The organism is Cricetibacter osteomyelitidis (genome assembly GCF_004340985.1).
GTDB lineage: Bacteria > Pseudomonadota > Gammaproteobacteria > Enterobacterales > Pasteurellaceae > Cricetibacter > Cricetibacter osteomyelitidis.
This window is the reverse complement of sequence record NZ_SLYB01000018.1, coordinates 1-45,458: the sequence shown is the minus strand read 5'-3', so window position 1 is coordinate 45,458 and position 45,458 is coordinate 1. Positions and strand designations below refer to the sequence as shown.

Sequence of the window (45,458 nt, the reverse complement as noted above, 5' to 3'; positions counted from 1 at the left end):
AGTTTTTTATTCATTTTCAAAAATAGGGGTTAAAGCCTTATACTATAAGGCTTTAACCCACTTTATAGCAACTATTTTGTCTATTACACCAATTAAGTGCGGTTGAAAAATAAAAAATTTTGACCGCACTTTATATTTTTCGAATGATAAAAAAGAAAACCCGATATCCAAATATAGATATCGGGGGAGGTCTTAAATATTAAGAATTTGAAAAGACATCTGCAAAATGCAGTGCACTAGCATTATCTAAGACCGAGCTTTTGCTGAATAGTTCATAAAAATTAATAAATTTTTAAGATTTGTATGATTACTGATTTAACTTGTTCCAATAAGCTGTAATTTGTTCGCGAATACCGTTTTCGTCTAATTTTAAATCAGCCAAAATTTCTTGCTGTGTGCCTTGCGGAATAAAGAAATCCGGTAAACCTAATTGTAATAGCGGTACTTGAACACATTCTGCATTTAAAGTTTCAGCTACCAAACTGCCAGCCCCGCCTTGAATCGCGTTCTCTTCCAGCGTGACTAACAATTTATGCGTTTGAGCCAAGGCTAATACACGTGCTTTATCAAGTGGTTTCACAAAACGCATATCTACTACTGTGGCGTTTAAATCTCTCGCCACTTTTACCGCACTTGGCAACAAAGTACCAAAGTTCAGAATCGCGATAGTTTCACCTTGACAAACTAACTTAGATTGTCCCAATGGAATTGCTTCCAGCGGCGTTAATTCCATACCAATCGCATTACCGCGAGGATAACGTACCGCCGCGGGTTTATTTGATTGATAACCAGTATAGAGTAGTTGACGACATTCATTTCCATCACTTGGTGTCATAACGATTAAATTCGGAATGCAGCGTAAGAAACTAATATCAAATGCACCTTGATGAGTTTGTCCGTCCGCACCGACAACTCCGGCACGATCAATCGCGAATAATACCGGTAAATCCTGAATGGCTACATCATGGATCACTTGATCATAAGCCCGTTGCAGGAAAGTGGAATAAATCGCTACCACCGGTTTATAACCACCGATTGCCAAGCCGGAGGCAAGTGTTACCGCATGCTGTTCAGCAATGGCTACATCAAAATATTGTTGAGGAAAACGTGTAGAAAATTCTACCATACCGGAACCTTCCCGCATGGCCGGTGTGATTCCTACTAATTTTTCATCTCTTTCAGCCATTTCACACAGCCAGTCTCCAAAAATCTTGGAATAAGAGGGTAATTCTGCACAAGATTTTGGCAATTCACCGCTGAGCGGATCAAATTTAGGTACGCCATGGAACCCGATAGGGTCGTTTTCCGCCGGTGCATACCCTTTACCTTTTTTGGTTTTTATATGTAAAAATTGCGGTCCTTTGAGTTCTCGCATATTACTCAACGTATTGATTAATTCATCAATATTATGACCGTCAATAGGTCCGATATAATTAAACCCTAATTCTTCGAACAGCGTACTGTTCGGTGAAACTAAACCTTTAATATGTTCTTCGGTTTTTTTCATAAAATTTTTAATCGGTTTCACATTAGACAGAATTTTTTTACTGCCGTCACGCACAGTGGAATAAAATGAACCGGAAAAAATTCTGGCAAGATGATTGTTTAATGCCCCTACATTTTCGGAAATAGACATTTCATTATCATTTAAAATCACAAGCATATCAGTATGTACCGCACCGGCATGATTCATCGCTTCAAATGCCATACCTGCGGTGATTGCACCGTCGCCAATTACACAGACCGTTTTACGTCCGGCATTTTCTTTTTCTGCCGCAATAGCAATTCCTAATCCTGCACTAATAGAAGTGGAAGAGTGTCCGACACTTAATACATCAAATTCACTTTCCTCACGCCATGGGAACGGGTGTAAACCGTCTTTTTGACGAATCGTCGGCATTTGCTCACGGCGACCGGTTAAAATTTTATGCGGATAGGCTTGATGCCCGACATCCCAAATTAGCTGATCGAACGGTGTTTTGAATACATAATGCAATGCAACGGTTAATTCCACTGCACCTAATCCAGAGGCTAAATGGCCGCTACTTTGACTTACTGAGTCTAACAGGTAACCGCGTAATTCTTCGCATACTTGCGTTAATTGATCTTTATTTAACAACCGTAAATCATCCGGTGAATTGATCAGGGAGAGTAAAGGGTATTTGTTTTGCATAGTCTTATGATCTAATGTAAGTGATCTAATTTTTTCTTTCGATAATAAATTTAGCCAACGCTTTTAATGCCGTTGTATCAAAAGGAATATTATTTAATGCATCCAATGCTTCGTCATATAATTGTTTTGCTTTATCTTTTGCACCATCTAAGCCAAGTAATTTGGGGTAAGTGCTTTTATCTGCATTTAAATCGGCACCGACTGTTTTACCGATAATCGCACTGTCACCTTCAATATCTAAAATATCATCCTTTACTTGGAATGCTAACCCGATGGCTTTAGCGTAACGTTCCAATTGTAATTCTAATAACTGTTCCGCAAAATATGGCGAGCAGATAAAGCCTAATTTTAATGCACAAATTAATAATGCACCGGTTTTATTTCGATGAATAGTTTCCAATTCCGTCAACGAAATTTGTTTATGCTCAGAAATCAAATCCAGACTTTGTCCTAAACACATTCCTTGAATACCCGATGCCACAGCCAACTCTTTCACCAAACGCAATTTTTGTTCTGTAGAAAGTGCGGTGGATTTTGTCAACATTTCAAAGCCGAAAGCTTGTAACGCATCACCGGCTAAAATTGCCGTCGCTTCATCAAATGCAATATGACAAGTAGGTTGACCGCGGCGTAATGCATCATTGTCCATTGCCGGTAAATCATCGTGAATAAGCGAGTAGGCGTGAATAGCTTCGATACCGGCTGCGGCATAATCTAAGGCATTCAAATCGGCACCCAGCATTTTTCCGGTGGCATAAACCAAAAACGGACGTATACGTTTACCACCCAATAACAAGCCATATTTCATAGCTTCCGCAAGAAGTGACGGTGTACTGTCAATCGCATTAAATTGGAGCGTTAAAAAATTATTAATGCGTTGTTGTATTTGCTGTAAATCTTGAGAGAATTGGTACATATACATTTATTCCGGAATATAATCCGTTAATTCGGCTGTTTCACTTTTTTGCAATAAAATTTGAATGCGTTGCTCTGCCTGAGTTAAACGTTCTTGTCCCATCTTAGCGAGAGTAATGCCGCTTTCAAATTCTTTTAACGCTTCTTCCAACGGTAAATCACCGCTTTCCAAACGAGTGACAATATTATCAAGCCGCATTAATGTTGTTTCAAAATCCGCTTCCGATTCTTTAGGTTTACGAGCCATATTAATTCCGTAGTGTATTCATTAAAATGATTTATTGTACTTGATCTTAGCCGCATTGTGGGGGATTTTTTATGAAATTTTGTAAAAATCAACTGCACTTTTATTCTTCAGGTTGACAAACGGCGGCAATAAAAAAGTGCAGTTAAAACTACACTTCCTATAATTTACAAAATCATTTATGCCAAGCTGGCTACCATCACGGCTTTAATGGTATGCATACGATTTTCCGCTTGTTCAAAAGCAATGTTATATGGTGACTCAAACACATCTTCCGTTACTTCAATACCATTGGCCAATTGCGGATATTTCGCTGCGATTTCTTGACCGACTTTCGTTTCACTGTTATGAAATGCCGGTAAGCAATGCATGAATTTTACTTGTGAGTTGCCGGTACGAGCCATTAATTCCGTCGTTACTTGGTATGGCATGAGAAGTTCAATGCGTTCTGCCCAGCTTTCAATCGGTTCTCCCATAGAAACCCATACATCGGTATGCACAAAGTCCACTCCTTTTACGGCGGTATCAATATCTTCCGTCACTGTAATTCTGGCGCCGCTCTGCACGGCAAATTGCTGACACATTGCCACTAATTCATCTTCCGGTAATAAGGATTTCGGAGCGCAAATTCGTACATCCATGCCTAATTTAGCACCGATTAATAATAACGAATTTGCCATATTATTGCGAGAATCGCCAATATAAACATAGCTGATCTGGTTCAACGGTTTATCGCTGTTTTCGATCATCGTTAATACATCCGCCAGCATTTGTGTCGGATGAAATTCATCCGTTAAGCCGTTAAATACCGGCACACCGGCATATTCTGCCAATTCATTGACAATTTTTTGGCTGAAACCGCGATATTCAATGGCATCATACATTCGCCCCAAAACGCGAGCCGTATCTTTCATGCTCTCTTTATGACCAATTTGTGATGAATTCGGATCGATATAAGTGACATTAGCACCTTGATCATAAGCGGCGACTTCAAAAGCACAACGGGTGCGTGTAGACGTTTTTTCAAAGATTAAGGCGATATTTTTTCCTTTCAATTTTTGTTGTTCTGTTCCGGAATATTTTGCCCGTTTTAAATCACGGGAAAGGTCGAGTAAATATTTAATTTCACGCTCGGTATGATTCACCAGACTTAAAAGATGTCTGTTTTTAAGATTAAATGCCATGTTGCAACTCCTGTCGCTTTAATTGTAAAAAAGAGATTCAATATTAAATTTCAAGAGGAAATGTTACAATTAATCCCCTATGAAATCCAGTTAAAAAATGAGAATTTATCATGCCAGATCAAGCATTATTAAATCTAACCCATGAGCAACAACAAGCTGCGGTGGAAAAAATCCAGCAATTAATGCGGCAAGGTATTGGGAGTGGTGAAGCGATTGCAATAGTGGCGAAAGAGTTAAGAGAAGAAAGAATAAACAGCTCAATAAACAAAGCCTCATCTGAAAATAACAAATGAGGCTTAACTTATATAGGAATCCGGGAAAATTATTTAATTACACCACAGGCCATACGTGCACCGCCGCCGCCAAGCGGAGCAGGGTGATCCGAATGATTTTCACCACCCGCATGAATCATTAGTGAATGTCCTTGTAATTCACTTAATGATTTTAAACGCGGTGCAAGTACAGGATAAGTCGCATTACCTTCAGCATCGGCATAAAGTGCGGATAAATCGCCTAAATGAGCATCATCTTGCCAAGGAAAACCGTGTTTTTTAGTATCTTTCGGATCCCAATGTCCCCCGGCTCCTAAGCCTGCAGTTAATTTACCATCTTTCTCTTTTGCTTCACAGCTCGGATTCATATGAACATGAAATCCGTGCAAACCGGTAGTTAAACCATGAAGATTCGGTGTAAAGACTAAACCGTACGCAGATTCGGTAATAGTAATTTGGCCGATAGCTTTATCACCTTTAACCGGGTCAAGTAAGGACACTTCAACCTGTAAACTGTCGCTTGACGGTTGATTCGCCAATGCCGTATTTGTGATTGCCGATACGCCGGCGGCGATAAGCGTTAATGCCAATAATGTTTTTTTCATAGCAATTTCCTCATAGAAAATGGTGGACTAACAATTAGTTAACAAAGTTAATCATAGAGAATTTACCGAGAATGTCAATCGCTAAAAAATACAAACAAAAAGCCGATCATTTGATCGGCTTTTAAGGAAGTTAACCTATTATAAACACAATAATTAATTGCTATTAGCTAGTTTTGCTAATTCACCATCCACGAAATACAAGGATTTACCATCTTCACCTAAAAGATTTAATTTATCCAAAATACCGCTGAATAATTTTTCTTCTTCATGTTGTTCTGCAACATACCATTGCAGGAAGTTAAAGGCAGAGTAGTCTTTTTCTTCAAAAGTTTTACCCACTAATTCATTAATTTTAGATGTAATGAATTTTTCATGCTCATATGTTTTTTCCAACACTTCTTTTAATGAAGCGAAGTCGTGTGCAGGTGCTTCAATAGCAGTAATAATGGCTAATGCACCGGTTTCATTCAAATAAGTAAACAATTTACGCATATGTTGCATTTCTTCTGCAGCATGTGCCGATAAGAAACTTGCTGCACCCGGATAACCTTTTTGTTCACACCAGGCACTCATTTGTAAGTAAAGGTTTGATGAATAAAATTCTAAATTCATCTGATCATTTAATAATTTGATTACATTAGCTGATAACATATTCTTTCTCCTTAAATTCTACAATAATTACAATGTTGCTAAATCGCGGTCGATAAAGTAGAGTGAACGACCGTCTTCACCTAATATATTGAATTTATCAATAATACTATTGAATAGCTTTTCTTCTTCGTGCTGTTCTGCAACGTACCATTGTAGGAAGTTGAAAGTCGAGTAGTCTTTATCTGCCCAAGTTGCTTCCACTAATTCGTTAATTTTCGCTGTAACATGTTTTTCATGTGACAACGTAATTTCAAACACTTCTTTTAATGAAGCATAATCATTTTTCGGTGCTTCGATTTTACCTAACATCGGCATGCCACTGGTTTCACTGACATAAGTAAATAATTTTTGCATATGTTCCATTTCTTCATCTGCGTGACGTAATAAAAATGCCGCAGCACCTTCATAACCACGTTGAGAACACCATGCACTCATTTGTAGATAAATATTGGATGAATAGAACTCAAGATTGATTTGTTCATTCAATTTTGTAGTAATTGCTTGGCTTAACATACTTTCCTCCATTTGTATTTATGTTACAAGACGCTCAAAAGCAGAGCAGAACTTCAATTCAGTTATTATTGTAGAATCATAAAGTGTATATTGCAACAAAAAATTCACATAACCCTATAATTTTTAAAGAAATTTTAACAATAATTATTCCTATTTAAGAAACGGAAAGATTATCAGAACGTTTCAATTTTATACAAAGTGGCTTATTTCAAATATATGAGAAAAGTACTGATTTTATTTCTCAGATTTCGCGTAGCGTTATCAAAAAATACCCAATAATTAAATAAAAAATCATTAAATTTTATTTTGCAAATAAAAATGAAAAAGACCGCACTTAATAAAAACCTATCATCATTAATAAATCAATAAACGAGATTACTTACCCAAAATCAGAATAAAAATAAATAAGAAAACAAATAGGATTAAAGATGAGAAAATAGAACAGTCTTTAAAAGTGACTTTTTATAACTTTAATTTAACATAATATACATTATGCGAAATTAGTTACAAAGTTGGTGATTACTACGATATAATAAAATCACAAAATTATCCACAGATCTCAAATATCTATAAAACTAGATAACACGCACTACGTTAGTACCTTATTACACGGTTTTAGATTAAGTTATGCATGGGAATTTTTATTATGTAAAGATTGTGTCAAGGAATAAAAATAAAAAATGATAGGCAAAAAAAAACCGTATCTTAGTTTTAAGATACGGTTTTTTGATAACGCTATGTGAAATCTGAGATTATTTTATGATTATTTATCGTAATAATTTTTCTCCATATTCATATACCTGTTTTAATAATGCTAAGTTTTCAGGATTATTATTATTTTCCTCCACCAGACGCTGTAAACTTTCTGCAAATTGTACCGCACTTTGGTCAAGTTTTTTCTGACGATAACGTCGCCACTGTTGTTGTTCAGTGCTGTTTAATGTGGTATAAAAATGTCTGGCACGGTAATGGAACAATAATTCCGGAATACGTTTATCATCAAAAGCTAAACCGTGATCTGTTAATTTTTCTGGCGGTAGATCCCGTAAAATCGCCATATTGTTCTTATCGGCATTACTGAAAAAGCCATTGTATAGTTCGGTTTCTACGTTGTCACTTTTCTCAAAAATTCGTTCATCCTTAAAGATTTCAATGACTTTCTCACGCACATCAATGGATTGACGTAATTTTTTTAGATTTTCCAAACATAGATTGCGATTAATCCTTAAACGGTCGGCAGTTTCTGACAACAAAGTTTTGGCAGGGGCGATAATCGGACATTTATTGATATGCACCAATTTCAGTGGAACCGGCAAGATGTTGTTAGCTTCCAATTCAGATTTTTTAGTATATAAATTTTGCTGTAATTCTACCGCACTTTTATTGAGTAAATCCGTGAGATCACCGGCTAAATCACATACAATTACCGCATTTTGATTGGTGGGATGCCACGCCAGCGGTGCGATCCAAGTGGTATTTCCACGATAATTACCCAACATTCCGGAAACGTGCACCAAAGGCGTCATTTCCGCCGTATCAATCATGGCTTCAATTTGTTTTTTACCACGGTTTTCAAAGAAAAATTGGAATAATTTTGGCTGTTTTTGTTTGATCAGCTTTGCCATTTCAATGGTTGCGTACACATCGGCCATTGCATCATGAGCGTTGCTATGTTCAATACCGTTAGCTTGCGTGAGTTTTTCCAAGCGGAACGATGGCATTCCATCATCATCGTAGGCCCAATTAATGCCTTTCGGACGTAAGGCATAACAAGCACGGGTTAAATCCAACAAATCCCAGCGGGAATTGCTGTTTTTCCAGCTATATTCATAAGGATCGATAAAATTGCGGTAAAAGGTATAACGAGTCATTTCATCGTCATAACGAATATTGTTAAAACCCATTACGCAGGTATTCGGCTGACTGAATTCCTGCAAAATCCGTTTGGCAAATTCCGGCTCGCTAATCCCCTGTTCATTACATACTTGCGGGGTAATGCCTGTGACTAACACCGCTTCCGGTGACGGCAAATAATCGTTGGTTTGTTTGCAGTAAATCATCACTGGTTCGCCGATAATGTTAAAATCCATATCGGTACGGATTCCGGCAAACTGTGCAGGTCGGTCAGAGGCAGGATTTACCCCAAAACTTTCATAGTCATAAATAAAAAAGGTCGGTTCAGCCATAAGAATCATCTAAAAGTTGAAATTATTTGCATTTTACGCTAAAAAGAAAGCCCTATCAAATAGATAGCGTTTTTTTGATTTTGTGACTATGTCACATTATATCAAGCAATTAATTTATCCAAATAGAATAAGCAAATCACCGCAGAAATGCCTAAGGCGATCCCTACTCCATTAATTTTGCTGATTTTTTCTTTAAAAATCAATGCTCCGGTGATTGTGCCTAAACAGATGACACCAACATCCATACCGGCAAAAATCAAGGTTGGATTTTCGCTGAAATGCTGGTGAGCTTTGATATAAAATAAAATATTAAAGAAATTCAATGTGCCTAAAATAATTCCACCGATTAAGCTCCGCCCCGTCCATACCGTACGCTTGATAAGTAAATACAAGAACATCAATACACCGGCCAATACGAAAGATATAAATAAAGTGGTTGGAAATGCACCGCCCGTCTTGGCAATCATTTTAAATAAAATGCCTATTGCACCGTACCCCAACCACACCAAAGTTAAAAACAGTACTGCTTTACCAGCATTTTCTACATTGCCAGTAGGTTTAGAAAGCAGACAGAATAACGCTAAAAAAGCCAACACTACGCCCACAATGCGGGTATTAGTCAAGGCTTCATGAAATAAGAATACCGCCGCGATAATTTGTAAAAATAAAGACAGCCGCTGTGCCGCATCGGAACGCACAATTCCTGCATATTCCACGGATTTCGACATAAAGATAAATACGGTCGGCAATAACACGCCCATTATCAAGAAAATCGGCTGCGATTCACTTTGCACAAAAAATTCCGTAAACCCCAAACCTTTAAAATCCGGTTTTAACAAAAAATAGCACCAGCTGATAGCCATAATATAGTTAAAAACGATAGCTTGCTCGATAATAATCCCTTTTTTGCGAGCAACTTTGAGTAATACAGCCACAGAAACGCTACACAAAATAGCTAAGATGAGATAATGCATTAATTTTCCTTTATAAAATTATTCTATGAAGTGGTCAACTATAAATACAAGTTAATTCGCTGAATATTATAATATACAATCTTTTTTGTCATCTTCTTTACAATCGCCCTATTCACTTGAATTCACCGATTTTTACTTAACCCTATGATGAATTTGTTATATCATATGCGGGTTAAAATTATTGATGAGAATACCGAATGGCACAGCAACAAAATATTCAATCGAGCAAAGAAAATAATCCGGTCGCACAACTTAATATTCCTCCGCACTCTATTGAAGCGGAACAGGCTGTATTAGGTGGTGTCATGTTGGATAATCAACAATGGGACAACGTCACAGAACATGTGATTGCCGATGATTTTTATAGCTATGCTCATCGCTTAATTTTCCAAGAAATGGAAAATCTCACCCGAAATCACAAACCGATTGATTTAATTACCATCGATCAAGCTTTAAAGAATAAAGATATCCTGCAAGAAGTCGGCGGGTTTGCTTATCTTGCCGAACTGTCCAAAAATACACCTAGTGCCGCAAATATTATTGCTTATGCTGATATTGTGCGTGAAAAAGCAGTATTAAGAGAACTTATCTCGGCAGGTAATCAAATTGCTCAAAATGCATATTCTACTAAAGGGCAAGATATTCATGCTATTTTAGATCAGGCTGAAAAAGCCGTTTTCGATATAGCGGAAAAGCGTACTAACGCTAATGAAGGTCCTAAAAATATAATCGGTATTTTAGAACAAACCTTAAATAAAATAGAAGAATTAGCTAATGCTAAAAATCATGACGGTGTAACCGGCGTGACAACCGGTTTTAAAGATTTAGATAAGAAAACTGCCGGTTTGCAACCTTCCGATTTAATTATTGTGGCCGCTCGTCCGTCTATGGGTAAAACCACATTTGCTATGAATCTTTGTGAAAATGCAGCTATGGCAAGTGATAAACCGGTATTAATTTTTAGCCTTGAGATGCCGGCAGAGCAAATTATGATGCGTATGTTGGCAAGTCTTTCTCGCGTCGATCAAACTAAAATTCGTACCGGACAAATTCATGATGATGAAGAATGGTCGCGTATTTCCAGTACTATGGCGATTTTAAGCGAAAAGCCGAATATGTATATTGACGATTCTGCCGGTTTAACGCCGACGGAATTGCGTTCCAGAGCTCGTCGCGTATATAAAGAAAATGACGGTTTAAGTATGATTATGGTCGATTATCTTCAATTAATGAAAGCACCGGGATTTGCCGATAATCGTACGTTGGAAATTGCAGAAATTTCCCGTTCCCTAAAAGCATTAGCAAAAGAATTGGAAGTCCCGGTTGTTGCGTTGTCACAATTAAATCGTAGCTTAGAACAACGAGCAGATAAGCGACCTGTGAACTCGGATTTGCGTGAATCGGGCTCTATTGAGCAAGATGCGGATTTAATTATGTTTATTTATCGTGATGAAGTATATAACGATAACTCTGATCTCAAAGGTATTGCGGAAATTATTATCGGTAAACAACGTAATGGTCCGATTGGACGAGTGCGTTTAACCTTTCAAGGACAATATTCCCGATTTGATAATTATGCCGGTGAAGCGTATAGTGATGAGTATTAAGGAATAAACACAGAAGGATGAATATGAAACCGGCAACAGCCAGAATCAGTTTGGCGGCACTGAAAAAAAATATCCAAACAATCAAACAAAAAGCCCCGAACAGCAAAGTTATCGCAATTGTAAAAGCCAATGGATACGGACACGGATTAGAATTCGTATCAAGTGCGGTAGAAAATTTAGTAGATTGTTTCGGTGTAGCCCGCTTGGCAGAAGCTCTCACGTTGCGTTCTCACGGTGTTATCAAACCGATCTTATTATTAGAAGGTTTTTTTGACACGAAAGATTTACCCGTTTTAGCAGTCAACAACATCCAAACCGTTGTACACAGTAAAGAACAACTCATCGCATTACAGCAAGCTGATTTGCCCAATAAAATTAAAGTATGGCTGAAAATTGATACCGGTATGCACCGTTTAGGCGTACATTTGGATGAAGTTGATGATTTCTATCAACAACTGAAAACTTGTCCAAATATCGATCCGAATATTGGTTTTGTCAGTCATTTTAGTAAAGCGGATGAATTAGAATCCGACTACACGAATAAACAACTGAAAAATTTTCTCTCTGTCACTCAAAATAAAAGCGGTGAACGTAGTATCGCGGCATCCGGCGGTATTTTATACTGGCCGGAATCTCATTTGGAATGGATTCGTCCCGGTATTATTATGTATGGTATTTCACCGATTAATGATGTGATCGGTGAAGAATACGGTTTAACGCCGGTAATGACACTCACCTCTTCGTTAATTGCCGTACGAACACATAAAAAAGGTGAGCCGGTCGGTTATAGCGGAATTTGGGCAAGCCCACAAGATACAAAAATCGGTGTGGTTGCTATTGGTTATGGCGATGGTTATCCCCGTAATATTCCAGCAGGTACGCCGGTTGTAGTCAACGGGCGGGAAGTCCCTATTGTCGGTCGTGTATCCATGGATATGATTACTGTTGATCTTGGTGCCAACAGTCAGGATAAAGCGGGAGATGAAGTTATTTTATGGGGCAAAGAGTTGCCTATCGAAAAAGTTTCTGCTTATACCGGGATTTTAAGCTATGAACTGATTACGAAGTTAACGCCTCGCGTGTTAACCGAATATGTGGATTAATTGATTAATACTAAACTTAAAAAGGAAAAACTATGCAAAATATTAACCCGACATCAACGTCAGCCTGGAAAGCATTAGAACAGCACAAAGCGGCACAAAGTGCGGTAACAATTCAAAATCTTTTTGCTCAAGAAGCAAATCGCTTTGCTGATTATTCATTAACCTTTAACAATGAAATTCTAGTCGATTTCTCAAAAAACAATATCACTCAAGAAACGTTGGCATTATTACGCCAACTTGCAGAAGAATGCCAATTAAAATCTGCAACGGAAGCCATGTTTAACGGTGAGAAAATCAATCGCACAGAAAATCGTGCAGTATTGCATACTGCTCTACGCAACCGTTCCAATTCTTCGGTTTTGGTTGATGGAAAAGATGTGATGCCGGAAGTAAACGCTGTATTGGCAAAAATGAAATCCTTCTGTGATCGTGTAATTTCAGGTGAATGGAAAGGTTATACGGGCAAAGCCATTACCGATGTGATCAATATCGGTATCGGTGGATCGGATTTAGGTCCTTATATGGTGACGGAAGCTCTACGTCCTTATAAAAATCAACTGACAATGCATTTTGTATCCAATGTGGACGGTACCCATATCGCTGAAACATTGAAAAAAGTGAATCCGGAAACCACGTTGGTATTAGTCGCTTCTAAAACCTTTACCACACAAGAAACGATGACCAATGCTCACTCTGCACGTGATTGGTTCTTATCAATGGCAAAAGATGAAGCACACGTGGCCAAACACTTCGCTGCACTTTCTACCAATGCCAAAGAAGTGGAAAAATTCGGTATTGATACCGCCAATATGTTTGAATTCTGGGATTGGGTCGGCGGTCGTTATTCATTATGGTCTGCAATCGGCTTATCCATTGCATTATCTATCGGATTTGATAATTTCGAACAATTATTAAGCGGTGCACATGAAATGGATAAACATTTCCGCAATGCACCGATTGAGCAAAATATCCCGACTACATTGGCGTTAATCGGTTTATGGAACACCAATTTTTTAGGGGCTCAAACAGAAGCGATTTTGCCGTACGACCAATATTTACACCGCTTCGCCGCCTATTTTCAACAAGGCAATATGGAATCGAATGGTAAATATGTGGATCGCAATGGTAATGTAGTGAACTATCAAACCGGTCCGATTATTTGGGGTGAACCGGGTACAAATGGTCAGCACGCCTTTTATCAATTAATTCACCAAGGCACAACGTTAATTCCGTGTGATTTCATTGCTCCGGCACAAACCCATAACCCGGTATCTGATCACCACAGCAAACTGCTTTCCAACTTCTTTGCACAAACCGAAGCGTTGGCGTTTGGTAAAACCAAAGAAGTAGTCGAAGCTGAATTTGCTCAAGCAGGCAAAACTGCCGCTGAAATCGCACATATTGTGCCGTTTAAAGTGTTCACGGGCAATAAACCGACAAACAGCATTTTAGTACAAAAAATTACACCGTTCACTTTAGGAGCGTTAATTGCCATGTACGAGCATAAAATATTCGTACAAGGTGTGATTTTCAATATCTTTAGCTTTGACCAATGGGGCGTGGAATTAGGTAAACAGTTAGCAAACCGAATTCTTCCTGAATTGACCGACAATCAAGCCGTCAGCAGCCATGACAGCTCTACAAACGGTTTGATTAATCAGTTTAAAGCGTGGCGTTAATCCAACTTGAAATAAATAGCCATAACGCGATCTAAGAAGATTCTCAGACTGCTGACAAAGTTCTAGGCAAATATTTGGGACTTGTCAGCAGTCTGATCCGAACAAAATATCGGTTGTTTTTATTGGTTATGATTAATTATTCTAGCGTTTTTTTATCTTCTTCTGCAATTTTTGCTTGACATGCCTGAATCTGATTTTCAAATTTATTTAACCATTCTTTACTTTCAGGTGTCGCTGAAGCCAAATAGTTTTCACGCACAGCTGCTGATGCGGCTTTAAAATCGGCTTTTTCTTGCTCTGTCGGGTTATAAATTTTTCCACCAGTTTTTTTGAAAATTTCATAGGCGTCAAATTCTTTCCATTTAGGATAAGCTCTTAAATACTGATTTTGAGCCACAACCGCATCAACTACAACTTTTTTCAAATCATTCGGTAATGAATTAAATTTGTCGTTATTCATTACCCACGCTCCTCCCATATAAGCATGCCCATCCAAAATGATATGTTTCAGACTTTCATGGAATTTCATTTGTACAATATCGACGATACCATTTTTAGTACCATCAACCATTCCCGTTGATAGTGCCGTATAGACTTCAGGCCAAGCTATTGGCGTAGGTGCCCCACCTAGCGTTCTGACAAGTTCTTGTTGAATCGGGGCTGGTACAGTTCTTAATTTTAATCCTTTAACATCTGAAGGCGTATGAACTGTTTTTTTAGTTGTGGCAATATTACGCCATCCACCAGAATTGGAAACCATCATTAGCCTTAGGTTTTGTGTGTTTTTCAGCACATTTTCACGTACACCAGCTATTAAATCTTTATCATCATAAACACATTCTGCTACACGATCATTGGGTAATTGATAAGGCAGATCAAAACCTTCCAATGGTTTCCAGTAATAGGCTAACTCTGGAACTGTAGTTTGGAAATAATCAAACATTCCAGCCTGAACCCCCGCTAGACATTCCTTGGCATTACCGCAAAGTTGTCCACTAGGATAAATATCAACTTCAATTCTTCCGTTAGAATAAGATTCGGCAATATTTTTAAATACAAGTAATGACTGATAATTATAACTATCGGTATTGGTAACAATAGGAACCGTTAATTTATATTCAGCGGCCTGAGAAATTGCACTTGCCCCCATAATTAACGAAGTAACTAAAATAATATTTTTGATTTTCATACACATCTCCTTACAGATAATTGATTTACATTAACCCTAAAGCCTTTGGTAATCCAATAACGAGTGGTGGAAAAAATGATATTAGAAATATAATTAAAAACTCAATTAATAAAAATGGAATAATAGCTCGAGATATTTTTTGTAAAGGTACTCCTGATACACCTGATGCGACAAATAATACTAATCCCATTGGCGGAGTTGCCAACCCTATAGAGAGATTGGATACCATTACAACACCGAAATGTACCGGATCAATACCTACATTTGTCATAATCGGTGCTAATATAGGAGCAAAGATCAAAATAGCCGGACCAGCATCTAAAAACATACCTACAATAAATAGAAAAATATTAACAATAAAAAACAGCATATATTTATTATCAGTAATTGAATATAAGAAGCTGGTGATTTCATTTGCAATACCGGAAAGGCTTACAGCTGAAGCAAATCCACTTGCAGCCGCAACAATAATTAAAATAGCCGCCGCATTGATACTTACTTTAACGAACATCGGCATAACATCTTTTAATTTCAAATTTTTCATTATCCATACAGATAAAATAAGAGCATAAAATACTGCAACAGCCGCAGCTTCTGTTGGCGTAAAGATCCCACCATAAATGCCTCCTAAGATAATTATAGGGGTTAATAATGGCAAAATTGCCATTTTAAATCCTGCATAACGTTCAGTTCTTGATGCTCTTTCAAATTGTTCAACTTCAGGATATTTCCGCATTTCGATTCTATTGACGAACATTAGCCCTATGCAAAGTATCAACCCAGGCACTACCCCGGCCATAAACATAGCTGCAACGGAAGTATTCATCACAAAAGCATAAATCAACATAATACCGCTTGGTGGAATAATTGTACCTAAAACTGTCGCCGCCGCCGTAAGTGCAGCCGCATAAGTGCGGTCATATTTATAACGTTCCATTTCCGGAATCAGCATGTTACCAATAGCAGAAGTTGCAGCAACGGATGAACCGGTTAGAGCACCAAATAATGTTGCAGCTAAAATAACTACATGTCCTAAGCCACCTTTTAGGTGTCGTACTAAAGTTTGAGAAAAAGTAATAATACGGTTGGTTATACCACCGTTTACCATAAATTCCCCCGCTAACATAAAAAATGGTAACGCTAATAATAGAAAGCTATCAAGACCTGAATAAAGTCGCTGATACAGCATATTGATAAACAATACTTTATCGTCTTGAAATAACGCTATCGCAGGAGATAATCCCAAAGCGAATAGCACAGGAACACCAATAAGTAAGAAAATTAGAAAATATAAGATAAAAATAGGAGAAACCATATAATCCTCTCTTATTTAAGTGCAATCGGTTGATAATGAGCGAATTTATTTAATTCACTAACAATTTTCTGAATAATAGATAAACAGGTTATTGCAAATAAAACAGGTGGAACAATATAAATGTAATACATTTTAAAAGGTAAGCTATTTGCCATCACATTACCTTTTAAGAAAAATAGCCAGCCAAAATATATCCAAATAATAAAAAGTAAGAGTGACAATAAATGAATGATTAACATTAAGAAATGATATATTCTTTTTCCTTGTATTTTTTCAGTCAAAAAAGTCATTGCAATATTTCTATCTTCTAAATAAATCAATGGCATACATAAATAGGTCATATAGATCATTAGATAACAAGATAATTCGTCACTCCAACTGAGTGGAACATGTAATAAATATCGATAAAATACTTGTAATAACACTATAATCGTCATTATTGCCAATAAAAAACCTGCAATATATTTTCCAAACTTTGCTATCGGGTTATTTATTTTTGCAAGTAATTGCTCAATTCTATTTAACATTACTCCCCTCCTTCCTTTAGTATCAAATCTGTTCGTAATTTATCATAATCAAACATCTAAAACTGTGACAAACATCACAAATAGACAATAAATGTTCATTTTTTTTCATTTAAATTCGCAAAAGGAAGGTGAAGTTTATTTAGCAATTTATAAAAATGCCTTTTTTACTTAATTTATACAACTAAAAGACTCTTTAAGATCAATATCCCTCCAACAATAAGTAGTAGAGAATAGATAATTTTATGATAATTGAAGCGGTATTTATTCAATATATGGTAACAAAACATCCCTAAACTCAATCCAATAATAAACAAAGGAATAGCTTTTAACACATAAAAGAAAACATCTTCAGTTAATAGTCCTTTAGACCAAAATCCTCCGATAGCACCTACCATTTGCAACATAAAAAAACAGACAAGCGTTGATTTGGTTTGATCATTTGTTAGTGGCAACATTGAAGTATAGGCAATAACAGGTGGGCCTGGTTCACCAACACTAGCTCCTAGGGCGCCTGAACAAAAACCGACAAACAGACTCAACGTATTTGAAGCAGATTTAAATAGTACCCGTTTTGAAAATAACGAATATAAACTTGCTATAATTAACACACAACCCATTACAACCAAAATGATTTTAGGCGGAAGCTGCTTAAGTAAATCTGCTCCTAGGTAGGAACCAGGCAATGAACCAATAAATAAAATTAAAACGATTTTCCATTGAATATGGGAACGCATTTTCCAAACAATAGGAAAAGTAACTAACCAACCGAAAACACCGGCTATAGGAACAGCAAGTTTTACGTCAATACACAAAGATAATAAAGGGACAGAAACGAGTGCTAATCCAAATCCGGTTAACCCTTGTGTAAAACTGCCTAAAGCGATAACCAGCATAACAATAATAGTAATCATAATAAGATTTTTACCTCACTTAAAATCATTAGCGAATACTGAATTGGTGAATTGTTTTCTGCGTGTATGTCTGTCCGGGATTTAGCTGAGTAGTTGGAAAATGAGCATAATTAGGACTATTAGGGAAGTGTTGTGTTTCAAAGCAAATTCCTGCGAATGACTCATATTTAGAGTTATCCCGCCCTATCCACAGTTTATTAGATAATTTAGAACCGTTATAGATTTGCACGGCAGGCTGCGTGGTAATAATTGACATAAAACGACCGCACTTTGGTTCATAGAGTTCGGCAGCCATATGATAGGCGTCATAAACATAATCTTTTCTCAATATAAAATTATGATCAATTTCACCACGAGGCAATCGTTCCATATTATGATGCAGCGATATTGGTTGAATAAAATCCAATGGCGTATCAGCTAATTTTTTAATCTCTCCGGTTGGGATAAGGTGCTCATTTATCGGAGTATAAAAATCGGCAAAAACTTTTAAAATATGATTTTCAATTGTTCCTCTATTGTGACCTAATAAATTGTAGTAGCTATGATTAACAAGATTAACAACTGTTGGTTTATCCGTAATAGCATTAAAATAAAAATGAACCTGATTGCTCTCATCCAAACCAACACTATGTGTTACCATTAAATTTCCTGGGTAGCCAGCTTCACCATCACAAGACACTCGATGAAAATGAACCATAATCCTGGTTGGAGTTTGTTCTATATCGTAACCCCAAATGTATTTATCAAACCCTTTTTTTCCGCCATGAAGGTGTTGTTGTGTGGCTATCTCATTTTTTTCCAATTGATAGACTTGATTATTAATTTTTAAAACACCGTCAGCTATTCGGTTTGCAAATCGTCCCGCAATTGCACCAAAAAAAGGATGTCCGGATAAATATTTTTCTAAGGAATCATAACCTAAAACAATATCATCAATATTTCCGTGACGATCCGGCATTTTGATTGATGTTACAATACAACCGTAATTAGTAATGCTAATACTAAAATTTTGGGAATTTTTTAGCGTAATTAGCTCAACCGGATGCTCTTCTATCTGACCAAACTCTTTTATGGCTAATTCCATATTTTTACCCCTTAATTATGATAAAAATAAGAGTTCCACCTGAGCAGAACTCCCAATAAATTGAGCATTTGATTATTTTAAATTACTATCAAGCAAGCCTAGTGATAATGCCGGAGCAAGTCCTGGTGTTAATGGTAATCTTGGGATTAATAAGCAATGCATTAAATGATAAATATCCTGTTTACCATCCCATACTTTACTTGATGCTTTATTATTAGTATCTAATTCCTGCCACCAAGAACCTGTTTCATAATCCATTAAGTATTCACGACAATAGTCCCAAAATTCTTGATAATATTTTTCATATTGAACGTCACCCGTTGCTGTGTATAACGCATAGGCTGTTCCTATTGCTTCTACTATAACCCAACGAATGCGTTCTCTTACTACAGGTTTGCCATTCCAATCAACGGTATACACAAAACCTTCCGCACCATCAACTGACCAAGCATCTCGTACGCCTGCCGCAAATAAATTTTTAGCATCTTCTAATAACCACTCTGGCACATCTGCATTGATTGAAATTAATGTGGCACGAAGATGTAACATTAATCGCCCCCACTCAACCCAGTGACCTGGAGTGCCGCCATAGGCACGGAAATGGCTTGCCGGATTATCTTGGTTATAATCTAAAATAGGTTTCCAGCTAAAATCAAAATGTTCATTTACACGATAATTATTATTTCGAGCAACATCATGAATAATGACCGAAGCAATACGCACTGCTCTATCTAACCACTTTCTATCTTTCGTCACATCATAAACAATCATAAAAGCTTCTACAGCATGCATATTGGCATTGCCACCACGATAATTTTCGGTTGTAGTAAATGTTTCATCCCAAGATTCCAAACACATTTGTTCAGATTCGCTCCAAAAGTATTTTTCAATAATTTCAATCGCATCATCTAATAATTGACGAGCTTTAGGATGTCCTGTTGTTACTGCACTGGCCGCACCTAATAATACAAAGAAATGTTGATAACCTTGTTTTGAAGCATCAACTACGCCTTTTTCATTTACATTAGCATACCAACCACCATATTTTTTATCTCGTAACGCACCATCCAAGGAATTAATACCATGCTCAACTAATTTATAAGCACCGGGTCTTCCCATTAATGCAGCTAATGAATAAACATGTAACATGCGAGCCGTAATCCAAAGCTGAATTCCCATTTCTTCTCGCACATTACCATTATTCCCTATCCAACCAAATCCTGTGGACACAACGGATTTACGACCGAATTCAAAAATACGATCTGTTTCTTGTTCGAGCCAACGATTATGAGCTTTTGTATTAATCCATTTCATAAAATCACCTCATAGTTTAAAAATATCAAATATTCATTATTAAGAAACTCTTGGAATTGCAGCAAATAAATCAGCCCATTGACTGTTTTTACGATAAAACAGTGGCGGCTGACCTATAGGAGCCGGCACAGTAATATACTGTCCCCCTTGAATTTCTTGTTGATTCCAGACATTTATCCACGTTTCTTGTGCCGGTAAATAAACAGTCCATTCGCCGACACCTTGTTTATGTACTGGTGAAACAAGTAAATCGGCACCATACATATATTGATCTTGAATATCATAGGTGTTTTCATCATGTTCGAAATGTACAAATAAAGGACGTTGTACCGGATAGCCTTTTTCACTCGCTTCATTAACCAAATGTTTTAGATAAGGCGTTAAGTGACGATAGATATTAGTCATTTTTGCCAAATGTGCGATAGTGTTTACATCTTGATCAAATTGGAAATTTTCATCAGGACGATTACCTTCATGGGTTCGCATCATTGGTGTAAATGCAGCCATATCAACCCAACGTTCAAACACTTCTTTAGTCCGCCGATTTCCAAATAAACTGGTATATCCACCTATATCACTATGGTGATAAGCATTGCCTAATAAACCTGACGAAAGAGCCCCACAAATAACGGTATTAAGTCCATCATGACGAGAAAAATCAACACATTGATCGCCGGCCCAAAGCATAGGACAGAATTTCTGAGTACCCGTAAATCCAGCTCGCATAAAGAACATAATTTCACCAGTTAAACCTCGCTCTGCAACGGCTTCTGCATTTACACTTGCCCATAGTGGTGGCCACGCATTATGCATAAGTTTGGCATCAATGCCATTATGCAAATAAAGATCATTGGTTGGCAGATACTCCCCGAAATCAGCCATCCAACCAGATACACCTAAATCAAGCATATTTTTTTGAATAATTTCTTTTTTTACCCATTCTCTTGTTTCAGGGTTAGTAAAGTCCAGTACACCACAATTAAATTCACCAAAATCAACTAATGCGACATCGCCTTGTTTATTGATAGCAAATAAATTTTTCTCTTTTGCAAGCGGATATAATTCACCGTCTTCACATAGGTAAGGGCTGACATAAGCAAGAAAACGGATGTTACGTTCTCGTAGTGACTTAATTTTTTCATCTAAATTAGGGTAGCGTTTTTTACTCCATTTCCAATCCCAAAATAAACGCTTACCAAAAGAAGTTTGTCTGATACCGGCCCAGTCTTCACACCAAATACCTGCAACAGAAACACCCTTAGCTATTGCATTTTCCATACGAGAAAATGAATTCTCTTCTCCACCTTTTAAACCTAAAATAACACCGTTATAAATCCATTCGGGTAATTTAGGTTGGCGACCAAAACGCAAGCTGAGTTTTTCAATCAAATCTAAAAAAGAAAGTGCGGTATAAATTTCAATAGATTTCGGAATTTCCCATATTTGTAATTCGTGATAATCCGTATTACGAAAATCAAAATCCGCATAAGCCGTACTGTTAACATGACACGCATAATGCTGAGAGGAAACAAAAGTCGGTTGAGGATAGTTAGTATGATAATAGTCTCCACCTGCTTTATTATATTTATCAGATAGAAATGTTATTTCTGTATTTTTATCACGTCCGACTCCCGGCTCAGATGTCCAGAGTGGAAAATGTCTTCCTCGTAGATTAAAATATGACATCTGCTCCCCACAGCCCCATACTTTTTCATCCTCTTGAGCCGGTAAACGAATCCAAAAACGGTTAAGTTGAGAGTCTAACTGTTCAATAATAAGTTTTGAATCTTGAAGGGATAACGAATCTAACCGAATAATCAATTGAGTTGCCGTCAACTCATCATAGGCAAGATGAATTTCATTATTGATAATTTTGCTATGCTTTAACGGTATTCGCTCAACAATCGTATCTTCAATAGCAAAATTACCTCGGTAAATCTCTATCTTCTCTTTTCCAATCCCGACAAAAAAAGCAGGACTACGGTTAGTATGAGATAATAAAACCTGTTCGTTCTGAGTCAGTTGAAAGCCACCATTTATTTGATTTAACTCCATTTTCCACCTCATAGATTCAATAATAAATATTAACTAAAATACGGAAAAAGATTTATGGCATTATCTTGATGCCATAATTTCATCAACAATTGAACTCAAATGCTGTAAGCGTGGTGCTGAAATGTCTTTTAGCATGAGTTCGGTATCCGGTAATCCAATTACCGAAGACCATACCGCACGACCGGCTAAAAAACCTGAAGCCCCGGCCTGCATTGCAATTCTGACTGAACGACAAAATAAATTCACATCAACGCCTGATGATAAAATTACCCAAGGCATATTGATTTGATCATTTAATTTTTGAGCCGCACTTAATAGTTCAGACGCATTTCCTTTGCCAAATAAAGGCATTTCTCCCTTATAAAGATCCGCACCGGAATCTCCCAACTCTTTAGCTGCTGCTAAAATTGCTTGTTCTCTGTCAAATTTATCACCAATTCTCGGCGGACGAACAACCGGTTCAATAATACTAACTAACCCTGCAGAATGACAAATTTGATTAAATTCTTTAACCATTTCCAAACGTTGTTGCGGATCTTCATCCTGTCGCCATAAAACAAGTAATTTTAAAGCCTTAGCTCCATTTTCTCTTGCTTTATGTGGATCAATTTCTTTGTCAATACACACGGTATCAACCGGAATGCCATTGCCTGGAATAAATTGATCTGCCGCAACAATCATCGCTGAATTGGATGAGATAACTTTTTGTTCAACAATTTGCTTATAACAAAATTGATTATCGACTAAAACACCTGATGCATAGGGAGAAAGAATTTTTGCCGCATTCACTTTAAAATCTGTCAAATCTTGATCCGAGTGGTTCATTCCAGACGCAGCAAACATCAATCTAAGTGCTTCGCGTTGATCTACCGCCAACATTGCAAATCCACCTGAAGGGCGAGCTATATCTTTAATAGTGTAATTTTCCATACTGGTTTCCTTTTTTCATACTCATACTATTTGATCAAACCTGAACAGAAACGGACATGCTCTAAAATTGCAGTCCAATCCTGTTTACCTCGTCCCATCGCTTTTGCTTGGCTATAAATTTCCCGTGAAGCAGCTCCCATTACTAATGGAACATGTAATTGATTTGCGACATCAAGGGCAATACCTAAATCTTTATGTGCCAAATCGATCATAAACGCTGGGGATAAATCCCCTTTTAACACTTTATTTACCCATGTTGTTGTAAAATGACCTTTATTTGCAGGAGTACCTTGCATAACCCGCATTGCGATATCGAAAGGTAAATTTAAGGCTTCACAAAGCGTAGCTGTTTCTGCTGATAATGCATTCAGTGAAATACTCATAAAGTTATTAATCAATTTCACTCTAATGCCACGTCCCGGTCCACCGGTATTAATAATTTCAGAGCCCATGCATAATAAAACCTCAGTAGCTCTTGATACTTGTTCGGATGTACCGCCTGCTAGAATCAAAAGTGTACCCGCAATAGCATTATCTGATGTCCGTCCTACCGGAGCATCCATAAATTCAATATTCAATTGACCTAATTTTTCTCTAATCCGATCGCTTTCAAAAGGATGAATAGTAGACATATCAATAACCAAGGCATTCGTAGCTATCGCATTAACAAATCCTTGTTCACCGAAAATAACTTGTTCTACTAATTTACCGTTAGGCAGCATCGTAATAATAAATTCACATCCTTGTACCACCTCACCAAGCGTTGATGAAGTTTGTGCTCCTATAGCTGTTAATTTTTTAACAGCTTCAGGATTGATATCATAAACAGAAACAAAATGTCCTTTTTTCAATAAATTTGTAGCCATTGGTGAACCCATTTGTCCCAAACCAATAAATGCAATTTTTGCCATACTCCTCTCCTTAATTAATATTCGAATAAGTTCATTTATTTTCGTTTTATATAATATTTATAAAATTTATTAATGTAAAGTGACATAGATCACATTTTAAAAAATAAAAATGAAGTATTATACTTACCATAATAATTCAAAGAGGAAATGACTATGAAAATTGCTTGTGTTGGTATTGCTGTACAAGATCGTATTTACTATGTAGAAAATATTCCTAAACAAAGTGGAAAATTTATAGCAAATAACTATAAAGATATTGGTGGCGGACCAGCTGCTACTGCAGCCGTTGCCATTGCTAAACTAGGGGGAAGTGTTGATTTTATCGGTCGTGTGGGAGATGATGATGTTGGAAAAACGATTCTTGCAGAGTTAGAAGATTATGGCGTAAATACAACATTAACGAAAATTTATAGAAATGCCAAATCATCGCAATCTGCAATTATAGTAGATAAACATGGGGAGCGGCTCATCATTAATTATCCAAGCCCGGATTTACCAATGGATACAGATTGGTTACACCAGATTGATTTTTCCCGATACGATGTTATTTTATGTGATGTACGTTGGCATGATGGTGCTAAATATGCATTAGAACAAGGAAAGAAATTAAATATACCTACTGTACTTGATGCAGATGTCACACCGCAGAACATCGAATCACTTGTTGCATTAGCAACGCATTCGGTGTTTTCCGAACCGGGTTTGAAAAAAATGTTGCCTTCTGCTAAGGATAGTATTGAGGCAATTAAATTAGCATCACGGCAGTGTGGTGGGTATGCTTATGTTACGCAAGGCAGTAAAGGCTGCGTATGGGGAGAAACTAATACATTACACAAATGTAATGGATTTAAAGTCGAAGCTGTAGACACAACCGGAGCCGGAGATGTATTCCATGGTGCTTTTGCTTTAGCAATTGCAAAAGGATATTCTTTAGTAAAAACAATTGAATTTTCAAGTGCCGTTGCTGCACAGAAATGTACAATGCATGGTGGACGGCAAGGTATACCAAATCTACAACAAGTAGATAAATTTATTACTCAGAATAAAACTTCATAGTACAATATCTGTTATTCCATGAATTATTATAAAGGAGATTAAGAAATGAGCTATATAGGTCTAACCGGAAACCCAAGACAGGATAAGTTACTCTCATTAGTTATGTCTAACGGTTATATCAGTAATGAAGAACTCTCAACTACTTTAGGGGTAACAACTCAGACTATCCGACGAGATATCCGAACCTTAAGTCAGCAAGGTCTGATATCTCGTCATCACGGTGGAGCCGGACGCATTTCAAGTATTGTAAATACTGAATTCTCTATTAGAGAAACATCACATATCAAAGAAAAAACATCAATAGCTAATCGAATTGCTGACTATATTCCAGATGGTTCCACGTTATTCATTACTATTGGCACGACTGTCGAATTCATAGCAAAAGCACTTGAAAATAAAAATAATCTTAGAATTATCACAAATAGTCATAGGGTTGCTAACATATTATACCAAAATAAAAATTTTGAAGTTATTACCGTTGGTGGTATCTTACGTTCTCATAACGGAGGAATAATCGGTCCTGATGTGATCGCTTTTATTAATAATTTTAGAGCTGATTATTTAATTACAAGTGTTGGAGCAATTACCACTGATGGAGTGTTATTAGATTTTGATATTAATGAAGTCGCCGTAGTAAAAGCAATGTTAGAACACTCACGAACAAAAATTATTGCTATTGATAGCACCAAATTCCATACATCTGCTGCAGTTGAATTAGGTCATTTATCACAGACTTCAGCAATATTTACAAACGAGAAACCACCTCAAACAATCCTGAAAATAATAAAAGATAATAAGATTGAGCTATACCTAACAGACAATTAATCAATAAAAATACGGATGAGAAAAGCACTCTTTTGTCTTATTTCATACTGAAAATAACAACCCCACCTGATGTTAGAAATTAGGTGGGGTTGTTAGCAGTAGAGTATATCCCAAAAAGCCTCTATTTTATTTGCTTAGTTTTACGGCGTGCAATAACTGCATTAGACAAATCTTCAAGCACTTGTTCGCTGTCTTCCCAACCGATACAAGCATCCGTGATACTTTGGCCATAAGTTAACGGTTTATTCGGAATCAAATCTTGACGACCTTCAACTAAATGACTTTCAATCATCACACCGAAAATTTGTGTCGAACCGTTACTAATTTGTTGGCATACGGCTTTGCATACATCCAATTGTTTTTTAAATTGTTTACTGCTGTTGGCATGGCTGAAATCCACCATAACGTGCGGAATACGACCGCTCTTTTCAATGCTTTCACATACTTCTGCAATATCGGATTTACTGTAATTCGGACCATGTTCACCTCCACGCAAAATAATATGGCAATCTTTATTTCCTTTTGTCGTGACAATAGCAGAATGCCCAAACTTCGTGACAGATAAGAAATGATGAGGAGACTCTGCCGCCCCCATGGCATCCAGAGCCACTTTCACACCGCCATTAGTTGCATTTTTAAAACCGACTCCGCAAGACAAACCCGAAGCCAATTCACGATGTACTTGGGATTCGGTAGTACGTGCACCGATTGCTCCCCAACTCATAAAGTCCGCAACATATTGCGGGGTGATCATATCTAAAAATTCTCCGGCTGTCGGCAATTCCATATCATTGATATCAGACAATAATTTACGAGCCAAGCGTAAACCGTCATTTAAAGCATAAGTATCATTTAAATGCGGATCATTAATCAAACCTTTCCAACCCACAGTGGTGCGTGGTTTTTCAAAATACACGCGCATAATAATTTCTAATGTATCTTTATATTTTTCACGTAATGGTTTTAATTTTGCCGCATATTCTAAAGCCGCTTTAGTATCATGAATAGAACAAGGTCCAATTATCACTAATAAACGGTCATCTTGCTGATGGATAATATCATGTGCCTTTTGACGGGTTTCTTTTACCGTTTTAACGGCAAGAGGGCTTGCTTGAAAACGTTCGATTAAGGCTATTGGAGGCAATACGGCTTCAACGCTGGCAATACGTTCATCATCATTTTTGATTTTAATTTCCAACTTACTTTTAGACATAATTCACTCGTTATAATAATTTTTTTATTTTATAAAATATTTAGACTGTACATTGTACATTTAATCGTGTTCAAATGTAACACTTATTTTTGCACTAGTAAACTAGTTCATTAAGTGGAAATATAAAAAACACATCAATATCCGCTTAAAACTTGTGCAGGTTGTAATTTTACCGCTCGATTTGCCGGATATAAACTGGCTAATAAACTTAGCACCAAAGCGGACACTAAAACCAGCAACACATCTTGCCAATGTAATTCACTCGGCAGGAAATCCACAAAATAAATACCGTCGGACAATAATTTTCGCCCTATCAGATTCTCCAGCCCCTGAATAAGTGCGGTCAGATTTAGAGATAAAAATACGCCTAACGCAATGCCGTATAAGCAGCCTTTCATTCCGGCCTGCAAGCCGTACCACATAAAAATCCGTTTGATAAAGCTGTTATTTGCTCCCAATGTCCGCATAATGGCAATATCACCCTGCTTATCTTTCACCGCCATAACCAGTGTAGAAACAATATTAAAGCACGCCACACCTACGACCAATACCATTGCGATATACATCACCACCCGAATCAAATGAATATCACGATACATATAGCCGAATTTTACTGTCCAGTTTTGTGCGGCAAGCTGCTGTGGATAGTTATACAATGCCGAATAATCAATGGCGTTCATATTAAAGGGATCTTTCACCGCCAATTCCACACCGGAAATTTGATTGGCGTTATAGCCGAGAAAGTCTTGAGCTTGTGCCAAAGGCATTAAGGCATAACTGTGATCAAGCTGACCGTCTAAACGCAAAATGCCGGTGACTTGAATACGCTCCCGTTCCGGTTGAGCAAGTTGATTCGTACCATTTTGTTGAGAAATTAACAAAGTTACCCAATTGCCCACATTAATATCCAACTCTTTGGCAATGCCATAACCCAGCACTAATCCCCCCTCTTTGGCAAAATCCGCCCAGCGGTTATCCAAGACAAAATTGCCGAGATTGCTGACACTATCCTGCTCTGCTTGATTCACGCCTTTCACCTGTACCACTTTCATTTTGGCTCCGTTTTCCACTAATGCCGTAAAAGTCACAAAGGGGGATACGCTTTTAATCTGCGGATTATTCTGCAAAAGTGCGGTAAGATTTTGATAATTTTTAATACTGCCGTCCATTGCGGTGATTTCGGCGTGCGGTACCACCGCCAGCACACGGTTATTCAGCTCCCGTTCAAAACCGTTCATTGCACTTAAACCCAAAATCAGTACCGCCACCCCAAGGGCTATACCGATACTGGAAAATGCCGAAATCAGGGAAACCAAACGATTTTTCTGTCTGCCCCGCTGATAACGCCAACTGATAAAAAATGGTGTATTCATATATTTTCCTAAATTAGATCGCACTTTCCGGCTGTAAAATTCCGTCTTGCATCACAAACCGTTTATTCAGTTTTTGGGCTAATTGCAAATCGTGCGTGACTAATAAAAAGGCGATATTTTGCTCTTGGTTAAGCTGTTGAATTAATTCGAAAATGTTCTCTGTAGTTTTGCGATCCAAATTTCCGGTGGGTTCATCAGCCAATACCAATGCAGGATTATTTACCAAGGCACGAGCAATCGCTACACGTTGGCGTTCGCCGCCGGATAGAGCGGATGGACGGTGCTCAATACGATGGCTTAATCCCACAGCGTTTAACATGTTTTCAGCACGATCTTTAGCTTCTTTCTTATTGGTTTTACCGATTAATAAAGGCATCATTACATTTTCCAATGCCGTGAAATCTGCCATTAAATGATGAAATTGATACACAAAGCCTAAATACCGGTTACGTAGCTGTGCCAATGCCGTAGGTTTTAATACAGATAAATTCTGTCCGTTAATAGCGACAGAACCACTACTCGGCTGATCTAAGCCACCTAATAAGTGCAATAAAGTGGATTTGCCGGAACCGGAACTGCCCACGATGGTCACCAATTCACTCGGTTGCATTGCAAAAGACACATTTCTCAGCACTTGGGTTTCCTTGTCCCCTTCTTTGTAGGATTTGCACAGATTTTCACAGGTTAAAAGTGCGGTTGTTTTTTCTAAAGAATTCATAATATTACTCATAACGTAAGGCTTCTGCCGGTTCCACTTTGGAAGCTCGATAAGCCGGATAAATCGTTGATAATAATGATAGCAACAATGAAAAACCGACAATGATTAAAACTTGTAATGGGCTAATTTCCGCCGGTAACACAATATTTTGCGAGTTCACTGCTTGCATTATCGTGTCTAAATTCAGGGTGATAATCATGCCCAATATTGAGCCGATCACGGTTCCAAATAAGCCCACTAAAAAACCTTGATAGATAAAAATCCGGCGTACTTGGGTTTTATTCAAACCTTGAGTTTGTAAAATAGCGATTTCCCCTTGTTTATCTACTACCATTAAACTTAACGATGTAATAATATTCGATACCGCCACCACGATAATCAGACTAATCAGCAAGCCCATCATATTTTTTTCCATTCGTACCGCTTGGAAAAACTCCCCTTTTTGGCTACGCCAGTCTTTAATTTGCCAATCCTGCGGGAAATATTGCGGTAATTCGGTGATTAGGAAGGGATCATCCAACCATAAACGATAACCTTGCACGGTACCGCCTTGCAACCGCATTAAACGACCGATATCGTCAATATTGGTAAATACTTCATAGCCGGATGCTTCGGAAAAGGCGTAATAAATACCGCTTACGGTAAATAAACGCTGAGTCGGCACACGGCCAAAAGGCGTATATTGAGCATTTTCCGTAATCATTAACCGCACTTTATCGCCGATTTGCAGTTGTAATTTATCTGCCAGTTGCGAACCCAGAACAATATTAAATTTGCCTGCCGGCAGTACATCGTCAAATGGCTGATCATTAAGTGATTCCAATAAGATATCATCAGAAAAAGACTGTACGCCGATGGCCTGTCCGGCACTCACCCCCGCCGAACTTTGCAAAATCACATTGCTCGTATTAATCGGCACGGATTTTCGCACAAAATAGGGTAATTGATTTTGCATTCCAAGAAAAGCACCGTCTTGATCCATCACAATGGCATGGGGAATGGTAGAAAGCACCTGTTGTTTTTGTTGTCGTTCCAAGCCGTTCATAATGGACAGCACAATAATCAATGCCATCACGCCCAGCCCAATGCCGATGCTGGCAAGATTAGTCACAAGCCGACCAAATCGATCCGCACTTTTTGCCCGCCAATAACGAAGGGCGATATATAGGGAAATGTTGTTCATAAATTAATAAATGCAAAAGGACGAAATTACTCGTCCTAATCCAACAAAGATCAAATTAATGACCTTCAGCCACAAACTCTTCAATATTTTGCGTCACTTTATTAACCAAAGTCGTTACCGCAGAATCACTTGACCAGGCTACATGCGGGGTGATTAATAAATTAGGCATTGTTTTGGCAGCTTCCATTAATACATTGCCTTTTTGCGGCGGTTCATTCACCATCACATCTAAAGCTGCTCCGCCTAATTGACCGGATTGCAATGCTTCAAACACGGCTTGTTCATCCACTAACGGACCGCGACCGGTGTTAATCAACAACACGCCTTTTTTGCATTGTGCCAAAGTGTCACGATTAATCAGATTCTGTGTCGTTGCCGTAAGCGGACAATGCAAGGTAATAATATCTGCCTGTTTCAATACATCCGCAAAGGGCGTATAACCGTCACGGCAAGTTGCGGCATCTTTATGCTCTGCATATAACACGTTCATACCCAGTGCAGTGGCCAATCTGCCGATTTCCGTTCCTAAACAGCCTTTACCGAATACGCCAAGCGTTGAACCTTTTACATCGGTAATCGGACTGTTAAAGTAAGTATATTGCTGATTTTCCACCCATTTATCGGTGGTTTGATCTTTAATCCAACCGACAAAGCCGCGTTTCAAGGCAAAAATCATCGCCAGCACATGTTCCGGTACAGTGGTTTCCGAATAGCCTTTGACATTTTTTACCGCAATACCCAATTCTTCAGCGGCAACCAAATCAACATTATTCGTGCCTGTTGCGGTAATAGCGATCAATTTTAATTTTGGCAGTTGAGTTAAAATCTCACGATTTAAGATCACTTTGCTGGTAACAATAATCTCCGCATCTTTTACTCGCTCAAGCGTTTGATCCGCAGTAGTATGTTCATATTCCACCCATTCGTGCTCAAATTTCGGACGAGGAATCGGAATATGTTTCGGTAACGCGGTGCTGTCCAGGAATACAATTTTCATAGGTTCTCCTTTATATTGTCTAGTGCTTTATGACAGAAAGTGCGGTGAAAATGACCGCACTTTCCATCACATTAAATTTCCGTATTTAAAACAGGGAAACTTTTTACCAAATCATCAATGGCTTTCATTTGCGATACAAAGCCTTCTAACGCCGATAACGGCAATGCGGACGGACCGTCGCATTTGGCTTTATTCGGATCCGGGTGTGCTTCCAGGAATAAGCCGGCTAATCCTACCGCCATACCCGCACGAGCCAGTTCCGTGACTTGCCCGCGACGACCGCCGGATGCCGCACCGAACGGATCACGACATTGTAATGAATGTGTCACATCAAAAATCACCGGGCAACCCTTTGATACTTTTTTCATAATATCAAAACCCAGCATATCTACAATCAAATTATCGTAGCCAAAGTTAGTACCGCGATCACATAAAATAACGTTGTCATTACCGCACTCTTCGATTTTTTCCACGATATTTCCCATTTGACCCGGGCTCAAAAACTGTGGTTTTTTCACATTGATCACAGCGCCTGTTCGTGCCATGGCTTCCACTAAATCCGTTTGGCGTGCTAAAAATGCCGGTAATTGAATAATATCTACGATATCGGCAACAGGCTGACATTGATGAATTTCGTGTACATCGGTAATAATTTTCACACCAAAAGTATCTTTCAGTTCTTGGAAAATTTTTAACCCTTCATCCATACCGGGTCCCCGATAAGAATGAATGGAAGAACGGTTCGCTTTATCAAAAGAGGCTTTAAAGACATAAGGCACACCTGATTTCTGTGTGACCTCTACGTATTTCTCACACACCTGCATTGCCATATCACGGCTTTCCAACACATTCATACCGCCGAACAACACAAAAGGTTTGTCGTTTGCAATTTCAATTTCGCCTAAGCGAACAACTTTATTTGTCATAAAAAATTCCTATTAATGTAATGGATAATCCACTTGTTTCAAACTTGGTAACTGTGCCGCCAACAACCATGCTGTCGGATCTTCCGGGCAGTGTTCAATAAAATAATCAAAATCGCTAATGGCAGCATGTAGGCATTCCATATTCGCCAATACAAAACCGCGATCACGAATTTCATAAGGATCTTGCGGATCAACAATCAGCAAATGATCGATAAATTCCAAGGCTTCCAAATTTTTTTGCTCACGCATTAAGGTATGTTTGGCCACCTGATTAAAACGATAGGCTAAATCCGTATAATCCGCTGCCGCCACATCTTTGGCTGTGAGTTTATTACCGAATCCCAAATAGCCTTCAAACCAAGTTGCCAAGGTTTGATGACTGATATAGCTACCGTCCCAAGGATCAATAAATGCGGTTTCGCCGTCAATATCCGAACGTAACACGAGCTGTGTGGGAAAATTCACCGGATACACCGGCAAATCCAAACTTGCCGCCAAATACAGCACAATCGCCCCAAGGCTCACCGGCATACCGGTTTTATTGGCAAGCACTTGATTAATATATAAGTTGTCGGACTCAAAATAATGTTCCGGATCGCAATGAAATCCCCAATCGCCGTACACCAGCTGCAATAATTTGTGCACGCGGGTTTTGGTATCCGCATCGGCCGGAATCAGTTTACGAGCTTTGCGTACCAAACTTCCTATCAATCCGCGAATTCGGGCATCGTCCGTCCTGTCAGTGGTGATGTTATAAAAATCCACCATCAAATTAAATAATGCTTTTTGATCGCTGCTTTTCATTTTTTATCCCGTAAACTGAGCCAAAGTAATGCGTTCATTATCGCTGTAATCTTTCACGGTTTCAATGCATTGCCAATGATTTTCCGCAAAAATCCACCGCACTTTTTCACCCTGCTGCCAACCGTGTTCTAATAATAACCAACCGTTTTGTGCCAGAAAGTGCGGTGCGTATTCAATAATAAATTGCAAATCCGCATAACCTTGCTCTTGAGCAACCAATGCGGATAAAGGTTCAAACCGCACATCACCTTGATTTAAATGTTCGTCCGTTTCATCAATATAAGGGGGATTGCTGACAATCAGATGAAATTTATCCATGGAATCAAGGGCGGAAAACCAGTCGCTTTGCTGAAATTGCACGAAATCCAACTGATTACGCTCTGCGTTGCGTTGTGCCAACTGCACCGCTTCGGCAATCCGATCTACCCCTAAAATATCTAATTTTGCACCGCACTTTTGTGCTATCGGCTGCAATTCACTTGCCAATGCCAAGGCGATGGCCCCCGTGCCGGTACCGAGATCTAAAATGCGTAAAGTGCTTTGCGAAGCAAATAAATTTCGTCCGATTTCCACCGCGCGTTCCACTAAAATTTCCGTATCAGGACGGGGAATTAAAGTATCTTTCGATACGAATAAAGGCAATGACCAAAATTCTTTTTCGCCGAGAATATAAGCGATTGGCTCGCCTTTTACCCGTCGAACTAACAATTGAGCAAGATGTTTTAATTCTGCTTCGGTCAATATAGTTTCAGAAAATGCCAGGATTTGTGCTCTATTCTTTTGTGTAACAAAGCTAAGTAGTACATTTGCATCAAATTTAGGATCAATAAAACTGTTATTTGTGAGCGTTTCTTGTAATACGTCCTGAGCAAAAGCAAGCCATTGTTCATAGGTTTGTTCATAGACTTTAGTGACGGAAAAATATTCACAGACAACTTCAAATTTATCAGTAACCAAACAATTTTGAATACCTAACGTTGGTTCTGTTTCTTTTAATTTAAAGTTTGACTGTTCGGGCGTTGTTAATCTGTTTTCTTTGGCGAATAAACGGTCAAAACTATCAAATTTGCTTAAATAAACATCGTATAAGGATTGATTAAATAATGATGAATAATATTTTTTCCACAATTCAACATTTTCTTGCCCATTTTGTTGAGCGAATGAATCAGAAACCTCATGCATAGGACAAATAAAAACCTTAGAAAGCGTAATATCAACCAAAGGATTATTCATACAATCATAAAAAGTTTGAACTTGGTCGGATTCCGGCAAGCTTTGCTTTTCTATATCATAAAATAATTTTCCGGAAGTATTCGCTGTTTTGATACCTGCAATGATAAGCGCTATCGAATAATTTAAATGACTATTAACGTTTTCTGAAATTTTATCTTGATTTAAGGTTTCAGTATCCGGCGTTGGTTTTTTATAAAAGAATTTATAGTGAATCACTGCAAAAATAATCGCACCGAACAATAAAGAAAAATAATGCCATTTCGTATAAGGTAAAAAGTTTTTTAAAATTGCTTGGCCGACTAAAACAACAAAAACGAATAGAAAAATACTAATAAACGAGCTATTAGCCTTTTTCGTATCTTTGCCTTTTAACGCAGCCGATATTAATTTTTCTTTCTTGTTTTTATCTTTTGGATTTTCAACTAACATTCGAATTAATTTTTATTTTTTAGCATCCACAACCATTGTGCCGAAAACCGAATCCGTTAAAGTTCGTTTTTCTTTTTGCACAAAGAGCATCACCAGGTTTACGAGCAATAAAATAATACCTAAAATACTGTAACCAATGCCTTCTACCAATTCACGAGCAAAATAAACACCAAAGCTAATATCTTCGCCAGTCCATTTGATCACGCGAATTCCCATTATGCGTTTACCGATGGTTTGGCGATATTTCTCCATATAATAAAGCTGGATACCCCAATAAGCGAACATAATCAAAATCATAAGAAGTTGTGGTACCGATACTGATATTGAAATACTTACCATAGAACCAACTACTGCTGCTACATACATAATAATATAAACAACAAAGTTAATCCCTATATTAATCAGATTAGCCACAATACGTCTCCACGGTTGCGCTGCAATCGGATAATAGGGTGCCGTACCAGTTTGAAATACCGTATCGGATTCTTTAGTGTTTTGAGTTTGTTGTCGCTTTTCTTTTGGGTTTTCGACTAACATACAACGTCCTTTAATCAAACAATCTTCATGATAGGCATATGCAATACGCCTCCAGATTTATAAATTAATTCAGCTCGGACAATGCTGCCAGCTGATCCGCTTGATATTCCGTAATAATCGGTTGGATCAAATCATCAATTTTACCGTTCATTACTTCATCCAAACGATAAATAGTTAAATTGATACGGTGATCCGTGACACGACCTTGCGGATAGTTATAGGTACGGATTTTATCGGAACGATCACCGGAACCTAATAAGTTACGGCGTGTGCTGGCTTGCTCTGCGGCTTGGCGTTCCTGCTCTACTTGTACAATTCGTGACGCTAATACCGACATTGCTTTGGCTTTATTTTTATGTTGAGAACGTTCGTCTTGACATTCCACCACGATGCCTGTCGGAATATGAGTGATACGCACCGCAGAATCTGTGGTGTTAACGTGCTGACCACCCGCACCGGATGAACGGTAGGTATCAATACGTAAATCGTTTGGGTTGATTTCCGGCAATTCGCTTTCCGGCAGTTCCGGCATAACCGCAACAGTACAAGCCGACGTATGAATACGGCCTTGCGATTCAGTTTTCGGCACACGTTGTACGCGGTGACCGCCAGACTCAAATTTCAGCTGACCATAAACACTTTCGCCACTAATTTTTACGATAATTTCTTTATAACCGCCCTGCTCACTTTCATTGGCAGACAGCACTTCCACACGCCAGCGTTTGCCTTCTGCATAACGGCTGTACATACGGAATAAATCACCGGCAAAAATCCCCGCTTCGTCGCCGCCGGTTCCCGCACGGATTTCCAAATAGGCGTTATATTCATCGTTCGGATCTTTCGGTAATAATAAAATTTGTAATTGATTTTCCGTTTCTTTCAATGACGTTTCACATTCTTCGATTTCTAATTCTGCCATTTCTTTCATATCCGGATCATCCAGCAGCATTTCCGCTTCTTCCATATGGCTTTGCAACTGTTTCCAACGGGCAAAACATTTCACCACATCTTCAAGCTGAGCATATTCTTTGGAATAGGCGCGAAATTTATCTTGATCGCTAATCACCGAAACGTCGCCCAATAAGGCTTCCAATTCTTCGTGACGTTCATTTAAACTGTCTAACTTTGCAATAATACTGTCTTTCATTTATTGACCTTTACTCTAAAAATAAAATCGGGCTATTTTAACATAAATTTTACGAATTTTGTCCTTTATTATGCCGCTATTAATATCTGCAACTGCACACCGATTTCCCGCCGCCATCCTTTTAATAAATCCGGTAAATGTGCCGGATCTTGGTGATAAATCCAAACCCATTTGATTAAACGTTCTAAGCTGCGATTGCTGGCGACTACTTCCGATTTTAAACCTTGCGGCGTAATTTCCCGCAATTTTTGCTGTAGTGCTTTAAGGGTTGATTTGTATTTCGGATGATCAGAGATCCGAACAATCGTTGGCAGATAATCTTGTACATCTAGTTTATTAGCTTTATTTAAAACAGCCAGGATTTTTTTGCCATGATGACGCACTTCATTAGGATGTATATCTAATGCCAATAAATCCGATGAATTTTTCGGATTATGCTTCGCCGCCAGCCATAAACTTTCTGCTTTAACCACAAAGTTCACCGCAAGATCACGTTTAATCGCTTCTTTTTGCCGCCATTTGGCTAATAAATGCAAACGGGCTAATTCCACGCCCTGTAATTTCCACGCATTGGAAATATTGAAATAGGCTTCGTCAGGATTTTTGACTTCCAATGTTTTTTCTAGCAATAATTCACAGTCATTTTCCACCGCACTTTGCCACGGGGTTTGAGCTAAATCAGCCTGCATTTTGTGATACAACGGCAATAAATACCACACATCAGCCGCCGCATAGTTCAGTTGTTTTTCAGATAAAGGACGAGCCAACCAGTCTGTGCGGGAAGCCCCTTTGTCTAATTCCAACTGAAAATAATGATTAACCAATGCTGCAAAACCGGTGGAATTACCAAAACCTAAAAAATTCGCTACGATTTGCGTATCGACCATAGGTTGTGGTAACTGTTTGAAATAATGGTGGAATACTTCTAAATCTTCCGAACAGGAATGTAAGATTTTGGTGACTTGTTTATTTGCCAATAATGCAATAAAAGGCGAAAAATCCTGAATATTTTCAGGCATAATCAAATTCACATCATCGCCATCGTAAAGCTGGATCAATCCCAATTTAGGATAATAAGTGCGGATACGGATAAACTCTGTGTCTAAAGCGACCGCACTTTTTTGTTCTGCCTGTCGGCAAACCGTTAATAGGTCTTTATCGTTATCAATCAGTTGAAAGTGCGGTGGATTTTGAATTTCTTTTATCATTTTTTTCTCAAAATAAGAAAGGGACAAAATTCCGTCCCTATCAATACTAACTATTATTTTTCAATGTTTCATCCCGCAATTCGCGGCGTAATATTTTGCCTACGTTGCTTTTCGGCAGTTCATCGCGAAATTCGATTTCTTTCGGCACTTTATAACCGGTGAGATGCTGACGGCAATGTCGGCGCAATTCGTCACGGGTCAGACTTTCATCTTTTTTCACTACAAAAACTTTCACCGTTTCGCCCGAAGATTCACTCGGCACACCGATTGCAGCCACTTCGGCCACTTTATAATTCAACATTACCACATCTTCGATTTCATTCGGATAGACATTAAAACCGGAAACCAAGATCATATCTTTTTTGCGATCTACAATGCGTAAATTGTAGTTGTCGTCCATAACTACAATATCCCCCGTTGCCATCCAACCGTCTTTGAGCACTTCATCCGTTGCTTCAGGGCGTTGCCAATAACCTTGCATTACTTGGTCACCTTTCACCCATAATTCACCGGCTTCGTTTAATTCCGCTTCAGTGCCGTCATCACGTATAATTTTTATATCCGTATTCGGAATCGGTACGCCGATATTGCCTTCGTGCCTCACGGTGGTTGGCGGACAAGCGGCGATCAACGGCGAACATTCCGTCATGCCGTAGCCTTCAATCAGATTGATCCCGGTTAAATCATGCCAACGTGTCGCAACGGATTGCTGAATGGACATTCCGCCGCCCACCGCCAATTTTAAGGCGGAAAAATCCACATCTTTAAAATTCGGGTTATTTAACAACGCATTAAATAAAGTATTCACCCCTGTAATTGCGATGATCGGGTAACGTTTTAATTCTTTAATAAAACCGTCGATATCCCGTGGATTTGTGATAAGCACGGCAGTGATGCCTAATTCAATAAACAGTAATCCATTCATTGTGAGGGCAAACACATGATAAAGCGGTAAAGCAATAACCGCATAGCGTGATTTTTGACGATTACCGACAAACGGTTCGGCAATCCATTTTGCTTGGAATACATTGGTAATAATATTGCCGTGAGAAAGCATTGCACCTTTGGCAATGCCTGTGGTGCCACCGGTATATTGTAAAAATGCCAATGATTTTCTGCCCAATTCCGGGCGAATATATTGACGTTGTTTACCGATACTCAAAACTTCACGGAATGTGACGGCATGCGGTAATTTATATTTCGGCACCAGTTTTTTTACATACTTCACCACAAAATTCACTAAAGTACGTTTACCGAAAGAAAGCTGATCGCCCATTCGCGTTAAAATGACGTGTTTTACATCCGTACTGAATACCACTTTTTCCAACGTGGAGGCGAAATTTGACACAATGACAATGGCTTTCGCGCCACTGTCTTGCAACTGATGTTCCAATTCACGAGGTGTATAAAGCGGATTGACATTCACCACGACCATTCCGGCACGTAATACACCAAATAAAGCGATTGGATATTGCAATAAATTCGGCATCATAATCGCTACACGATCGCCTTTTTGCATTTTTAATTCATTTTGCAAATACGCCGCAAATGCTCTGCTACGTTCTTCCAACTTACGGAAGGTCAACGGCTGTCCCATATTAATATAAGCAATGCGATCGGGATGTTCTCGCACGGCTTTATCAAATATATCTAAAATTGAACTATATTCTGAGGTATCAATTTCTCTGCTGGCTCCCTCAGGATAATTCTTAAACCAAAGTTTTTCCATTAACCCTATCCTTTTTAATTATTTAATGGTTTAATCGTAGCGAATTTTACACTTTCGTTACATTTAATACAAACGATAGCGTAATTTAGGCTCTCGCCAAATACCGCCGAAACCAAAGTGTCTAAAATGGCCGTAGCCCCAATATCCCCAATAGTCCCAATCATTGTAATCGTAATAATATTCTTGTGCTAACCTCCATTGCTTAAACTGATCGGCTTGTACTACGGGATATTGGTAATTTACTTGGTCGATTTTGCCTGTTTCCGGCTTTTTCAATTTTCCGCTCACGGTCACATACTGCTCTTTCACCGCTTCCGGATCCACAAAACCTTTTACATAAGAGATAAATCGACCGTCGGACATGGCATCAATTACCGGTTTGGCAGAAAACTTGGAAACCGGATAACTTAAAATCTCTAATTTAGTTTGATGCTGTAATGCCGTTGCTGACAACACTTTGCCGCCCAGCCGTACGGGTTTGCATTGGCAGGCATAATCATCCGCTTCGATTTTTTTGATATTGGTAATAGTAAAATCATTGGCTTCTAAGCCTTTAGGCGGGTTCACACAAGCGGAAAGACCTACAAAGAGCGGTAAAAAAATCAATAGTTTTTTCATAACAATCTCCTTTTAATAAGAACAAATTAAATTATTCCCGACCCGGTAATTTTTTCCACGTCACTTCATTACGCAAATAAGTCGGTTCAATTTCGACCGCACTTATCATCTGCTTTTGCTCCCACATAGGAAAGGCAATAGGCAACATATATTGTGCGGACGGTAAAATAATCTCTGACGGTGTGCCGATTTGAGCCTCAGCAAATTGACTATATGCCGACCAACCGGTTCCCACTAATGTCCATTCTCCTACTAAACACTCAAGCTGTTCAAGCACTTTTTGCGGATTTGCCACTTGTTCGACGAGTACATTTTGCCATTGAATAGATTCATGATTCGGCACAGCGGAAAGCTGTGAAAAATAAACTTCATTCATACGGGCATCAATGGCCGACAACACCTGTGTTGACCCTAAGGTTTCATAGGCATTTTGAGCCATTACAGTCAAGTTCGACACCGGGATCACAGGTAAATCCGCTCCCAATGCTAAACCTTGAGCAATTCCTGCTCCCACCCGTACACCGGTAAAACTGCCCGGTCCGCGACCAAACACCAAGGCATCTACTTGCTTTAAGCTCACGCCTGATTGAGCTAATATTTCATCAATCATCGGCAAAATCCGTTGTGTATGAGTACGTTGTGCCAATTCATCCAAATGCGTCCGCTCCCCCTTATGCCATAAGGCCACAGAGCAAGCTTCCGTTGAAGTATCCAGTGCTAATAATGTTGTCATTATATTATCCCATTAATTATTTTTTAAAAACTCTACCACTTTTGCCAAATCTCTGGTACGTTTTGCATTTGGCAAACTTTTTAAGAAGGTTTCGCCGTAGTTTCGCATAACCAATCGACTGTCACAAATAATTACCACTCCACGGTCGGTGACATCACGAATAAGTCGTCCGACACCCTGTTTTAGCGTGATTACCGATTCAGGGATTTGAATATCGTTGAAAGGTTCACCACCCTGTAACTTACAATCTTCAATGCGAGCTTTGAGCAACGGTTCGTCCGGTGCGGTAAACGGCAATTTGTCGATAATCACCAAGGATAAAGCATCGCCTCGAACATCAATGCCTTCCCAGAAACTGGACGTGGCCACTAAAATGCTCTGTTCTTCGCTGACAAATTGCTCTAATAACTTGCTTTTTGATGTTTCACCTTGTAATAAAACAGATAATTTGCTGTGTTCGCGAAAATATTCTGCCAGACTCCGCATCATAAAATAAGATGTGCAAAGCATAAAACAACGGCCTTTATTAGCTTCAATCACCGGCAATAATATTTCGCCTAATTTGTTTGCGGTTTGACTATGATTCGAGGCGGGCAAATAGCGGGGAACACACAACATTGCCTGTTCAGGGTAATTAAACGGACTTTGTAAAATCAACTCTTGGCTGTTTTCTATACCAAGCCGTTTGCTGAAATGATCAAAGGTACCGCCCACTTCTAAGGTGGCAGAAGTAAAAATCCACGCGGTCGGTTTTTCTTTTATTTGTTCGCCGAATTTATCTGCTACTGTCAAGGGCGTGATGTGCAAACCGAATTGCCGCCCGATTGATTCATACCAGTAACAATAGCCGGTAATGGATGTATCTGCCAAGCGGCTGAGTTGATTTTTTACCGTTGCAATACGTTCAAAAATCGCATCTAAGGTTTGCGAACGGCCTAATGCCAGCTTGATGACATCTGCCACAAAATCCAGTTTTTCCTGTAATAAATTAAAGCCTTTTTTCACCGCACTTTGAGCAAACAGTTCCCGCCAGTTGCCACGCAAATTTCCGTCGCCCAGCAATAAACGAAAATCCTGCACGATTTTCAGCAGATGATCGGAAGCCACGCCGAGCTGTTGCATATCTTTCACTTCTGTGCGATAAACAATATTAATATCTTTACAAATATCAAACAGTTGGCGTGATGTGAGCGATTGGCCGAAATACTGGCTGGCAATATCCGGCAATTGATGAGCTTCGTCAAAAATAATGACTTCTGCATTGGGAATAAGCTCGCCAAATCCGCTTTCTTTCACCGCCATATCGGCAAAAAACAGATGATGATTTACCACCACAAGATCTGCATTAAGTGCAATTTTTCGGGCTTTTGCCACATAACAATCAGCATAATTCGGACAATCCGTTCCCAAACAGCTTTCTGCAGTGCTGACCAACTGAGGCAAAATAGGACTGTCTTCCGCCAATTCCACACATTCTGTTAAATCGCCGGTTTGCGTTGCATTATTCCATTTGCGAACCTTCGACAATTCGGCTAAAACCGATTTATCGCCCAGCACGCCTTGAGCAATAACTTGATCCAAACGTTCTAAACATAGATAATTGGAACGGCCTTTTAATAAAGCAATTTTCCCTGTGTAATTTAAAGTTTTTTTGACGGTTGGTAGATCACGGTTAAATAACTGATCTTGCAAGTTTTTTGAACCGGTCGAAACAATGGTTTTCTTTTTTGCCAGTAACACGGGGGCTAGATAAGCAAAGGTTTTGCCTGTTCCGGTCCCCGCTTCCACCACTAATTTACCTTTCTTTTCGATAGCATTTTGCACCGCACTTGCCATTTCAATTTGCTCTTGTCGCGGTTGAAAGCCTTCAATATTAGTACTTAATGCCCCATTTGCGGAAAAAATTTCGGCAATTTTCCCATCAATTTTTGTCATCTAAATCGCTATTCTTTTCTACTCAAATTTGCGTATGATAGCACAAAACAAACTGAATAAAAAAACAGGAAACATAAAAATACAAAATTTAGCCAATATGCAATTTATTCAACAAATTACGTCATATTCTGTGGATTCTCAAAAAAGTGCGGTCATTTTTGTGGAAGATTTTGCTTAATCAGTACAACATTAAGATCGAACATCAAAATGAAAGTGATGTTGTATTATGAAACCCATAGCATAAACCCACAAGCAATATGATGGAAAGCGGCTATCAAACCATGGTGCGCGTGGAAACTTGTCAGATAAATCAGCTTCCCAGTGTTGATAAAGGGCTTTTTCAACTGCAGATGTCTCAAAACGATCTACCATTTCAAATTTTTATTTCATTGAGTTTCCATTAACTTTCTTGAATTTTCACATAAAAAATGGCTAATTTTAGCGAAATTTGACCGCTATTGTAAAAAAGTGAGCGATAGGATTTACGATAAAATTTACAAAAAATTTTCATTTTTTGCGGAAAATAGCTTGACACAAACCGTTTTTTTTTTTCAATAGGGCGGTTTAACTTATTTTTATAATTGGAGAAAATTTATGGACATTTTAGCATTGATATTCGGCATTATTTTATTCGGAGTGGTGTGGCATTTTTTTATCCGAATGCGTTGCCCTGATTGCAACTCTACAAATATTACAGAGGAAGGATATAAAGAGATAGATCGTTATTTAGCTCGTAAACGAGTAACTGAGAAAATGGCATCAGGAAAAACCAGAGAACGATATATTAATTGTACGATGAGCAAGCGTAAATATTTTTATACTTGTGATGAATGTAAAACTGAATGGACAAAAATAAAAAAGGTAGAATTGTCATAATACTTTACCAAATATTAATTAATTTATTTACCATCTCTATCCCTTAATTTTTAGGAGAAAAACATGCTTAACCCACAAATCGAAAGCGGGGCAATTTTGTCCGATGATCGTCAATATCGTTATGTATTATGGCGTATCTGGGATCCGCTCAAACCAATGGTGACTTTCATTGGCTTAAACCCATCAACAGCCGATGAAAAAGAAAATGATCCTACCATTATACAATGTATCAACTTTGCTAAATATTGGGGCTATGGCGGCATTTATATGCTGAATTTATTTGCTTATCGTAGTACGGATAAATCCAAACTTTCGCAAGTAGAAAATCCTATCGGTGCAGAAAACGATCGGTATTTCATGGAATATGCAGATAAAGCAGAAAAAATTATTGCCGCTTGGGGAAACGACGGAAGTTATTTAAACCGTTCAAAACAGGTTTGCGAATTATTAAATAAACCTTTATTTGCGTTAAAAATCAATAGTTCTGGTGAACCGCACCACCCATTATATATCCCTATCGATATAGAGCCTGAAATTTATTCACATTAACAGAAGGAAACCAAAATGAAATTAAAAACAATTGCATTGTTATTACCAATTATGGGCTTGGCTGCTTGTAGTGATAAAACGCCTAATTGTAGTGATGAACGAACAAAAGACGTTATTGCAGATATTATGAATGATCAACTAAAAGAAAGAATGTCTGATGATGAATACAAACGTTTAGCCCCACATCTAAAACATAATGTTACAAATATTATTACTAAATCTCATAATGAAAAATTAGATAATTATATTTGTACGGGAACTTGGTCTGCTCAACTTCCCGAGAAAGAAATAGAAAAATTGGTTAACGAAGCGCAAGAAAAAAATAAGCAAGAATTAGCCCAATATTTAGCTCAACGAGAAAAAGAGTACAACCAGACTATTGCAAGATTAGATGAAAGACTTAATACAGAGATACAAGAAATTACTCAAAAATTTGAAAAAGAAAAAGAGGAGAAAATAGACCGCTACAAGCACGAACTTAAAACGATAGAAGACAGAGAAAAAAACAACAAAGCAAATTATGAAAGAAATTTAAAAAGCGGAGATTACTATTATAATAAAGCCAAAGAACCTGAAGCATATAATCGACACATAAATAATATTGAAGAATTGTATCAACAGGATAAAGCCCAATTAAATAAAGAAAAGGAACAGCTAGGAAAATTGGAAGATTTGGAAGAAGAATTAAATATGTCATATCAAGCCAGTGGAGAATATATCACCGGAAATATACAAAAGGAAAAAGAGAGTGAATTAAAACGTTATAATCGTGATATACAAGATGCTAAGGAAAGATTTAGCAATACATCAAGTTATAGAACACAATTAGAAAACGGATTTGATAGAAATATTATTTACTCTATCGAAAATACAGATGGCGGCAAGAATTTCTTTGTCAATGTTAAATATTTTTAATTACAAAAATAATAATGTGTAGAAGATCAGACTTGATCTGACAAATCACTATAAAAAGTGAGAGTTTCCCGTTTAGAATATGAGTGTCAAAATTCAATCTAAACAAAAAAGG

At 38.2% G+C, this 45,458-nt stretch carries 42 protein-coding genes and 1 pseudogene; 9 read left to right on the top strand and 34 right to left on the bottom strand.

Going from position 1 to position 45,458, the window contains the following annotated elements; all coding sequences use genetic code 11:
- Positions 1-307 precede the first annotated feature (307 nt).
- The 4 genes from dxs to EDC44_RS08895 all read right to left on the bottom strand — a co-directional run bounded on the left by dxs (position 308) and on the right by EDC44_RS08895 (position 4,516).
- Positions 308-2,173: a 1-deoxy-D-xylulose-5-phosphate synthase gene (dxs, locus tag EDC44_RS08910; protein WP_131977627.1), complete on the bottom strand. Its 1,866-nt coding sequence runs from the start codon at positions 2,171-2,173 to the stop codon at positions 308-310.
- A gap of 25 nt (positions 2,174-2,198) precedes the next feature.
- A complete protein-coding gene (gene ispA, locus EDC44_RS08905; protein ID WP_131977636.1) occupies positions 2,199-3,089 on the bottom strand; it encodes a (2E,6E)-farnesyl diphosphate synthase in 891 nt (296 codons plus the stop codon).
- Positions 3,090-3,095: 6 nt separating this feature from the next.
- A complete protein-coding gene (gene xseB / locus EDC44_RS08900; protein ID WP_131977624.1) occupies positions 3,096-3,335 on the bottom strand; it encodes an exodeoxyribonuclease VII small subunit in 240 nt (79 codons plus the stop codon).
- A 176-nt stretch (positions 3,336-3,511) separates the two neighbouring features.
- Complete coding sequence (locus tag EDC44_RS08895; protein ID WP_131977621.1) at positions 3,512-4,516, bottom strand: ornithine carbamoyltransferase; 1,005 nt, start codon at positions 4,514-4,516, stop codon at positions 3,512-3,514.
- A 110-nt stretch (positions 4,517-4,626) separates the two neighbouring features.
- Between EDC44_RS08895 and EDC44_RS08890 the strand changes: the two genes are divergently transcribed.
- Positions 4,627-4,809 (top strand): YoaH family protein, encoded by a 183-nt coding sequence (locus EDC44_RS08890; RefSeq protein ID WP_131977619.1) that lies wholly within the window; start codon positions 4,627-4,629, stop codon positions 4,807-4,809.
- A 29-nt stretch (positions 4,810-4,838) separates the two neighbouring features.
- Here EDC44_RS08890 and sodC read toward each other — a convergent pair whose 3' ends face one another.
- The 5 genes from sodC to EDC44_RS08865 form a co-directional block, all read right to left on the bottom strand.
- Positions 4,839-5,393 (bottom strand): superoxide dismutase family protein, encoded by a 555-nt coding sequence (sodC, locus tag EDC44_RS08885; RefSeq protein WP_131977616.1) that lies wholly within the window; start codon positions 5,391-5,393, stop codon positions 4,839-4,841.
- A gap of 153 nt (positions 5,394-5,546) precedes the next feature.
- Positions 5,547-6,044, bottom strand: coding sequence for a non-heme ferritin (gene ftnA, locus EDC44_RS08880; protein WP_131977613.1), 498 nt, complete (start codon positions 6,042-6,044; stop codon positions 5,547-5,549).
- A 27-nt stretch (positions 6,045-6,071) separates the two neighbouring features.
- Positions 6,072-6,557: a non-heme ferritin gene (ftnA, locus tag EDC44_RS08875; protein ID WP_131977610.1), complete on the bottom strand. Its 486-nt coding sequence runs from the start codon at positions 6,555-6,557 to the stop codon at positions 6,072-6,074.
- Between the two features lie 767 nt (positions 6,558-7,324).
- On the bottom strand, positions 7,325-8,743 hold the full coding sequence (gene sbcB / locus EDC44_RS08870) for an exodeoxyribonuclease I (RefSeq protein ID WP_131977607.1): 1,419 nt from the start codon (positions 8,741-8,743) through the stop codon (positions 7,325-7,327).
- Positions 8,744-8,844: 101 nt separating this feature from the next.
- Positions 8,845-9,717: an EamA/RhaT family transporter gene (locus EDC44_RS08865; RefSeq protein WP_131977604.1), complete on the bottom strand. Its 873-nt coding sequence runs from the start codon at positions 9,715-9,717 to the stop codon at positions 8,845-8,847.
- Positions 9,718-9,914: 197 nt separating this feature from the next.
- On the opposite strand from EDC44_RS08865, the gene EDC44_RS08860 reads away from it, so the two are divergent.
- The 3 genes from EDC44_RS08860 to pgi are packed head-to-tail and all read left to right on the top strand — an operon-like array spanning position 9,915 to position 14,106.
- Entirely contained in the window at positions 9,915-11,324 is a 1,410-nt protein-coding gene (locus EDC44_RS08860) for a replicative DNA helicase (protein ID WP_131977601.1), read from the top strand.
- A gap of 23 nt (positions 11,325-11,347) precedes the next feature.
- Positions 11,348-12,427: an alanine racemase gene (gene alr / locus EDC44_RS08855; RefSeq protein ID WP_207896755.1), complete on the top strand. Its 1,080-nt coding sequence runs from the start codon at positions 11,348-11,350 to the stop codon at positions 12,425-12,427.
- Positions 12,428-12,459: 32 nt separating this feature from the next.
- Positions 12,460-14,106 carry a glucose-6-phosphate isomerase gene (pgi, locus tag EDC44_RS08850; protein ID WP_131977595.1) on the top strand — a complete coding sequence of 549 codons (1,647 nt, stop codon included), beginning with the start codon at positions 12,460-12,462 and terminating at the stop codon, positions 14,104-14,106.
- A gap of 136 nt (positions 14,107-14,242) precedes the next feature.
- On the opposite strand, the gene EDC44_RS08845 is transcribed toward pgi, so the two are convergent.
- The 9 genes from EDC44_RS08845 to yihU form a co-directional block, all read right to left on the bottom strand.
- Positions 14,243-15,295: a TRAP transporter substrate-binding protein gene (locus EDC44_RS08845; RefSeq protein ID WP_131977592.1), complete on the bottom strand. Its 1,053-nt coding sequence runs from the start codon at positions 15,293-15,295 to the stop codon at positions 14,243-14,245.
- A 25-nt stretch (positions 15,296-15,320) separates the two neighbouring features.
- A complete protein-coding gene (locus EDC44_RS08840; protein WP_131977589.1) occupies positions 15,321-16,610 on the bottom strand; it encodes a TRAP transporter large permease in 1,290 nt (429 codons plus the stop codon).
- Between the two features lie 11 nt (positions 16,611-16,621).
- Positions 16,622-17,137 carry a TRAP transporter small permease gene (locus EDC44_RS08835; protein WP_131977585.1) on the bottom strand — a complete coding sequence of 172 codons (516 nt, stop codon included), beginning with the start codon at positions 17,135-17,137 and terminating at the stop codon, positions 16,622-16,624.
- 173 nt (positions 17,138-17,310) lie between these two features.
- The gene (locus tag EDC44_RS08830) at positions 17,311-18,048 is read right to left on the bottom strand and encodes a sulfite exporter TauE/SafE family protein (RefSeq protein ID WP_131977582.1); all 738 of its coding nucleotides are present in this window, start codon (positions 18,046-18,048) and stop codon (positions 17,311-17,313) included.
- 28 nt (positions 18,049-18,076) lie between these two features.
- Complete coding sequence (locus EDC44_RS08825; protein WP_131977579.1) at positions 18,077-19,132, bottom strand: aldose epimerase family protein; 1,056 nt, start codon at positions 19,130-19,132, stop codon at positions 18,077-18,079.
- 72 nt (positions 19,133-19,204) lie between these two features.
- Complete coding sequence (locus EDC44_RS08820) at positions 19,205-20,446, bottom strand: AGE family epimerase/isomerase (protein WP_131977576.1); 1,242 nt, start codon at positions 20,444-20,446, stop codon at positions 19,205-19,207.
- Between the two features lie 39 nt (positions 20,447-20,485).
- Positions 20,486-22,501, bottom strand: a complete 2,016-nt coding sequence (locus EDC44_RS08815) for an alpha-glucosidase (RefSeq protein WP_131977573.1) — start codon at positions 22,499-22,501, stop codon at positions 20,486-20,488.
- A gap of 60 nt (positions 22,502-22,561) precedes the next feature.
- Complete coding sequence (locus EDC44_RS08810; protein ID WP_131977570.1) at positions 22,562-23,431, bottom strand: aldolase; 870 nt, start codon at positions 23,429-23,431, stop codon at positions 22,562-22,564.
- 26 nt (positions 23,432-23,457) lie between these two features.
- Positions 23,458-24,342 carry a sulfolactaldehyde 3-reductase gene (gene yihU / locus EDC44_RS08805; protein WP_131977567.1) on the bottom strand — a complete coding sequence of 295 codons (885 nt, stop codon included), beginning with the start codon at positions 24,340-24,342 and terminating at the stop codon, positions 23,458-23,460.
- A gap of 153 nt (positions 24,343-24,495) precedes the next feature.
- On the opposite strand from yihU, the gene EDC44_RS08800 reads away from it, so the two are divergent.
- Positions 24,496-25,398, top strand: coding sequence for a PfkB family carbohydrate kinase (locus EDC44_RS08800; RefSeq protein ID WP_207896754.1), 903 nt, complete (start codon positions 24,496-24,498; stop codon positions 25,396-25,398).
- Between the two features lie 45 nt (positions 25,399-25,443).
- Positions 25,444-26,223, top strand: a complete 780-nt coding sequence (locus EDC44_RS08795; protein ID WP_131977562.1) for a DeoR/GlpR family DNA-binding transcription regulator — start codon at positions 25,444-25,446, stop codon at positions 26,221-26,223.
- Between the two features lie 121 nt (positions 26,224-26,344).
- Here the strand turns inward: EDC44_RS08795 and aroG are convergent, their stop codons facing one another.
- From aroG to yoaA, 16 genes and pseudogenes are all read right to left on the bottom strand, one after another.
- Complete coding sequence (gene aroG, locus EDC44_RS08790) at positions 26,345-27,436, bottom strand: 3-deoxy-7-phosphoheptulonate synthase AroG (RefSeq protein WP_131977559.1); 1,092 nt, start codon at positions 27,434-27,436, stop codon at positions 26,345-26,347.
- A 134-nt stretch (positions 27,437-27,570) separates the two neighbouring features.
- Positions 27,571-28,809, bottom strand: a complete 1,239-nt coding sequence (gene lolE, locus EDC44_RS08785) for a lipoprotein-releasing ABC transporter permease subunit LolE (protein WP_131977556.1) — start codon at positions 28,807-28,809, stop codon at positions 27,571-27,573.
- Positions 28,810-28,822: 13 nt separating this feature from the next.
- Complete coding sequence (lolD, locus tag EDC44_RS08780; RefSeq protein WP_341538955.1) at positions 28,823-29,539, bottom strand: lipoprotein-releasing ABC transporter ATP-binding protein LolD; 717 nt, start codon at positions 29,537-29,539, stop codon at positions 28,823-28,825.
- The gene (locus EDC44_RS08775; RefSeq protein WP_131977550.1) at positions 29,532-30,710 is read right to left on the bottom strand and encodes a lipoprotein-releasing ABC transporter permease subunit; all 1,179 of its coding nucleotides are present in this window, start codon (positions 30,708-30,710) and stop codon (positions 29,532-29,534) included. Before EDC44_RS08775 ends, lolD begins: the two co-directional genes overlap by 8 nt.
- 55 nt (positions 30,711-30,765) lie before the next feature.
- Positions 30,766-31,707: a 2-hydroxyacid dehydrogenase gene (locus tag EDC44_RS08770; protein WP_131977547.1), complete on the bottom strand. Its 942-nt coding sequence runs from the start codon at positions 31,705-31,707 to the stop codon at positions 30,766-30,768.
- Between the two features lie 71 nt (positions 31,708-31,778).
- Complete coding sequence (kdsA, locus tag EDC44_RS08765) at positions 31,779-32,633, bottom strand: 3-deoxy-8-phosphooctulonate synthase (protein ID WP_131977544.1); 855 nt, start codon at positions 32,631-32,633, stop codon at positions 31,779-31,781.
- Between the two features lie 12 nt (positions 32,634-32,645).
- A complete protein-coding gene (locus tag EDC44_RS08760) occupies positions 32,646-33,437 on the bottom strand; it encodes a SirB1 family protein (protein ID WP_131977541.1) in 792 nt (263 codons plus the stop codon).
- A 3-nt stretch (positions 33,438-33,440) separates the two neighbouring features.
- Positions 33,441-34,394 (bottom strand): peptide chain release factor N(5)-glutamine methyltransferase, encoded by a 954-nt coding sequence (gene prmC, locus EDC44_RS08755; RefSeq protein WP_279388377.1) that lies wholly within the window; start codon positions 34,392-34,394, stop codon positions 33,441-33,443.
- 120 nt (positions 34,395-34,514) lie between these two features.
- Positions 34,515-35,099 (bottom strand): annotated as a pseudogene (locus EDC44_RS13385) (ASCH domain-containing protein); the annotation flags it as partial.
- 12 nt (positions 35,100-35,111) lie between these two features.
- Positions 35,112-35,636, bottom strand: coding sequence for an RDD family protein (locus EDC44_RS08750; RefSeq protein WP_131977538.1), 525 nt, complete (start codon positions 35,634-35,636; stop codon positions 35,112-35,114).
- A 64-nt stretch (positions 35,637-35,700) separates the two neighbouring features.
- A complete protein-coding gene (gene prfA / locus EDC44_RS08745) occupies positions 35,701-36,783 on the bottom strand; it encodes a peptide chain release factor 1 (protein ID WP_131977536.1) in 1,083 nt (360 codons plus the stop codon).
- 68 nt (positions 36,784-36,851) lie between these two features.
- On the bottom strand, positions 36,852-37,991 hold the full coding sequence (gene rnd, locus EDC44_RS08740; protein WP_131977533.1) for a ribonuclease D: 1,140 nt from the start codon (positions 37,989-37,991) through the stop codon (positions 36,852-36,854).
- 46 nt (positions 37,992-38,037) lie between these two features.
- Positions 38,038-39,720 (bottom strand): long-chain-fatty-acid--CoA ligase FadD, encoded by a 1,683-nt coding sequence (gene fadD, locus EDC44_RS08735; RefSeq protein ID WP_131977530.1) that lies wholly within the window; start codon positions 39,718-39,720, stop codon positions 38,038-38,040.
- Between the two features lie 63 nt (positions 39,721-39,783).
- Entirely contained in the window at positions 39,784-40,338 is a 555-nt protein-coding gene (locus tag EDC44_RS08730; protein ID WP_131977527.1) for a Slp family lipoprotein, read from the bottom strand.
- A gap of 31 nt (positions 40,339-40,369) precedes the next feature.
- Positions 40,370-41,071 (bottom strand): tRNA (adenosine(37)-N6)-threonylcarbamoyltransferase complex dimerization subunit type 1 TsaB, encoded by a 702-nt coding sequence (gene tsaB / locus EDC44_RS08725; RefSeq protein ID WP_131977524.1) that lies wholly within the window; start codon positions 41,069-41,071, stop codon positions 40,370-40,372.
- Positions 41,072-41,083: 12 nt separating this feature from the next.
- Positions 41,084-43,006 (bottom strand): DNA repair helicase YoaA, encoded by a 1,923-nt coding sequence (gene yoaA, locus EDC44_RS08720; RefSeq protein ID WP_131977521.1) that lies wholly within the window; start codon positions 43,004-43,006, stop codon positions 41,084-41,086.
- A gap of 594 nt (positions 43,007-43,600) precedes the next feature.
- Between yoaA and EDC44_RS08715 the strand changes: the two genes are divergently transcribed.
- From EDC44_RS08715 to EDC44_RS08705, 3 genes are all read left to right on the top strand, one after another.
- Positions 43,601-43,882, top strand: coding sequence for a hypothetical protein (locus EDC44_RS08715; protein WP_131977518.1), 282 nt, complete (start codon positions 43,601-43,603; stop codon positions 43,880-43,882).
- 63 nt (positions 43,883-43,945) lie between these two features.
- Positions 43,946-44,431, top strand: a complete 486-nt coding sequence (locus tag EDC44_RS08710) for a DUF1643 domain-containing protein (RefSeq protein WP_165870247.1) — start codon at positions 43,946-43,948, stop codon at positions 44,429-44,431.
- A 15-nt stretch (positions 44,432-44,446) separates the two neighbouring features.
- Positions 44,447-45,346, top strand: coding sequence for an LUC7 domain-containing protein (locus tag EDC44_RS08705; RefSeq protein WP_131977515.1), 900 nt, complete (start codon positions 44,447-44,449; stop codon positions 45,344-45,346).
- Positions 45,347-45,458 lie beyond the last annotated feature (112 nt).

What these genes read in the sequence shown, in the direction of transcription:
- EDC44_RS08815 (WP_131977573.1), bottom strand. Translation starts at nt 22,501, where the DNA reads ATGGAGTTAAATCAAATAAATGGTGGCTTTCAACTGACTCAGAACGAA.
- ftnA (WP_131977610.1), bottom strand. Translation starts at nt 6,557, where the DNA reads ATGTTAAGCCAAGCAATTACTACAAAATTGAATGAACAAATCAATCTT.
- aroG (WP_131977559.1), bottom strand. Translation starts at nt 27,436, where the DNA reads ATGTCTAAAAGTAAGTTGGAAATTAAAATCAAAAATGATGATGAACGT.
- kdsA (WP_131977544.1), bottom strand. Translation starts at nt 32,633, where the DNA reads ATGACAAATAAAGTTGTTCGCTTAGGCGAAATTGAAATTGCAAACGAC.
- EDC44_RS08810 (WP_131977570.1), bottom strand. Translation starts at nt 23,431, where the DNA reads ATGGAAAATTACACTATTAAAGATATAGCTCGCCCTTCAGGTGGATTT.
- EDC44_RS08825 (WP_131977579.1), bottom strand. Translation starts at nt 19,132, where the DNA reads ATGGAATTAGCCATAAAAGAGTTTGGTCAGATAGAAGAGCATCCGGTT.
- yoaA (WP_131977521.1), bottom strand. Translation starts at nt 43,006, where the DNA reads ATGACAAAAATTGATGGGAAAATTGCCGAAATTTTTTCCGCAAATGGG.
- EDC44_RS08820 (WP_131977576.1), bottom strand. Translation starts at nt 20,446, where the DNA reads ATGAAATGGATTAATACAAAAGCTCATAATCGTTGGCTCGAACAAGAA.
- EDC44_RS08705 (WP_131977515.1), top strand. Translation starts at nt 44,447, where the DNA reads ATGAAATTAAAAACAATTGCATTGTTATTACCAATTATGGGCTTGGCT.
- rnd (WP_131977533.1), bottom strand. Translation starts at nt 37,991, where the DNA reads ATGATAAAAGAAATTCAAAATCCACCGCACTTTCAACTGATTGATAAC.
- ispA (WP_131977636.1), bottom strand. Translation starts at nt 3,089, where the DNA reads ATGTACCAATTCTCTCAAGATTTACAGCAAATACAACAACGCATTAAT.
- EDC44_RS08770 (WP_131977547.1), bottom strand. Translation starts at nt 31,707, where the DNA reads ATGAAAATTGTATTCCTGGACAGCACCGCGTTACCGAAACATATTCCG.
- prfA (WP_131977536.1), bottom strand. Translation starts at nt 36,783, where the DNA reads ATGAAAGACAGTATTATTGCAAAGTTAGACAGTTTAAATGAACGTCAC.
- EDC44_RS08830 (WP_131977582.1), bottom strand. Translation starts at nt 18,048, where the DNA reads ATGATTACTATTATTGTTATGCTGGTTATCGCTTTAGGCAGTTTTACA.
- lolD (WP_341538955.1), bottom strand. Translation starts at nt 29,539, where the DNA reads ATGAGTAATATTATGAATTCTTTAGAAAAAACAACCGCACTTTTAACC.
- EDC44_RS08730 (WP_131977527.1), bottom strand. Translation starts at nt 40,338, where the DNA reads ATGAAAAAACTATTGATTTTTTTACCGCTCTTTGTAGGTCTTTCCGCT.
- sodC (WP_131977616.1), bottom strand. Translation starts at nt 5,393, where the DNA reads ATGAAAAAAACATTATTGGCATTAACGCTTATCGCCGCCGGCGTATCG.
- EDC44_RS08895 (WP_131977621.1), bottom strand. Translation starts at nt 4,516, where the DNA reads ATGGCATTTAATCTTAAAAACAGACATCTTTTAAGTCTGGTGAATCAT.
- lolE (WP_131977556.1), bottom strand. Translation starts at nt 28,809, where the DNA reads ATGAATACACCATTTTTTATCAGTTGGCGTTATCAGCGGGGCAGACAG.
- EDC44_RS08760 (WP_131977541.1), bottom strand. Translation starts at nt 33,437, where the DNA reads ATGAAAAGCAGCGATCAAAAAGCATTATTTAATTTGATGGTGGATTTT.
- EDC44_RS08865 (WP_131977604.1), bottom strand. Translation starts at nt 9,717, where the DNA reads ATGCATTATCTCATCTTAGCTATTTTGTGTAGCGTTTCTGTGGCTGTA.
- EDC44_RS08775 (WP_131977550.1), bottom strand. Translation starts at nt 30,710, where the DNA reads ATGAACAACATTTCCCTATATATCGCCCTTCGTTATTGGCGGGCAAAA.
- EDC44_RS08795 (WP_131977562.1), top strand. Translation starts at nt 25,444, where the DNA reads ATGAGCTATATAGGTCTAACCGGAAACCCAAGACAGGATAAGTTACTC.
- xseB (WP_131977624.1), bottom strand. Translation starts at nt 3,335, where the DNA reads ATGGCTCGTAAACCTAAAGAATCGGAAGCGGATTTTGAAACAACATTA.
- tsaB (WP_131977524.1), bottom strand. Translation starts at nt 41,071, where the DNA reads ATGACAACATTATTAGCACTGGATACTTCAACGGAAGCTTGCTCTGTG.
- dxs (WP_131977627.1), bottom strand. Translation starts at nt 2,173, where the DNA reads ATGCAAAACAAATACCCTTTACTCTCCCTGATCAATTCACCGGATGAT.
- EDC44_RS08800 (WP_207896754.1), top strand. Translation starts at nt 24,496, where the DNA reads ATGAAAATTGCTTGTGTTGGTATTGCTGTACAAGATCGTATTTACTAT.
- alr (WP_207896755.1), top strand. Translation starts at nt 11,348, where the DNA reads ATGAAACCGGCAACAGCCAGAATCAGTTTGGCGGCACTGAAAAAAAAT.
- fadD (WP_131977530.1), bottom strand. Translation starts at nt 39,720, where the DNA reads ATGGAAAAACTTTGGTTTAAGAATTATCCTGAGGGAGCCAGCAGAGAA.
- EDC44_RS08845 (WP_131977592.1), bottom strand. Translation starts at nt 15,295, where the DNA reads ATGAAAATCAAAAATATTATTTTAGTTACTTCGTTAATTATGGGGGCA.
- sbcB (WP_131977607.1), bottom strand. Translation starts at nt 8,743, where the DNA reads ATGGCTGAACCGACCTTTTTTATTTATGACTATGAAAGTTTTGGGGTA.
- ftnA (WP_131977613.1), bottom strand. Translation starts at nt 6,044, where the DNA reads ATGTTATCAGCTAATGTAATCAAATTATTAAATGATCAGATGAATTTA.
- yihU (WP_131977567.1), bottom strand. Translation starts at nt 24,342, where the DNA reads ATGGCAAAAATTGCATTTATTGGTTTGGGACAAATGGGTTCACCAATG.
- EDC44_RS08860 (WP_131977601.1), top strand. Translation starts at nt 9,915, where the DNA reads ATGGCACAGCAACAAAATATTCAATCGAGCAAAGAAAATAATCCGGTC.
- EDC44_RS08750 (WP_131977538.1), bottom strand. Translation starts at nt 35,636, where the DNA reads ATGTTAGTCGAAAACCCAAAAGAAAAGCGACAACAAACTCAAAACACT.
- EDC44_RS08715 (WP_131977518.1), top strand. Translation starts at nt 43,601, where the DNA reads ATGGACATTTTAGCATTGATATTCGGCATTATTTTATTCGGAGTGGTG.
- pgi (WP_131977595.1), top strand. Translation starts at nt 12,460, where the DNA reads ATGCAAAATATTAACCCGACATCAACGTCAGCCTGGAAAGCATTAGAA.
- EDC44_RS08890 (WP_131977619.1), top strand. Translation starts at nt 4,627, where the DNA reads ATGCCAGATCAAGCATTATTAAATCTAACCCATGAGCAACAACAAGCT.
- EDC44_RS08710 (WP_165870247.1), top strand. Translation starts at nt 43,946, where the DNA reads ATGCTTAACCCACAAATCGAAAGCGGGGCAATTTTGTCCGATGATCGT.
- EDC44_RS08840 (WP_131977589.1), bottom strand. Translation starts at nt 16,610, where the DNA reads ATGGTTTCTCCTATTTTTATCTTATATTTTCTAATTTTCTTACTTATT.
- EDC44_RS08835 (WP_131977585.1), bottom strand. Translation starts at nt 17,137, where the DNA reads ATGTTAAATAGAATTGAGCAATTACTTGCAAAAATAAATAACCCGATA.